The following is a 55,313-nucleotide window of genomic DNA, read 5'->3' on the forward strand; positions in this document are numbered from 1 at the left end:
CGAGTTTGCGCGAGACCCCGCCGTAGTCGAGCACCGCAGGTTGCCCGAAGCGAAGCGTAGGGACCCAGACTGCGGGTCGCCTTTTTTTGCTTACTTTTTTTGGCGAAGCAAAAAAAGTGAGTCGCATGCCGGGCGACTCCCGGCCAGCAGGACTTAGCAGAGGGCAGGGGCGCGCAAGCCGGCGCAAGAACCGGCAACTTATAATCCCCCCGTGCCCTACCACCCAGCCCCCCGCCAACCCCTCCCAGTATGGGAACGCCTAGCCACCTGGCTGGCCTTCCTGGCGGTGTTGTCGGCGCTGTGGGCACCGGTGTCCATGCTGGCCCAGGACGTGCAGACCGGCAAGCTGGGCGGCATCTGCAGCATTAACACCGTTTCATCCAATGCGAGCGGTGATGCCGCCGGCGGCGACGCGGGCTCCATGGGCCTGCGCTGCGACCTCTGCGCTTCGCCGGGCCTGGTGCTGCCGCCTTTGCCGGTGGCCGCCGCTCCGTGTTTTTCCGGCGATTTTGTTGCCGTGGCGGACGTCCCGGCAAGTGCCGGCGCCGCTGTCCCCGGGCTGCCCTTCAGCCGCGGGCCTCCCGCACTCTGATTTGAACCGCCTCGCCTGAGGCATTCCCGCGCGCGGCCTTGCTGCTGCGCGTCCGTTCATTTCAGAGTGTGAGTTTTCATGAACCTTTCCCGCACACCGTGCGCACTTGCCTGGCGCGGCGCCACCGCGCTGGCCTTCCCCCTGGCGGCTTTCGCGCAGGCGCCGCAGGCCGACGCGCCGGCAAAATCCCTGGGCGTGGTCACCGTCACCAGCGGCCAGCCGACCTCCCTGCCCACGCAGATCCCGACGACGCTTGAAGGCATCACGCGCGAGCAGATCGCGCAAACCATCAACGCCACCGACAGCGAGGACGCGCTCAAGTACTTCCCCAGCCTGCTGGTGCGCAAGCGCTACATCGGCGACTACAACCACGCCATCCTGTCCAGCCGAGCCTCGGGCACCGGCAACAGCGCGCGTTCGGCGGTATATGCCGACGGCATCCTGCTGTCCAACTACCTGGGCAACGGGATTGCCAACGGCACCAACTACGCGCCGCGCTGGGGCCTGGTGACGCCCGAGGAAATCGAGCGGGTCGACGTGCTGTATGGCCCGTTCTCGGCGGCCTATCCGGGCAACTCGGTGGGTGCGGTGGTGGACTACGTCACGCGCATGCCGACGAAGTTCGAGGCGCATGCCAAGCTCAGCGGTTTCACGCAGGACTTCAAGCTTTATGGCACCAACAGCAGCTTCAGCGGAAGCCAGGCCAGCGCCTCGCTGGGCAACCGCAGCGGCGACTGGTCGTGGTTCATCAATGCCAACCGTACCGAAAGCGCGGGCCAGCCGCTGACCTTCGCCACGCGCACGCTGAGCACCACGGCTCCCGCGCCGGGCGCCACGGTGGTGAGCGGCGCGGTGCCTGGCCTGAACACGCGCAATGTGCCCTGGCTGTTGCTGGGCGGCGCCACGCAGTATGAGACCGAGCAGGAGCACCTCAAGCTCAAGGTGGCCTACGATTTTTCATCGACGGTGCGCGCCAGCTACACATTGGGCTACTGGAAGAACACGGCGGAAAACCGCTCGCAGAGCTACCTGCGCAACGCAGCGGGTGCGCCGGTGTACAGCGGCAATGTGAGCATTGACGGCCGGGGCTACACCCTGGCGGCCAGCGATTTCGGTGTGAGCAACGAGGTGCTGACCCACGTGATGCATGGCCTCTCGGTCAAGTCCAATACGCAAGGCGTGTGGGACTGGGAGGTGGCGGGCAGCCTTTACGACTACCAGAAGGACCAGGTCCGCGCGGCTACCACCGCGCAGCCGGGTGCACTGAACGGCGGCGCCGGCACCCTGCAGGACCAGGGTGGCACGGGCTGGAACACGCTGGCCTTCAAGGGCATCTGGCGGCCGGACGGTATCAAGGGCGCGCACATCGTGGACTTCGGTTTCCAGCAGGACAGCTACACGCTGCGCATCCTCAAATCCAATGCGGCCAACTGGCTCAATAGCGGGCCGGGCGCGGTGGTCAGCGACGTGGGCGGCAAGACCCGCTTGCGCAGCGTCTATGCACAGGATGCCTGGGCCTTCGCGCCCAGGTGGAAAACCGTGCTGGGCGCGCGGCTCGAGAGCTGGACGGCCTCCGGCGGCTTCACCAGCTTTGGCGCGGGCAACCCGGCCAATACTGGCTATGCGGCGCGCAGCGAGAGCGCGGTATCGCCCAAAGCGGCGCTGTCTTACCAATGGTCGGCCGACACCACACTCAAGGCCTCCGCCGGGCGCGCTGTGCGTTTCCCGACGGTGGGCGAGCTGTACGGCGCGACGGCCAGCGTCAATTCGCAGTACATCAACGACCCGAATTTGCGGCCCGAGAAATCCTGGACCACCGAACTGACCGCGGAAAAAGACCTGGGCAACGCCTTGCTGCGCCTGACCTTCTTCACCGAGAACACGCGCGACGCGCTGTATTCGCAAACCACCTTCGACCCCGTCGCCAACAGCAACATCAGCCGCGTGCAGAACGTCGGGCGCATCAAGACCCAGGGCGTGGAACTGGCCTTCAACGGCAACGACGTGCTGAAAAAAGGGCTGGACCTGAGCGGCAGCGTGACGTACGCTGATTCACGCATCAAGGACAACAGCGGCTTTGTGGCGGTGCCCGGCGATACGCTGGGCAAATACCAGCCGCGCGTGCCGGTGTGGCGTGCGACGGCATTGGCCAGCTACCGCTTCGACGCGGCCTGGACAGCCACGGTGGGCGCGCGCTACAGCGGCCGGCAGTACTCCAGCCTGGACAACAGCGACGTCAATGGTTTTGCCTATCAGGGCACCAGCAAGTACTTCACGACCGATGTGCGCGTGCGCTACCAGGCCGGCAAGCAGTGGAGCGCGGCCGTCGGCATCGACAACCTGAACAACTACCAATACTGGAATTTCCACCCTTATCCGCAGCGCACCTTGATGGCCGAACTCAACTTCAGCCTTTGACCCGCCGCCTGAATTTATACCCTCACCAAGGATGAACCATGAACTACCTGAACACACTTAAAACCATCGCCGCTTCCGCTCGCCCTTTCGGGGTGGCAAGTGCCCTGTTCCTCGCCGCCTCGCTGCCCGCCGCCGCCCACGTCACGCTGGAATACCAGGTGGCCAATGCCGGCAGCTATTACAAGGGGACCTTCAAGGTCGGGCACGGTTGTGGCAACTCGCCGGTCAAGCAGATCGTGGTCACCATTCCCGAGGGTGTGCAGGGCGCCAAGCCCATGCCCAAAGCCGGCTGGACGCTCGAAGTCACGCGTGAAAAACTGGCCCAGCCGCGGCAGGACCACGGAAAGGCCATCACCGAGGAAGTGTCCCGCATCAGCTGGACGGCCAAGACGCCGGCCGACTACCTGCAGAACGACTGGTACGACGAGTTTGTGCTGCAGGCCAAGCTTCCCGCCAAGGCCGGCATGCTGTACTGGCCGGTCATGCAGGTCTGTGAAGAAGGCAGGGTCGACTGGGCGGAGGTGCCCAAGCCCGGCCAGAAACCGTCGGAGCTGAAAAACCCCGCCGCTGCGCTGGAGCTGATGGCCGCGGGCGGTGGCGGTGAGCACAACCACTGAGCGCGCCAGGGCTGCCTTCTTCTTTTAAATCCAGTTCACCGTTTGAAGGAACACTTTGACATGACATCCGCAAAATTTTCAAAAACCGCACTCGCGTTTTCGTTGCTGTTGGGCGGCATGGCCGCCATGGCGCAGACCGCCGCCGTCCAGGTCGAAGGCGCCTGGGCGCGCGCCACCGTGCAGGGGCAAAAGAGCACGGGTGCTTTCATGAGCCTCACCGCCAAAGACGCGACCCGGCTGGTCGGCGTGGCGTCGCCGGTCGCGGGCGTGGCCGAAGTGCATGAAATGAAGATGGAAGGCGACGTCATGAAAATGCGCGGCCTGCCGTCGCTGGACTTGCCGGCCGGCAAAAAGGTGGAGCTCAAGCAGGGCGGCGGCTACCACATCATGCTGATGGACCTGAAAGCGCCGCTGGCCAAGGACAGCACGGTTCCCGTGACCCTGCTGTTCAAGGACGCCAAGGGCGTGGAAAGCCGGCTGGAGCTGAAGTTGCCGGTGGGCACCGCGGCACCGGGCGCAACCGGTGCCGCGGCAGAGCACAAGCACTAGGGCCTGGCCCTAGCCGCGCTTGCCCGGGCCCAGCCGTCGGTACACCGTGGCCCGGCTTACGCCCAGCGCCTTGGCGGCCTGCAGCACATTGCCGCGTGCGTCGCTGACGGCTTTGCGGATCAGCGCGGTTTCCAGCTCCTTGAGCGGCCGGGCCGAGTCGCCCGAAAGCGGCAATTGCAGCGAGGCGGGCGCGGCTTCCCGGCCTGCCAGCACCGGCAGCGCATGCAGGCGAAGGCCGGTCCACAGCGGCGCCTCCAGCACGCCGCCTTGCGCGGGGCTGCGGCGCTGCGCCGCGTCAAACAGCATTTCAAAGGGCATGGCAAACAGCTCACTGCAGTGCGGCATGCCGTCAGCCGTGGCACCCAGGCGCGAGACCATTTGCCGCGCCGCCGGGTTGGCGCCGGTGACACAGCCGTCGGCGTCCACGCAGACCAGGCCGTCGGTGTCGTCGCCCAGCACCCGGCCCGGCCAGTTGAGCCGGATCAGCAGGGCATGGGGCCGGCCCAGCGTGAGCGCGTTCTCGATGCTGCGCGCGGACTGGGTGACCAGGTGCTTGAGTTCGGGCCGCTCGGCGGCTTCGATGCCGGTCAGGTCCAGCATGCCGGCGCAGTGCCCGTCGGGGCCGAACAGCGGCGCGCCGGCGCAGCTATAGACCGAGGTCGCGTCGAAGAAGTGCTCGCCGCGGTGCAGCCACACCGGCTGCAGTTCAGTCAGTGCCGCGCCTATGGCGGTGGTGCCCACGCGTGCTTCCGACAGGTCGGTGCCTATGCGCGTGATCACGTCGGCGCGGCTGTCGCCGCGGTCTATGGGGCCGTTGACGTCGACCACCACGCCGGCCTGGTTGGTCAGGATGGCGAAGTAACGGGTGTCGGCAATCGCGCGCCCCAGGCGCTCCAGTGCGGGCCTGGCGGCCTGCACCAGCTGGTGGTTGGCATCCTGGTGGCGCCGCGTTTCGGCGGCCGGCAGGATGTCGAAGGAGGGGGCTTGCTCAGGGCGCTGGCCGCTGGCGAGGCAGCGCAGCCAGGAGCGCTCTATCCAGCTTTCCAGGGCCGGCGTGGCATCCGCCCCGGCTTCGCCATACAGCACCGACTGCCGGGCATGCCCTATGCGCGCCAGCCGGTCCTGGCCGCCCATTGCGGGGGCGGTATGAAGGGAGGTCATGGAAGCCATGGCCGATTGTGGCCAATTCCGGCGGCTTGCGGTAGCCAGGGGTTTTGCTTGAGTGCGCCGCTGTGGCAAAGGCCGGGGTTCACGGAGAGATCAGCGCGCGTTGGCGGCGATCAGGAACATCGCGGACTTCAGGCCCGCCACCGTCATCAGCAGCGAACCCAGCACGTGCACCGTGGCCGTGAGGGCCGCCAGGCCGTAACGCGCGTCCATCAGGAAGATCACGACCTCGGCCGAAAACGAGGAAAAGGTGGTCAGCCCGCCCAGGAAGCCGGTCACCAGCGCCAGGCGCCAGACCGGGTCCAGGTGCGGCATGGCCTGGAAGGCCGCGATGCAGACACCTATCAGGTAGCCGCCTATCAGGTTGGCGGCCAGCGTGCCCCAGGGAATGATGCCGCCGGGCGTGAGCCAGAGGCTCAGGCTCCAGCGGGCCAGCGCACCCAGCGAGGCGCCTATGGAGATGGCAAGGACAGTCAGCATGGCGTATGTGGGAGGTGAAGGAGGTGGGCTGGCTTTGGCGGGACAATGCAGCCATGACTTTAACCGCTGCATCCTCCTCCGGCGAGACCGGCTTCCTGGGCGTGGTCATGCTCGATACGCGTTTCCCCAGGCCGCCCGGCGACGTGGGCCATCCCGATGCCTTTGGCGTGCCGGTGCGCCAGCGCGTGGTGCGGGGCGCCTGGCCCGGCACGATTGTGCAGACGGCGGAGGGCTTGCGCGCCGCGGGCGTGGCGCCGGCCTTTGTCCACGCGGTGCAGGCGCTGGAGGCAGAGGGCGCGCGCGCCATCACCACGAGCTGCGGCTTCCTGGTGCTGTTGCAGGCCGAACTGCAGGCCGCCGCCCGGGTGCCCGTGATCACTTCCAGCCTGCTGCAACTGCCGGGATTGCTGGCGCAGCAGCCCAAGGTCGGCGTGCTGACCATCAGCGCGGCCGCGCTGGGTCCCGACCATTTGCTTGCGGCCGGCGTGCCGTCAGACCGCCTGGGTGATGTGGTGGTTCAGGGCGTGGAGCCCACCGGGGAGTTTGTGACGGCCATCCTTGGCAACCGTGACAGCCTGGATATGGAAAAAGCCCGCCGGGATGTGGTGGATGCGGCGATGGCGCTCAGGCAGCGCGAGCCTTCGCTGCAGGTCGTGGTGCTGGAATGCACCAACCTGCCGCCTTACCGGCAGGCGATTGAAGCGGCCACAGGCCTGAAGACCTGGGCGCTGACGGATGACGAGAGGCTGTTGCGTCCGTGGCGATAGGCCGCCACGGCCTATCGCCGGCCCTTACATCTTGCCCGGCAGCCAGGTGGCGATCTGCGGGAAAAACCAGAGCAGCAGCACCATGCCGCACATCAGGAAGAAAAACGGCAAGGTGACCCGCGCGATATAGGTGATTTCTTTTTTGGTCATGCCCTGGAGCACAAACAGGTTGAAGCCTACGGGGGGAGTGATCTGCGCCATCTCGACCACGATGACGATGAAGATGCCGAACCAGATCAGGTCCAGCCCGGCCGCCTGCACCGTGGGAAGGATGACGCCCATGGTCAGCACCACCATCGAAATGCCGTCGAGAAAGCAGCCCAGGACGACGTAGAAGATGCTCAGCACGATGATGAGCATGAAGGGGCTCAGCCCGAGGCTTGAGACGAATTCCGCCAAGTGGCGGGGCAGGCCGATGTAGCCCATGCTCAGCGTCAGGAAGGCGGCGCCGGCCAGGATCAGCGCGATCATGCAATACAGGCGCGTCGCGCCCAGCAAGGATTCCTTGAAAGTGCTCCAGCTCATGGACCGCTGCACCACGGCCAGCACGAGGGAGCCGACGACGCCGATGGCCGCGGCTTCGGTCGCGGTGGCCACGCCGGTATAGATGGAGCCCAGCACGGCACCGATCAGCAGCACGACCGGTATCAGGTGGCGCGACTCGTAGATTTTTTCACCGAAGCTCATCGCGGCGTCGGGCGGCGGGATCTTGCCTTTGTTGAGCAGGGCCCACACGACAAGGTAGCCGGAGAACAGCGAGGCCAGCAGCAGGCCGGGAAAAACGCCCGCGATGAACAGCCGGGCGATGGACACGTCCGCGCTGACGCCATAGACGATCATGATGATGGACGGCGGGATCAGCAGGCCCAGCGTGCCGGCGCCCGCGAGCGAGCCTATCGTGATGTCTTCCGGGTAGCCGCGTTTGGCCAGCTCCGGCAGCGTCATCTTGCCAATGGTGGCGCAGGTCGCCGCCGAGGAGCCCGAGACCGCCGCAAAGATGGTACAGCCGATGACGTTGGTATGCAGCAGGCCGCCCGGCAAGCGACTGACCCAGGGCGCGAGGCCCTTGAACATGCTTTCGCTGAGCTTGGTGCGGAACAGGATTTCCCCCATCCATACAAACAGCGGCAGGGCCGTCAGCGTCCAGCTGGAGGAGGATCCCCAGATGGTGACTGCCATGGCGTCTCCGGCGGCGCGTGAAGAGAACAGCTGCATGCCTATCCAGGCGACGCCCGAGAGCGTGAGGCCAATCCAGACGCCGGAGCCCAGGATCAGGAAAAGCGAAAGAATCAGCAGCGAGGTGATGGCGAGATCGGACATGAAGGTTCTTTGTTTTTCTTTATTTATTCGTGGTGCAGCGCTTCATCGCTGCCTGCCTGGGTACGCCGACCCCGGATCTCCAGCACCAGCTCGTCGATGAAGGCGATCATCAGGATGACCGCGCCCACGCCCATGGTGATCTGCGGAATCCAAAGTGGCGTGGCGTCGTTTCCGGTGGAGATGTCGTGGAAGGCATAGGAGTTGACCGACAGCATGACGCTGTACCAGGCAAACAGCATGGAAAGCGCGGTAGCCGCGGCCAGGGCCCAGATTTCCAGCGCGCGCCGGGCCGAGCCTTTCAGCCCATTGAGGATCAGCGTGACACGGATGTGCTCACCCTTCTTGAGGGTATGGGCCAGCGCGAGGAAGCCGCTGGCGGCCATGCAGTAGCCCGCATACATGTCGGTCCCGCGCAGGGACCATGCGAACTGGCGGTCCAGCACGCCGGCCAGCACCGACAGCAGCGTGCCGACCATGAACAGCGCCCCCAGCCATGCCGCGCCGTCGTACAGCGCATCGAGCATGCGGCGCATGTTTATTTCTTCACCGTGTTGGATTTGTCGAAGGCGGACAGCATCGCTTCACCCTCGGGGCCGGCGCGCTTGGTCCAGTCGGCTTTCATGATGCCGCCCACCTGGCGCAGGTCGGCCACCAGCTTGGGCGAGGGGGTCATGATCTTCATGCCTTTTTCGGCCAGCGCTTTTTTGTAGAAGTCGTTTTTCTCCTCACTGATTTTCCAGCCGCGGGTTTCGGCGTCCGCGGCAGCCTTCAGGACGGCGGCCTGGGTGGGCGCGTCCAGCGCGTCAAAGGATTTTTTGTTGACGATGACGGCATTCTTGGGCAGCCAGGCCTGCACGTCGTACCAGTACTTGATGCTTTCATAGGTCTTGGTGTCGTAGCCGGTCGATCCGGAGCTCATGTAGCTGTTGACGACGCCCGTCGCCATGGCCTGGCTCAGTTCCGCCGCCTGCACCGTCACGGGTTGTGCGCCCACCAGTTCGGCGATCTTGCTGGTGGCTGGGCTGTAGGCGCGCCATTTCAGGCCCTTCATGTCGGCAACGGCGGTGATTTCCTTGTTGACGTAAATGCCCTGGGGCGGCCAGGCCACCGTGTAGAGCAGCTTCATGCCTTGCGTGCCCAGCAGCTTTTCCAGTGCCGGCTTTTGCGCTTCGGCCAGCTTGTGCGCCGAGGCATAGCTGGAGGCCACGAAGGGCAGGCCGTCCGCGCCGAATATCGCGTTTTCGTTCTCGAAGTTGACCAGCAGGATTTCGCCGATCTGGGCCTGGCCGCCCTGCACCGCGCGCTTGATCTCGTTGGCCTTGAACAGCGAGGCGTTGGCATGCACCGTGATCTTGAGCTTGCCGCCGCTGGCCTTGTCGACGTCGGCGGCGAATTGCGTCAGGTTTTCCGTGTGGAAGTTGCTGGCCGGGTAGGCGGCGGGAAGGTCCCACTTGGTCTGGGCAAAAGCGTTGGCGCCGAAGGCGAGGGCGGCGGCCGTCAGGGTGATTCTGAATTTCATGAAAAGCTCCAGGGCAGGAAATTGATAAGTCGTAATAGGATAGACGCAAATCCCGCGCCAGTTCACCGGGCATACCCCGAAAACCGGCCCCCACCCGTTTCGCGACCCTGAGGCCCCGCCATGAACCTGCGCTTTGTCGAAGCTTTTTACTGGGTGGCCTCGCTCAAAAGCATCTCGCGCGCCGCCGACAAGCTCTACCTCACGCAGTCGGCCATGTCCAGCCGCATCGCCACGCTCGAAGACGAACTGGGCGTCCTGCTGCTGGACCGGGCAGGCAAGCAGTTCAAGCTCACGGTGGCGGGCGCGCGCTTCCTGGTCTATGCGCAGAAGCTGCTGGACCTGCAGCGCGAGGTCAAGCAGGAGATGGGCTCGGGCGCGCCCATGGCGGTGTCCATGCGCATAGGGGCGATCGAGTCGGTGCTGCATTCCTGGCTGATTCCCTGGCTCGAAAAACTGCGGGTCGACCATCCGGGACTGGAGCTGGAACTCACGGTGGAAACCACGCCCATCCTGATGGACCAGGTACAGCGCGGCACGCTGGACCTGGTGTTCGCGGTGTTGCCGGCCTCGGCCGACGGCGTGCGCAACCAGGCCCTGCCGCCCATGGACATGGCGTTTGTGGGCAATCCGGCACTGCACAAAAAAAGAAATTACCGGCTCGACGAACTCGCGGAGATGGAGTTGCTGACCTTCCAGAAGGGCTCGCAGCCGCACGTCACCCTGCTGGACCTCTTCAAGCAGAACCGCATGGAGCCCAAAAAGGTGCACGCGATTTCGTCGATCTCGGCCATGGTCCAGCTGGTGCAGGGCGGCTTCGGCGTGGCCTTGCTGCCGCGCGCGGCGGTGCAGCGGCTGACGGGCTTTGCCAGTCTCAAATTGCTGACCTGCGACAAGAAACTCAAGGCCTTGCCCATCCATGCCAGTTACCGCACGGACCCGACCTCGTCGACCGTGGAAACGGTGGTCAGGTCGGCCGTGGAGTTCGCGGGGGAAGGCGAGGGCGGCACCAAAACAGCCCGCAAACCGGCCGCCAAAGCTCTGAAAACCGCCAAAAAAGGTGCATCAGGGTAAATCCTGATCATCAAAAAAATCGATGACGTAAGCAAAATATTTCTTGTTTGATTTCGTCATTTGCAAATCGCACACTCCGTCACATGTCATCCAACTGTCATGTTTTTACGAGGAGTGCGAAATGAAGAAGTCATGGTGGGCCCGAGTGGCCGCGGTACTGGCCGGCGCGGGTTTTTGCCTGCTTGCGCATGCGCAGCAGGAGATCAGGATCGGCGTGCTGTATCCGCTGACCGGCCCCGGCGCCTCGGTGGGTGCCGAGTTGCGCAGCGCGCTGGAGCTCGCCGCCGACATCATCAACAACGGCGCACCCGGTGTGTCCGAACTGCCGCTGTCCGCCGGCAAGGGCCTGCCCAACCTGAAAGGCGCGAAGATCAAGCTGGTCTTCGCCGACCACCAGGCCAACCCGCAAACCGGCGCGACCGAGGCCGAGCGCCTGATCACGCAGGAAAAAGTCGTGGCACTCGTGGGTGCCTACAACAGCGCCGTGACGGCCACGGCCAGCCAGATCGCCGAGCGCGCCGGCATTCCCTTCCTGAACCCGGAATCCTCGTCGGCTTCGCTCACGCAGCGCAACTTCAAGTGGTTCTTCCGCACCACGCCGCACGACGACCTGTTTGTGCACAACGCCTTCGATTTCCTGAAAGAACTCGAAGCCAAAAAAGGCATCAAGGCGGGCGTGGTCGCCAGCCTCAATGAAAACGGCTTGTGGGGCACGGAAACCACCAAGCTGCAGACCAAACTGGCGCCCGAGTTCAAGCAGAACCTGGTCAAGCAGGTGATGTACCCGGCCAAGACGACGCAGTTGACTTCCGAAGTGCAGACGCTCAAGGCCGCCAACCCCAACCTGGTGCTGCAGTCCTCGTATACGGCCGATGCCATCCTGTCGATCAAGACCTACAAGGAGCTGGGTTTCTCGCCGGACATGATCCTGGCCAACAACGCGGGCTTCACCGACACCGACTTCATCAAGACGCTGGGCAAGGACGCCGACTACATCATCACGCGTGAAGTCTGGGCACTGGACCTGGCCAACCGCAACCCGTTGATCAAGCAGGTCAACGATCTCTTCAACAGCCGTTACAAGATCAACTTCACCGGTAATTCCTCGCGCACCTTCACCGGCCTGATGGTGATGGCGGACGCCATCAACCGCGCGGGCTCCACCGAGCCCGAGGCCATTCGCAAGGCGCTGGCCGCCACCGACATGCCTGGCAGCAAGCTGATCATGCCGTGGAAAGGCGTGAAGTTCGACGCCACCGGCCAGAACACCCTGGGCCAGGGCATCCTGGTGCAGATCGTGGGCGGCAAGTACAACACGGTCTGGCCTTTCGACATGGCGTCCCGTGAAGTGACCTGGCCTATGCCCAAGTGGGACCAGCGCAAGTAAGCCGCGGACTTTGACTTAAAAGCCAAGAGACAACCATGACCACGGAAATATTGCTTCAGACGCTGGCCTCCGGCATCCTGATCGGGCTGATCTACGCGCTGGTGGCTATCGGCCTGACCATGATTTTCGGCGTCATGGACATCGTGAACTTCGCGCACGGGGAGTTTTTGATGCTGGGCATGTACTCGGCCTTCTGGCTGTTCGCCCTGTATGCGCTGGACCCCATGATCACGCTGCCGCTGACGGTCCTCATGCTGTTCGCCTTCGGCGTGCTGCTCTACAAACTGGTGATCGTGCGCATCATCAACGCACCCATGCTGTCGCAGATCTTTACCACCTTCGGCATCATGATCCTGCTGCGCGGCGTGGCCCAGTTCCTCTGGAAGCCGGACTTCCGCTCCATCGAGAACTCGGCCGTCAGCGGCACCGTCAAGCTGCTGGGCATACAGCTGGGCAAGCCGCAGCTGGTGGCCGGCGTGGGGGCCATCGTGGTCACCGGCCTGATCTACTTTTTCCTGAACAAGACCCGGCTGGGCGCGGCCCTGGAAGCCACCGCCTCCGACAAGGAAGCCGCGCGCCTCATGGGCATTGATTCGCACAAGATGTTCTCGCTGGCCTGGGGCATAGGCGCGGCCTGCGCCGGCGCGGCCGGGGTGCTGCTGTCGACCTTCTTCCCGATCTTTCCGGATGTCGGTGCCAATTTCATCCTGCTGGCCTTCGTGGTGGTCAACCTGGGCGGCTTCGGCAGCGTCTCGGGCGCTTTCTGGGCCGGCATCCTGGTCGGCGTGATCGAGGTCATGGGCGGCCTGCTGCTCGGGCCGCAGTACAAGACGGCCATCGTGCTGGTGCTGTTCCTCGGCGTGCTGATGTTCCGGCCGCAGGGCCTGATGGGCAAGGCGTGAGCGTTATGAAACACTCTATTTTTGCCTTGGCCGCCCTGGCGATTGCCCTGGCCGTCCCCGCCGTGACGGACGCCTCGCACCTCAACATGGCCATCCTGGTGCTGATGGCGGCGCAACTGGGCGTCGCCTGGAACATGGTGGGCGGCTACGCCGGCCAGGTGTCGCTGGGCCATGCGGCTTTTTACGGCCTGGGCGCTTATGCCTCGACCTTGCTGCTGGTGAAGTTCGGCGTGAACCCCTGGATAGGCGTGCTGGCCGGCGGCTTTATCGCCGCACTGCTGAGCCTGGGTTTCGGTTGGTCCTGCTTCCGGCTCAAGGGCCACTACTTCGCGATGGCGACCATCGCGGTGGCCGAGCTGGTGCAGATATTCTTCACCGAGTGGGAGTACGGCGGCGCCGCGGTGGGCCTCTATGTGCCCATGGACCGGCAAGGCTGGCTGTGGATGAACTTCGCCACCAAGCTGCCGTATTACTGGCTGGCGCTGGGCCTGTTGGCCCTCACGCTGGCCGCCAACTGGTGGATAGAGCGCAGCTACCTGGGCTACTACTTCCGCGCCATCAAGGACGAGCCCGATGCGGCGCGCAGCATAGGCGTCAACATCGCGCGCTACAAGCAGGTGGCGTTGTCGGTCAGCGCCTTCTTCACCGCGGTGGGCGGCAGCCTGTACGCGCAGAAGGAGCTGTACATCGACCCGAACTCGGTGCTGTCGACGGCTCTTTCGATCAAGATGGCGCTGGTGTCCATTCTGGGCGGCGTCGGCACGCTGTTCGGGCCGGTGGTGGGCGCCGTGGTGCTGACCAGCATCGAGGAGTTCACGCGCATCGCTTTCGGCGGAACCGGGCGCGGCACCGACGTCATCATTTATGCGGGCCTGATCATCGTGATCGCGGTGTTCTACCCCACGGGTCTGATGGGCTGGCTGCGCAGCTTTCGCGAGCGCCGCGAGGCGCGCGCCCATGCCGGGCGCCAGATGGCCGCGCCGCAGGCCGCGGTGCAAACCCTGGGCAAGGAGGCCTCATGAAGCTGCTGGAAGTCAAACAGGTCAGCAAGCAGTTCGGCGGGCTGACGGCCAACCAGGACGTCAGCTTCAGCGTGGAGACCGGCCAGGTCGTCGGGTTGATAGGCCCCAACGGCGCGGGCAAGACCACGATGTTCAACTGCGTGGCGGGCTATTTCGCGCCGACCGCGGGCAGCATATTGCTGGGCGGGCGCAACATCGCCGGCCTGCCGCCCGAGGCCTGCGCCCGGGCCGGCGTGGCGCGCACCTTCCAGATCGCGCGTACTTTCTCGAGCATGACGGCCTGCGAGAACGTGATGACAGCGGCCATGCTGCTGCAGCACAACGTGGCCAAGGCCCGCAAGGCGGCCATGGAATGGCTGGCTTTTGCCGGGCTTGAACGCTTTGCCGACCGCCCCGCCGCCAGCATGACCATCAGCGAGCAGCGGCGCCTGGCTGTGGCGCGGGCGCTGGCCATACAGCCTCGCATCCTGCTGATGGATGAAGTCATGGCGGGCCTCAACCCGTCGGAAGTCCGCGAAGCGGTCGACGTGGTGCTGAAGATCCGCGACAGGGGAATTTCCTGCCTGATCGTCGAACACGTGCTGGAAGGCATCATGCCGATCGCCGACAAGATCGTGGTGCTGGACCGCGGCGTGAAGATTGCCGAAGGCACGCCGAAAGAGGTCTCCAGCGACCCCGTTGTCATTACCGCTTACCTGGGGGACTGAAGATGCTGGAGATCAAAAACCTCAAGGTCTGCTACGACGACGTGCTGGCGATTTCCGACGTCAGCCTGAAGGTCGAGCCCGGAAAGATCGTGGCGCTGGTGGGCGGCAACGGCAACGGCAAATCCACCACCTTGCGCGCCGTGGCGGGCCTCAATGCGGCCGCAGCCGGCAGCATCAGTTTCAACGGCGCGGACATCCAGCGCATGCCGGCGCACAAGCGCGTTCCGCTGGGCCTGTCGCTGGTGCCCGAGGGCCGGCGCCTGTTTCCGCGGCTGACGGTGCTGCGCAACCTCGAGCTGGGTGCCTTCACGCGCATGGACAGGCACGAAGTCGCGCGCGGCATCGCCGAGATGCTGGAACTGTTTCCCATCCTCAAGGAGCGCGCCGCGCAGCTGGCCGGCACCATGAGCGGGGGCGAGCAGCAGATGCTGGCGATTGCCCGCGGCCTGATGGCACGGCCCAAGCTGTTGATGCTGGACGAACCGTCCTGGGGCATCGCGCCCAAATTCGTCACCAAGGTGCTGGAAGTGATACAGCAGGTCAACGCCACCGGCGTGTCGATTTTGCTGGTGGAGCAGAACCTGCAAAAGGCCCTGAACATCGCGCATTACGGTTATGTCATCCAGACCGGCCGCATCGTGATGCAGGGCAGCGGGCGGGACCTGCTCAATGACGACAGCATCAAGAAGGCTTACCTGGGTCTTTAAATCCGACCTGGCCACCCATTTATTGCCATCACGCTTTACCTCAACACCATGAACAAGATTTTCGACCGTCCCGCCGACCTCCGCATGGCCAGCCGCCGCGGCGAGTTTTCCTTGCCCACCGCGGGGCACGCCGACGGCCATATCCAGGCCAACCTCATGATCGTGCCGCAGGCCCAGGCTTTTGACTTCCTGCTGTTTTGCCAGCGCAATCCCAAGCCCTGCCCGCTGGTGGAGGTGCTGAAAGCCGGCGCCACGGAGCCCCTGTGCGCGCCCGGCGCGGACATCACGACCGACATCCCGGGTTACCGCGTTTACCGCGACGGCGAATTTGTGGAAGAGCGCGGCGAGATCCGCTCGATCTGGCGGGACGACTATGTGGCTTTCCTGATCGGCTGCAGCTTTTCTTTCGAGGCCGCCGTCATGCAGGCGGGCATTCCCCTGAGGCACGTTGAGCAGGGCCGCAATGTCGCTATGTTCCGCACCAGCCTCCAGTGCCAGCCCGCCGGCGTGTTCAGCGGCGAAATGGTCGTCACCATGCGGCCCATCAAAAGCCGCGACGTGGCGAAGGTGGTGGAGATTTCTGGCCGGTTTGACGTCGCGCATGGTGCGCCCGTTCACATCGGCAATCCGGAGGCCATCGGTATCACCGACCTGTCGCGCCCGGATTACGGTGATGCGGTCGATATCAGGGACGACGAAGTCCCGGTGTTCTGGGGTTGCGGTGTCACGCCGCAGTGGGTTGCCCAGAAAAGCCGTTTGTCGATGTGCATCACCCATGCGCCGGGCAAGATGTTTGTGACCGACCTGAAAGGGTGAGTTCCATGCACCCGCCGCCGGGCTGATCCTCAACTCCCAAGGAGTTCTCCATGAAAGCAATTTTGATAGCCGCGCTCGTCGCGGCGGGGGCAGCGCACGCCCAGACAGCCTGGAAGCTGGCCACGGGCTACCGGGCGGAGTCCTTCCATACGCAGAACATCTACCAGTTTGCACGCGAAGTGGAAAAGGCCACGGCCGGCCAGTTGTTGATCGAAGTGCATCCCAATAACACGATGTTCAAGCTGGGCGACATCAGCCCGGCGGTGCAGCAGGGCAAAACCGAGGCTGGCGAGACCATCATGTCCAGCATGGTGAAGGACATCCCGCTGGCCGGCGCGGACTCCATTCCTTTCGTCGTCACTTCCTACAAGGACGCGCATCGTCTCTGGAAGCTGCAGCGGCCCGGCCTGGAGAAGCATTTCAACGAGCGCGGCATGAAGCTTCTTTACGCCGTGCCGTGGCCGCCGCAAGGCCTGCACTCTAACAAACCGGTGCGGGGCCCGGCGGACTTTCGCGGCACCCAGATGCGCACCTACAACCAGACCACCCTGCGCATCGCCGAGATGCTGGGTGCCAAACCGGTGGATGTGGCCATGGTCGATGTGGGCAAGGCGCTGGCCGAAGGCCGTATGGACAACATGATCACCTCGGCGCTGACCGGCGTGGAGAACAAGGTGTGGGGCCCGATCAAGTATTACTACGAGATCAACGCCTGGTTCCCGAAAAATGCGGTGTTTGTGAACAGCAAGGCCTTTGAGGCGCTGAAGCCCGAGGCGCGCGCCGCCGTGCTCAAGGCGGCGGGCGAGGCGGAAGTCCGCGGCTGGCTGGCCAGCCAGGCACTGGCCGCCAGCGCCACGGAGGACCTGCGCGCCAACGGCGTGAAGATAGAGCGCATCCCGCCCGAACTGGACCAGGAGATCAAGCGCATGGGCGAGAAGTTCTCGCGCGAGTGGATACGCTCCGTGGGCAATGAGGCCAATGACATTTTTGTGCCCTACTACATGCCGCAATAAGGCGGTACACCTATGAAAACACCTTCCGGCGCGATCACCGCCTACCTTCATGCCAAGGACGGCAACCGCCCCCATCTGCTGGCCCGGGCCTTTACGGACGATGCCTTGCTGCAGATGACCGTCCATACCAGCGCGATTTCGTTCCCGCCTGTGTCCAGGGGGCGGGAGGCGGTTGCCGAGGTGCTGGTGCGCCGTTTCGGGCAGGCCTATGAGAATGTCTACACTTTCTGCCTGGCTTCCCCGCCGGAGGGCAAGGCGGAGGTGTTTCGCTGCGACTGGCTGGTGGCCATGACGGAAAAGGACAGCCGCGCTGTGCGGGTTGGCTGCGGCCGTTACGATTGGTGTTTTTCGCCGCCCTCATGCCTGGCGGAAAGCCTTTCGATCACCATAGAGGCCATGCAGACCCTGCCGGCCTCGCACGCGGACGAGGTCATGGGCTGGGCAGCCGGCCTTCCCTATCCCTGGTGCCCGGCCGGGGCCGCTCTGCAAAGCGCGCCGGAGATCCGGCAACTGGCGCCGGTACTTGGGTACATTGGCAGGGAACAGCCGGCCGGTTTTTCGGCCGCCAGATCCTGAAGTCCTGGACATCCGCAAAAACACGTTAACTCTGAAATCACAAAAACCATGCAAGACACCACTTCCAAACCGGGCGGCGACCGTTGGCAATTCTGGATAGACCGCGGCGGTACCTTCACCGACATCGTGGCGAAGAAGCCCGACGGTTCACTGGTCACGCACAAGCTGCTGTCGGAAAACCCCGAACAATACCGCGATGCGGCCGTGGCCGGCATACGCCACCTGCTGGGCCTCAAGGCCGGCGAGCCGATACGCGCCGACGTGGTCGACTGCGTGAAGATGGGCACGACCGTGGCGACCAATGCGCTGCTCGAGCGCAAGGGCGAGCCCACGCTGCTGGTCACCACGCGCGGCTTTCGCGATGCGCTGCGCATCGCCTACCAGAACCGTCCGCGGCTGTTTGACCGCCACATCGTGCTGCCCGAGCTGCTTTACAGCGCTGTGGTCGAGGCCCAGGAGCGCGTGGGCGCGCAGGGCGAGGTGCTGCAGGCGCTGGACGAGGCCCTGCTGAAAAAAGAACTGCTGGCGCACTACGAAAAAGGCTTGCGCAGCCTGGCCATCGTGTTCATGCACGGCTACCGCTTTACCGAACACGAAAAAGCCGCCAAACGCATCGCGGCCGAGGTGGGTTTCACGCAGATCAGCACCTCGCATGAAACCAGCCCGATGATGAAGTTCGTGAGCCGCGGCGACACCACTGTGGTCGATGCCTACCTCTCGCCCATTCTGCGCCGTTATGTGGAGCAGGTCGCCAGCGAGATGCCGGGCGTGCGCCTGTTTTTCATGCAGTCTTCGGGCGGCCTGACCGACGCGCATGTGTTCCAGGGCAAGGACGCCATCCTGAGCGGCCCGGCCGGCGGCATTGTGGGCATGGCCCGCACGGCGGCGATTGCCGGCCATGCCAAGGTCATAGGTTTCGACATGGGCGGCACTTCCACCGACGTCTCGCATTACGCCGGGGAGTTCGAGCGCGAGTTCGAGACCCAGGTGGCCGGCGTGCGCATGCGCGCGCCCATGATGAGCATCCACACCGTGGCGGCAGGCGGTGGCTCCATCCTGAAGTTCGACGGTGAACGCTTCCGCGTGGGGCCGCAGAGCGCGGGCGCCAACCCCGGCCCGGCCAGCTACCGGCGCGGCGGGCGCCTCGCGGTGACCGACGCCAACGTGATGGTCGGCAAGGTCCAGCCGCGCTACTTCCCCAAGGTGTTCGGCCCCAATGCCGACGAGCCACTGAGCTATGAGGCCGTCGAGGCCCAGTTCAACGAACTGGCCGGCCAGACCGGCCGCAGCGCCGAGGTGGTGGCTGAGGGCTTTATCAACATCGCGGTGCAGCAGATGGCCAACGCCATCAAGAAGATCTCGGTGGCGCGCGGCTACGACGTGACGCGCTACACGCTGCAATGCTTCGGCGGCGCGGGCGGCCAGCATGCCTGCCTGGTGGCCGACGCGCTGGGCATGACCAAAGTCTTTGTGCACCCGCTGGCCGGCGTGCTGAGCGCCTACGGCATGGGCCTGGCCGACCAGAACGTGATACGCGAGCAGGCGGTGGAACTCAAGCTGTCCGGCGCCGCGCTGCCCGAAATCGCCGGCAAGCTCGAGGAGCTGGCTGCCCATGCCGAGACCGAGCTGCAGCGCCAGCAGGTCAGCACCGGAAGCATCACCACGCACCGCCGCGTGCACGTGCGCTACGAGGGCAGCGACTCCGCGCTGATTGTTCCTTTCGGCACGCTGGACCAGATAGCGGCCGGCTTTGAGGCCGCCTACCGCCAGCGCTTCGCCTTTTTGATGCAGGGCAAGGGCCTGGTGGTGGAGGCGGTGTCCGTCGAGGCCGTGGTGGCCGGCGACGCGCCCGCCGAGCCGCGCCATGCCACGCATGAGCCGCGCGAAGTGCCTCGCCGCGAAACCGTGCGCATGTATTCGGGCGGGCAGTGGCACGACGCGGCCCTGGTGGTGCGCGAGGACCTGCGGCCCGGCGACATCATTTCGGGCCCGGCCATCATTGCCGAGAAAAACGCCACCACGGTGGTCGAGCCCGGCTGGGAAGCGGCGCTGACGGCGCTGGACCACCTGGTGCTCGACCGCCGAGCCGAGCGCGCCATCACCTTCGCGGCCGGCACCACGGTGGACCCGGTGCTGCTGGAAGTCTTCAACAACCTCTTCATGAACATCGCCGAGCAGATGGGCCTGCAGCTGCAGAACACCGCCTACTCGGTGAACATCAAGGAGCGCCTGGACTTCAGCTGCGCGCTGTTCGACACCGAAGGCAACCTGATCGCCAACGCGCCGCACATGCCGGTGCACCTGGGCTCCATGGGCGAGAGCATCAAGACGGTGATCCGCGAGAACGCAGGCAGCATGCAGCCGGGCGACGTGTATGTGCTGAACGACCCCTACCACGGCGGTACGCACCTGCCCGACATCACGGTCATCACGCCGGTCTATTTGGGCACGGCCACGCAGCCGACGTTTTATGTGGGCTCGCGCGGTCACCATGCGGATATTGGCGGCACCACGCCGGGCTCCATGCCGCCGTTCTCGACGCTGATCGAGGAGGAGGGCGTGCAGATCAACAACGTCAAGCTCGTTGAGCGCGGCGTGTTGCGCGAGGCCGAGATGATCGCGCTGCTCAAGAGCGGCAAGTACCCCAGCCGCAATCCACAGCAGAACATGGCCGACCTCAAGGCGCAGATCGCCGCCAATGAAAAAGGCGTGCAGGAACTTCGCAAGATGGTCGACACCTTCAGCCTGGAGGTGGTGCTGGCCTATATGCGCCATGTGCAGGACAACGCGGAAGAGTCGGTTCGCCGTGTGATCACGCGCCTCAAGGATGGCGAGTTCACGCTGCCGCTGGACAACGGTGCGCAGATCAAGGTGGCGATCCGCGTCAATGCCAAAGGCCGCAACGCCGAGATCGATTTCACCGGCACTTCGGCGCAGCAGAGCAACAACTTCAATGCGCCGACGGCGGTCTGCATGGCGGCGGTGCTGTATGTGTTTCGCACGCTGGTGGACGACGACATCCCGCTGAACGCCGGTTGCCTGAAGCCGCTGAGGGTCATCATCCCGGCGGGGTCCATGCTCAACCCGAACCCGCCGGCCTCGGTGGTGGCGGGAAATGTGGAGACCTCCACTTGCATCACCAACGCGCTCTACGGCGCGCTGGGCGTAATGGCGGCCAGCCAGTGCACCATGAACAACTTCACCTTCGGCAATGCGCGCCACCAGTATTACGAAACCATCTCGGGTGGCTCGGGTGCGGGCGGCAAGCTCGACGAATCCGGCAAGCTGGTGTCGGGCTTTGACGGCACCAGCGTGGTCCAGACCCATATGACCAATTCACGGCTGACCGACCCCGAGGTGCTGGAGTTCCGCTTCCCGGTGCGGCTGGAGAGCTATGAGATCCGTGAAAACTCCGGCGGCGCGGGCCGCTGGCATGGCGGCAACGGCGGCGTGCGGCGCGTGCGCTTCCTGGAGGCCATGACGGCCAGCATTCTGTCCAACGGCCGCAAGCACGGCGCCTTCGGCATGGCCGGCGGCGAGCCGGGCCAGGTCGGGCGCAATCTCGTGGTGCGTGCACAAGGGCAGGTTGAGGCGCTGGACCACATAGGCCAGGCGGACATGCAACCCGGCGATGTGTTTGAGATTCATACCCCGGGCGGCGGAGGTTTCGGCAAAGCCTGAGTGTTGGGCGCTACATCTCGAAAGCTGCTGGCTGCCGGCCGTCTATGTCGGTGAAACCGTATTCGCGCGCCAAGTGGGCCAAGAGGTGGACGCCGCCGCTTTTCGCCATCACGGCTGGGTCGGCCGCGAGCGCGGCCACGGCCCGGCCCAGGTAGCGCGGCGACTCTGTGCGCGCCAGCTCGGGCCGTTCGTGCCAGTGCGTTTCGTCGGTCTGGTGGCCGGTCAATACGAATTCGGTGCGCATCCAGCCTGGTGACACGGCAAGCGAGGTGATGCCGCGCGGACGCAGCTCTTCGGCCATGCCGAAGGCCAGGCGTGTCATGGCGGCCTTGGCCATGTCGTAGAACAGGTTGCCCTTGAGGTAATGGCCGCGGTCCCAGAAGGTGGTGGTGACCAGCAGGCCCTTGCCTTGCCGCAGCATCAGCGGAACCGCCAGGCGGCTGGACAGCAGGTGGTTGCGCAGGCCGCGGTCCATCATGCTGTCCCAGTGCTCCATGCCGCGCTCCCAGAAGGGGGCGTCGAACACGGCGTCGAATGTTTCGTGGCCGCCCCAGGCGTTGTTGACCAGCAGGTCCAGCCGCCCCTGCTCGCCCTGGATGCGCGCGAAGAGGCTCGCGACGTCTTTCTCATCCGTGTGGTCGCAGGGCACCGCGATGCCTTTGCCGCCCATGCGGGTTACCTCGTCGGCCGTGTCATCTATGGTGCCGGGCACGGCCGGCAGGCTGGACAGCGCCAGCAGCTTGCCATAGGACTGGGCGGGGTGGCCGCGTGTGCTGCGCCCCGTGACGTAGACCGTTGCGCCGGCGGCGCCCAGTTCCACCGCGATGGCGCGGCCCGCGCCCCGGCTGGCGCCGGTCACCACCGCCACGCAGTCCTTGAGCCGGGGCGGGTTGTACTTGCTGTCTTGTTCCATGGGTCGCCTTTCCTGTCTGTTGCACTCAGGCAAGAAGATAGCCGCGCGTCAATCCGCTGTCTTGGAAGATTGCGCAATGCCGCGCTGCAGGAACAGGGTGGGTGACAACCCGCACAGCGCGCGAAATTCATTGGCCAGGTGTGCCTGGTCGTAAAAACCGGCGTCCACGGCGACCTCGGCCCAGGCGGGCGCGGCCTGTTGCCGGATCAGGCGCAGGCAGGCGTGCAGCCGCGACAAGCGGGCCCAGGCGCGGAAGGAAAGGCCCACGTGCTCGAAGAACAGCTGCTGCAGGCGGCGCTCACCGATATTGACGGCGGCAGCGGCCTGTCGCAGGGAAAGCCGTCCCTGCGCGCCGGCCAGCAGGCGCGCGGCATGGTGGGCTCTTTGCTGGTGGAGAGATGTGCCCGTCGCAAAGCGGCGCTGCAGCGCCGCCATGAGCAGCGCGGCCCGCGCCGCGTCGTCCGCGGTTTCGGCCATTTGCGCCGCCAGTGTGGCGGCCTGCGCGCCCCAGAGCGCCTGCAAGGGCAAGGCATGGCCCTGGAGTTCGCCGGCCGGCAGGCCCAGCACCGCGGCCGCCGCGCCGGGGTGCAAGGCCACGGACAGGCCTTCCACGCGCCCGCTGAGCCGCAAGACGGTGGGCGACGTCGAGGCCCCGGCTACGCGCACGGAAGGCGCGTTCGACGGGGAATCGGTAAAGTCGAACATCAGGCGCACCGCGCCGTCCGGCAGTACGCGCTCCGTCACGGTTTCGCCCGCGGGCAGCGTCTCGCGGTAGGCGAGGACCTGGGAGACATGGCCGCGCAGCGGCGGGTTCACGGGGAAGGCCCGCAGCGTGGCGGCGGGTACCGTGGTCTCCGGGCCGCAGGTGGTGTCGTCGGCCAGGCGCAGGAACAGTCGTTCTTTCATGGCGTCACCATCCTACCCGCCGGGATTGGCACTGCCGCGCCCGCGCTGAAAGCAGATGCAAAATACCGTGAGCCCGGTGACGGCATGCCGGCCGCCACTTCTTCCTGGAGAGCCTTCGATGACCCATGAATTTTGCGACAACTACCGCCTCCTGGCCCGTTACAACCGCTGGATCAACGAGCGCCTGTACGAAGCCTGCGAGGCGTTGACGGACGAGGCGCGCAAGGAGCAGCGCGGCGCCTTTTTCGGCTCCATCCACCACACGCTGGGCCACGTGGTGCTGGCCGACCAGGTTTGGCTCAGGCGCTTTGCGCAGTGCGGGGCGGACAACGGCATGGCTTTCGCGTCGCTGGGCCCGGACGTGCTGGACATGCCCGAGGCCTACACGCTGGACATGGTGCTGTTTGAGGGCTGGGCGGAGCTGAAGGCGAAACGTGTGCAACTGGACGCCGCGATCGAGAAGTGGACCGCCGACATGCCGGATGCCTATCCGCAACTCACCATGCGTTACGCCAATTCAAAAGGTGTGCCGCGCGAGCATGCGGCCTGGATGGGGATCACGCATTTCTTCAACCACCAGACGCACCACAGGGGGCAGGCCAGCACGCTGGTCACGCAGGCCGGCGGCACGGTGGGGGTGACCGACATGATCGCGCTGGTGTGAGCAGGCCGGGCGCAAGCGCCGCGCATTGAACACACATCGAAGAGCATAAAAAAACCCGCCGGATGGCGGGTTTTGCGAGGCAGGAGCCAGGGCCTTTATTTTTTGGCGGCGCTGGCGGCTGGCTTGGCGGCGTCGGCCTTGGCGTCTTTCTTCTCATCCTTGGCTGCAGGCTTGGCATCCTTGGCTTTTTTGGCATCGGCTTTGGCGGTTTTTTCAGCGTCGGCCTTGGCTTTGGCTTCATCAGCCTTCTTTTTCTTCTCGTCAGCCTTGGCCTTCTTGTCGGCTTCCTTCTTGGCCTTGGCCTCGGCCTTGGGGTCTTTCTTCTCCGCGGCCGCTACGGGAGCCGGTGCGGCGGCGGGAGCTGCGGCGACAGGCGCGGCCGGCTTGGCTTCGGCTTTCTTCTCTTCAGCCTTGGCGGCAGGCTTGTCATCCTTCTTCGCGGCGGCTGCGGGTTTCTCGTCCTTTTTGGCGGCCGGGCTTGCAGCCACGCCCTTGAAGCTGGCGCCGCCCACCGTCAGGCCTTCGGCGGAAAATTTGGCGGCGTTGCCTTCGCCCACGCCCTTGACGCGTTCGATGAAATCGCTCCAGTCCTTGAAGCTGCCCTTCTTGCGCTCGTCCAGGATCTTGCCCGAGATGCCGGGGCCTATGCCCTTGATGCCGTCGAGTTCGGCCGCAGTGGCCTTGTTGACGTCAACCGCGGCGAACGACACGGCCATGTACATGGCGGCGACGAAGGCCAGTATTTTTTTGAACATGAGAAAACTCCTCAAAGATTGGATTGATGTGAAAGCACGTGATCCATCCTTGTGAAGAAGGATGTCTTCTTCATAACGGCCCGTGGGAGACGTCGTTGACGGCCTCCACGGGCTTTCAGGCCAGGAAAACCCTAGTGAGGCACCAAGGGTGCGGCCTCAGCCCGCGGCGGCACTCAGGGCCTGCATGTAAGCCGTCACACCGGTTTGCACGTCGGCGAAGACATGGTCGCAACCGGCCGCGCGCAGGGCGCGCGGGTCGGCCTGGGTGTAGCTCTGGTATTTGCCGACCAGCGCGGGCGGGAAGGCGATGTAGTCGATCAGGCCGCCGCGCACGGCTTCTTCGAGGCTCAGCGCCGCGGCGTTCTGCCCTTTGCGCAGGGTGTTCACGACGGCCAGGGCCACGTCGTTGAAAGGCTGGGCCCGGCCGGTGCCGAGATTGAAGATGCCGGACTTGCCTGGGTTGTCGAAGAACCAGAGGTTCACGGCCACCACGTCGTCGATGAAGATGAAGTCGCGCATCTGGCCGCCGGCGCCGTAGCCGCCGTACTCGCCGAAGAGTTTGACCTTGCCCTCGGCCTGGAACTGGTTGAACTGGTGGAAGGCGACGCTGGCCATGCGGCCCTTGTGCTGCTCGCGCGGGCCGTAGACGTTGAAGTAGCGAAAGCCCGCGACCTGGGTGGCGGCGTTTTCAAAGCGGGCGCCGAGCTCGCGCCGCATGCGCTGGTCGAACAGCAGCTTGGAATAGCCGTAAACGTTGAGCGGTCGCTCGAATTCGGGCGACTCGGTGAACGTGGCGGAGCCGCCGTAGGTGGCGGCCGAGGAAGCGTACAGCAGGCGCGTGCCCTGGTCCTGGCAGGCATGGAACAACTCGCAGGACAGCGTGTAGTTGTTGTCCATCATGTACTTGCCGTCGGCTTCCATGGTGTCGCTGCAGGCGCCTTCATGGAACACGGCCTCGACCTGGCCGTAGGCGCCTTCGGAAAACAGGTCGTAAAAATCGTCGGCATCGACATAGTCGGCGATCTTCAGGTCGGCGAGGTTGCGGAATTTGTCACCATGGGTCAGGTCGTCGACGGCGATGATTTCGTCGACACCCCGGGCATTGAGGCCCTTGATGATGTTGCTGCCGATGAAGCCGGCGGCGCCGGTCACAACTATTTTCATGATGGGTCCTTGGCGAACAGCTCGCCATAGTTGACGGTGGCGGTGCCGAACTTGCCGACCACGATGCCGCCGGCGCGGTTGGCGATCGGCACGGCGTCGCGCAGGCGCATGCCGGTGGCGGTCATGGCGGCCAGCGTGGCGATCACGGTGTCGCCGGCGCCGGTGACGTCGAACACCTCGCGCGCCACGGCGGGAACGTTGAGCTCGCCCTCGGCATCGAACAGGGTCATACCCTCTTCGCTGCGCGTGAGCAGCAGGGCTTCCAGGTTGAGCGCGGCGCGCAGGTTGTGGGCCTTGGCGCGCAGGTCGGCTTCGCTGCTCCAGGCGCCGATCACATGTTCGAGTTCTGCGCGGTTGGGCGTGATGACGCTGGCGTTTTTGTAGCGCGCGTAGTCCGAGCCCTTGGGGTCGACCAGCACCACCTTGCCGGCGGCGCGGGCCTGGGCGATCATCAGCACGATGTGCGCGAGGCCGCCCTTGCCGTAGTCGGAGAAGAGCACCGCGTCGTGTTCGGTGTGCAGCTTTTCAAAGGTGGCGGACTGCGAGGCCAGTACTTCGTTTTCCGGTGTGTTCTCGAAATCCAGGCGTATCAGCTGCTGCTGGCGGCCGATGACACGCAGCTTGACGGTGGTCTTGAGCTGGGCGTCGCGGCCGAAATAGGGCGTGATGCCGGTCTTGGCAACCAGCGCCTCGAGCTGGTGGCTGGCCTCGTCGTCGCCCACCACGCTCAGCAGCGAAGCCTGCGCGCCCAGCGTGACGATGTTGTAGGCCACGTTGGCCGCGGCGCCTATGCGCTCTTCGGTGCGCGTGACGCGCACCACGGGCACCGGCGCTTCGGGCGAGATGCGGTCCACCGCGCCGTACCAGTAGCGGTCCAGCATGGCGTCGCCGACCACGAGAACGCGGGCTTTGGAAATCTTTTCAGGCGTCAATTGCATGCTCATTTATCTTGTCTTTTTCTACAGCTCTTCGATGCGGCGCGTCGGGTAGCTGTCCCAGGCCTGGCAACCGGGGCAGTGCCAGAAATGCTGTGTGGCCTCGAAGCCGCAGGCGGCGCAGCGGTAGCGCATCAGGGGCTTGGTGGCCTGGTCGAGGGCGCGCTGGACCAGGGTGTGGTGCTGCTCGTCCTGCAGCTTTTCGCCGGCGATCCACTTGCCGGCCGCGACCAGCGAAGCCTGGCGCTCCAGGTGCTTCACATACCATTGCCGCGCCGTGGCCGGGTCTTTCTCGAGCTTGACGATGGCCTCGATCACGTCGATGGACGGCATGTTGGCATAACTGGCCTTGAGCAACTCCAGCGCGGTGGCTTCCTGGCCACCGGCCTGCGCGATGTTGGCCAGCAGGCCGGCGGCGAGCGGCAAGCCTTGCGGCGCGGTTTTTTCGAGCTTGAGCAGGGTTTGCAGGGCGTCCTGGTGCCGGCCGAGCTGGTTCTGCAGCTTGGCAAGGTCGATCAGGGGGCGGGCCAGGGCCGGCGCCATGGCGATGGCTTGCTGCAGGGCGCTGAGTGCCTGGGTGGTGTCGCCGGCGGCCACGGAGGCGCCTGCCTGCTCGCACAGGTAGTGCGCCTGGCGGGCGCTGAAGCTGCCGTGGCTGGAGCTGCCGAGGCGGGACGCTATTTCAGTGGCGTTGCCCCAGTCGCGCGAGCGTTCGTAGATCGACAGCAAGGCCAGGCGGGCCTCTTCTTCAAACGGCGTGCCCTCAAGCCTGCGCAGAGCGGCTTCGGCGCGGTCCAGCAGGCCGGCTTTGAGGAAATCGAGCGCCAGGGCATGCTGGGCGCGGTCGCGCTCGGGCTGCGTGAGGTCGCCGCGCGACATGAGGTGTTCGTGCACGCGCACGGCGCGCTCGTACTCGCCGCGGCGGCGGAACAGGTTGCCCAGGGCGAAGTGGAGCTCGGAGGTGTCGGGGTCGTTCTGCACCGCCTCGATGAAGGCGTCAATGGCTTGATCCTGCTGCTCGTTGAGCAGGAAGTTCAGGCCCTTGAAATAAGCCTTGGGTGCCTGGCGGTTTTCGATGCGCAGTTGCCGCAAGTCCAGCCGTGAGGCCAGCCAGCCGAGCGTGAAGGCGATAGGGAACCCGAGCAAGACCCAGGTGAAGTCAAATTCCATGGTGCATCGTGGACGGGTCTTCGCTTACGGTGTGGGGGCCGACGGTAGAGGAGGCGTATCTGCCCGACCGGCGTTTTTTCCACCAGCGCGGCATCATGACAAAAATGCCGAGCGCCAGCCCGCAGGCGAAGGCGGCCAGCACAACCAGCACCAGGGGTGCTTGCCACATGGTGCCAAAAAAGAAATACACCGAAACCGTCTGCTGGTTATTCAGTGCGAAAGCGAAGAGCGTAAAAAAAATGGCTGCTTTAAGCAGCCACATGAGGTATTTCACTTGGTAATCCCCCGGGTGGTCTGGCGATTGTAGCCAGCCCCACCGAGGAGCAACAGGAAGACCTTACTTGGGTTCCGTGACCGCCAGCAATTCCTGGGTGCGGGCATCGACGGCTTCGCGCAATGCCTTCCCGGGTTTGAAGTGCGGCACCCGTTTTTCCGGGATGGCCACGCTCTCGCCGGAACGCGGGTTGCGCCCCATGCGGGGTGGGCGCCGGTTGATGGAGAAGCTGCCGAAACCCCGGATTTCAATGCGGTGGCCGCGCACCAGTGCGTCGCTCATGGCATCAAGAATCGTCTTGACGGCATATTCGGCGTCGCGGTGCGTCAGCTGGCTGAATCGGGCCGCCAGTTCTTCAACAAGGTCGCTTCGGGTCATGGATCAAGTAGCTGCACAGCGATGCGACCCGCCCGGGGGCGCATCACACCGCTGCACGGTTGCCTTACTTTTCGTTGTTGTCCAGCTTGGCGCGCAGCAGGGCACCCAGGCTGGTCGTACCGGCGTTTTCGCGGGAAGACTGCTGGCTCAGGTTGGCCATGGCTTCCTGCTGGTCGGCGTTGTCCTTGGCCTTGACCGACAGCTGGATGTTGCGGGTCTTGCGATCCACATTCACCACGACTGCGGAGACTTCGTCGCCTTCCTTCAGCACGTTGCGTGCGTCTTCGACGCGGTCACGGCTGATCTCGCTGGCGCGCAGGTAGCCGATGATGTCTTCGCCGAGGTCGATCTCAGCGCCCTTGGCGTCAACGGTCTTGACCTTGCCGGTCACGATCGCGCCCTTGTCGTTGATCGACACGAACGTGGTGAACGGATCGGAATCCAGCTGCTTGATGCCCAGGGAGATGCGCTCGCGGTCGACGTCGACTGCCAGCACGATGGCTTCCACTTCCTGGCCCTTTTTGTAGTTGCGAACGGCGGCTTCGCCGGGTTCGTTCCACGAGAGGTCGGACAGGTGCACCAGGCCGTCGATGCCGGCAGCCAGGCCCACGAAGACGCCGAAGTCGGTGATCGACTTGATCGGGCCCTTGACGCGGTCGCCGCGCTTGGTTTCCTGCGCGAACTCTTGCCATGGGTTGGCCTTGCACTGCTTCATGCCCAGGCTGATGCGGCGCTTGTCTTCGTCGATCTCGAGGACCATGACTTCGACTTCGTCGCCCAGGGCCACGAGCTTGCTCGGGGCCACGTTCTTGTTGGTCCAGTCCATTTCGGACACGTGGACCAGGCCTTCGATGCCGGGTTCGAGTTCAACGAACGCGCCGTAGTCGGCGATGTTGGTGATCTTGCCGAACAGGCGCGTGCCTTGCGGGTAGCGGCGGTTCACGCCCATCCATGGGTCGTCGCCCATCTGCTTCAGGCCCAGCGAGACACGGTTCTTTTCGGTGTCGAACTTCAGGATCTTGGCAACAATTTCCTGGCCAGCCGTCACCACTTCGCTTGGGTGACGCACGCGGCGCCATGCCATGTCGGTGATGTGCAGCAGGCCGTCGATGCCGCCGAGGTCAACGAAGGCACCGTATTCGGTGATGTTCTTGACGACGCCCTTGACGGCAGTGCCTTCTTTCAGGGTTTCCATCAGCTTGGCGCGTTCTTCGCCCATGCTGGCTTCGACCACGGCGCGGCGGCTCAGCACCACATTGTTGCGCTTGCGGTCCAGCTTGATGACCTTGAATTCCATGGTCTTGTTCTCGTACGGAGACAAGTCCTTGATGGGGCGGGTGTCGATGAGCGAGCCGGGCAGGAAGGCGCGGATGCCGTTGACGAGGACGGTGAGGCCGCCCTTGACTTTGCCGCTGGTCTGGCCGGTGACGAATTCGCCGGATTCCAGGGCTTTTTCCAGGCTCATCCACGAAGCCAGGCGCTTGGCCTTGTCGCGGGACAGCAGGGTGTCGCCATAGCCGTTTTCGACGGAGTCGATGGCCACGGAGACGAAATCGCCGACCTGGACTTCGAGTTCGCCCTGGTCGTTCTTGAATTCTTCGAGCGGTACATAGGCCTCGGACTTCAGTCCGGCGTTGACGACGACGTGGTTGTGGTCGATGCGAACGACTTCAGCGGTGATGACTTCACCGGTGCGCATTTCGGAGCGCTGGAGCGATTCGTTAAATAGGTCGGCAAAAGATTCAGACATGATTTTCCTAGTCCACACAACAGGGTTCCAATAGCGGGATTGCCATTGTTTTTATAGCTGCTTGCGGCGGTGTTTTGCGGCCAGACGTCTGGTAAGGCCGCGGGTTACGTTGATGAACCTGCTGACCCAAGCGCAGGCTGCGCGTCGGGGGTCAGAAGGGCCGGGTGCCTTGCCACCATTCAATCACCTGGTCCACCGATTTTTCAATCGACAGATAGGAGTTGTCCAGCGGTTTGGCGTCATCAGCGGGTTTCAAAGGAGCGGCTTTTCGCGACGAATCGCGCGCATCGCGTGCCTCCAAATCCTGCTGAATCTCGGCGATTGTAACCGAATTTCCCTTTGAAATCAACTGCTTATGTCGGCGTTCGGCCCTGTGCAAGGCGCTGGCCGTCAGGAAAACCTTGAGCGGGGCGTCGGGGAAGATGACGGTTCCCATGTCCCGGCCGTCGGCGACCAGGCCGGGCAGCTTGCGAAAGCTGTGCTGTAGCTCCAGCAGGGCGGCGCGGACCTCGGGATGAGCCGACACGCGGGAGGCGGCCATGCCGGCGGCTTCGCTGCGAATGGCGTCGGACACGTCCTGCGGCCCAAGGAAGATGCGGTCGCCTCGGAAGTGCACCGGGATGGTGCGCGCCACGCGGGCGACGCCGGGTCCGTCGTCCAGGGATACACCGGCCAGCGCCGCGGCATGGGCGCTCAGGCGATAGAGCGCGCCGGAATCCAGGTAGTGGTAGCCCAGCCGGTGGGCCGCGAGGGCCGCCAGCGTGCCTTTGCCGGATGCGGTCGGGCCGTCAATGCAGATGACGGGAATGTGCGCGGCGCCGGCCTGGGCCACCTCGAACAGGGCTTCGAAGTAGTCGGGGAAGGTCTTGGCCACGCACTTGGGATCCAGGATGCGCACCGGCAACTGCGCCGGGTTGAAGGCCGCGAGCGAAAAGCACATGGCCACGCGGTGGTCGTCGTAGGTATGGACCGCGCCTGTCGTCCACCGGGCGGGCGGGGTGATCTTGAGGTAGTCGGCGCCTTCCTCGACCACGGCGCCGAATTTTTGCAGCTCGCAGGCCATGGCGGCGATGCGGTCGGTTTCCTTGACGCGCCAGCTGGCGATGTTGCGCAAGGTGGTGGTGCCGTCGGCGTACAAGGCCATCACGGCCAGCGTCATGGCGGCGTCGGGGATGTGGTTGCAGTCCAGGTCTATGGCCTTGAGCGGCCAGGCGCCGCGCGAGATGCGCAGCGAATTGGGCGTGCTGGCGACCCGCGCGCCCATCATTTCGGCGGCTTCGACGAAGCGGATGTCGCCCTGGATGGAGGCCGCGCCCACGCCCAGGATTTCGATGCCGGCGTGGCCCGGGGACGCGGCCGCGATGGCGCCCAGCGCGATGAAATAACTGGCCGAAGAGGCGTCGCCCTCGACATGGATCTCGCCCGGCGACTGGTAGCGGCTGCCGGCGGGGATGGTGAAGCGTTCCCAGCCTTCGCGGCGGACGTCTATGCCGAAGCGCTGGAGCAGTTTGAGCGTGATTTCAATATAGGGCCGGGAAATCAGCTCACCGACGACTTCAATGTGGATGTCCTGTTTTGCGACCAGCGGCAGGGCCATCAGCAGGGAGGTCAGGAACTGGCTGGACACGTCGCCGCGCACCCGTATCGGTTCTTGCAGCTGGAGTTGCCCGGGGCGCAGGCGCAGCGGCGGAAAACCTTCGTTGCCGAGGTAGTCGATGGCGCAGCCCAGTTGCCTGAGCGCGTCGACCAGGTCGCCTATGGGCCTCTCGTGCATGCGCGGCACGCCGGAGAGCTCGAACTCCCCGCCCAGCAGGGCCAGGGCCGCCGTCAGGGGGCGCATGGCCGTGCCGGCGTTGCCCATGAACAGCTTGGCCGGAGTCTGGACGGGTTTGCCGCCCAGGCCGCTGATGACGGCGGTGGTGCCGTGCTGCGTGACGCTGCAGCCGAGCTGCCTCAATGCGGCCAGCATCACGGCGGTGTCGTCGGAAGCGAGCAGGTCGTGCACCGTGGTGTCGCCGTGGCTCAGGGCGGCCAGCAGCAGCACGCGGTTGGAAATGCTTTTGGAGCCGGGCAGGCGGACGGTGCCGCCCGCGCTGCTCAGAGGCGGAATGTCCAGGAACTCGGTATCGAACATGGACCGCGGATTATTTGTGCGATTTTTGCGAGGAGATGCGCCAGTTGGCCCGGGTCTCGCTGGCCTGCTCGATCATGGCTTCCAGGGCGTCGCCGCTGCTGCTGGAAATCAGCTGCTCGAGTGACTGCAGGGTCTCCTGGAAAATTTTGGATTGAGCCAGCAGTTCTTCGCGGTTGGCGATCAGGATGTCGCGCCACATTTTCGGGTCGCTGGCGGCGATGCGCGTGAAGTCCCGGAAGCCCGGGCCGGCCAGCGACATGTAGTCCTTGCCGTGCTCCTGCCCGGTGATGCCGTTGATCAGGGCGAACGCGATCAGGTGCGGCAGGTGGCTGACGGCGGCATAGGCCGCGTCATGCGCCTGGGGCGACATCTTGAGGACGTGGCAGCCCAGGGCGGTCCAAACGTCGACGGCTTTCTGGAGCTGGACCGTGAAGGTGCGCTCAATGGGCGTCAGGATGACCTGCTTGCCGGCGTAGAGGTCGACGTCGGCATGCTCGACGCCCGAAACCTCCTTGCCGGTGATCGGGTGGCAGGGCACGAAGGAGCCGACGTTGTCGCGCAGCACGCGCCGTGCCGCATCCACCACGTCGCGCTTGGTCGAGCCGACGTCCATGATCAGCGTATTCGGGCCGACCAGATGGCGGATGGCCTTGAAGGTGGCCTCGGTCGCGGAAACCGGCACGGCCAGCAGCACGATGTCGGCGCCCGAGACCGCCAGAAGCGCCGAGGGCGCCTCGACGTCGATTACGCCCATCTGGCGCGCCCGCTCCGTGGTGGAGGGGGATTTGCTGTAGCCGACGACGCGCTTGACCAGGCCGGCGCGTTTGAGCGCCAGCGCGAAAGAGCCACCCATCAGGCCGCATCCAATGAGACCTAATTGTTCAAACATGTCGTGGCACCAGGAGAGTTGTGAGTCGTTGCATTAATCGCCGATGGGATAGGTTCCGAGGACCTTGTAAAAGGCGCACAGCTGCTGCAGATCGGCCAGCGCGGCTTTGACATGGTCCTGGGACGGGTGACCTTGCAGGTCAATGTAAAAGTAGTATTCCCACTGGCCGGACCGCGCCGGGCGCGATTCAAAACGAGTCATGGAGACGCCGTGGGCCTTCAGCGGCATCAGGATGTCGTGGACGGCGCCGGGGCGATTGGGCACGGAGACGACCAGGCTCACGCAATCTTTGCCGGATGCGGGCGGGGAGGGCAATGTCTGGGGCAGGCAGACCACGGCAAAACGCGTGCGGTTGAAGGCATCGTCCTGGATGGCGTGGGCCGCCGTGTAAAGGCCGAACTGGGTGGCCGCGCGCTCGCCGGCGATGCCGGCCCAGGCCGGGTTGGTGGTGGCCAGCCGCGCGCCTTCGGCGTTGCTGGAGGCCGTGCGGCGGTCCACGTTGGGCAGGTGTGTCGTCAGCCAGCCCTGGCATTGGGCCAGCGCCTGGGGGTGGGCATAGACGGCTTCTATGCCGTCCAGGGATTCCGAAAGCCGCAGCAAGTTGTGGCGCACCATCAGGCTGACTTCGCCGACGATGTGCAGGGGAGAGTTCAGGAACAGGTCGAGCGAGCGCGACACCACGCCTTCGGTGGAGTTTTCCACCGGCACGACACCATAGCTGGCACTGCCGGCCGCGGTGGCGCGAAAAACCTCGTCGATGCTGACGCAGGGCACGTGCTCGATGCTGGCGCCGAAAAATTGCAGCGCCGCCTGCTCGCTGAAGGTACCGGCGGGGCCCAGGTAGGCGACGCGCACCGGAGATTCCAGGGCCAGGCAGGCCGACATGATTTCGCGCCAGACGGCGGCGACGTGCTCGTTCTTGAGAGGGCCCTGGTTGGCCTTCTGGATCTGCTCAATCACCTGGGCGACCCGGTCGGGGCGGAAGAAAGGTGTGCCTTCGCGTTTCTTGACCTCGCCCACCTGCTCGGCGACCTGGGCACGGCGGTTCAGCAGGGCAAGCAGTTCCCTGTCCAGGGCGTCGATCTGGACGCGTAAATCAGCGAGGTTGGCAGTCATATCAGGGGCCGTCCGGCCGCGCCAGGTGCACTGAACGCCCCTCAGGGGCAGTGAACGCGGCGGGCATGGGGGTATTTCATCCTAGGCGTGTTTTTGTTCGAATTCTCGCATGTACGCCACCAACGCCTCCACACCGGCGAGCGGCATGGCGTTGTAGATGCTGGCGCGCATGCCGCCTACCGACTTGTGGCCCTTGAGCTGCAACAGGCCGCCGGCCTTGGCGCCGGCCAGGAAAACGTCGTTGCGCGACTCGTCGCGCAGGAAAAAAGGCACGTTCATGCGCGAGCGGCAATCCTTGCCGACCTTGTTCATATAGAACTGCGAACCGTCGATCGCGTCGTAAAGCAGTTGCGCCTTGGCAAGGTTGCGTTTTTCCATGGCCGCGATGCCGCTGGCCGAGCCCTCTTTCTGGCGCTTGAGCCACTGAAAGGTCAGACCTGCGATATAGATGGCGTAGGTGGGCGGCGTGTTGTACATCGACTGGTTGTCCGCGACCGTCTTGTAGTCGAAAGCGCTGGGGCAGGCCGGCAAGGCGTGGCCGAGCAGGTCCTCACGGATGACCACCAGTGTCACGCCGGCGGGGCCGAGGTTTTTTTGCGCGCCGCCGAACGCCAGGCCAACGCGGGACCAGTCGACGGGCCGGGAGGCCACGTGGGACGAGAAGTCAATCACCAGGGGCGCGTCGCTCCCCAGGGCTTTGAGGTCCGGCAGGCTCTGGAATTCCACGCCGTTAATGGTTTCGTTGGTGCACAGGTGCACGTAGGCCGCATCCGGCCGGAGCTTCCAGCCCGAAGCCGGAGGTAGCAGTGTGTGCCCGTTGTCCGCATTGCTGGCGGCGACCTGCACGTCGCAGTACTTGCGTGCTTCTTTTTGCGACTTGTCGCTCCAGCTGCCGGTCACCACAAAATCGGCGGAGCGCCCGCGCGAAAGGTTCAAGGGGACGATGGCGTTCTCGGCCAGGCCGCCGCCCTGCATGAACAGGATCTTGAAATGTGCCGGAACGGCCATGAGTTCGCGGAAATCGGCTTCAGCGGCCTCATAGATGGAGATGAATTCCTTGCCGCGATGGCTCATCTCCATCACGCTCATGCCGCTGCCCCGCCAGTCCAGCATTTCGCCCGCCGCCTGCTGCAAGACCTCCTCGGGGAGGTTGGCCGGGCCGGCGGAAAAATTGAAGGGACGGGTCATTTCTTCGCGGGTGGCTTGGCTGCTCCGGGGGCAGGGCCGGTACCGACGATCTTCACCGCGGTTTCGTCGAACTGCTTGATGCGCGCCACCACGTCGGTGCGCGAGGCCTCGACCAGTTTTTGCACGAAAACATTGCCGAGTTCAGGCGCGGTGGCCTGGTATTTTTTGATGGCGGGAGATTCAAAGAAGGCGGCGATTTGCTGCAATTCTTCCAGGGTGAAGCGCTCCGCGTAGGCGGGGACCAGCGACTCGGTGCTGACCTTGCCGACCTGCTTGCCGATCAGCTGGCTGGCATCGTCGGCGTACTTCTTGAGCTCGGCGTTGAGGTCTTCCGAGGCTTTTTTCTGCTTGGCCTTGGGGACGTTGGCTTCCAGCTGGGGGCCCCATTTCATGATCAGCTCCTGGGCCGTGCTGCCGGCCAGTTGGCCGACCAGACGGTCGAGCTCGGGGCCTTGCTGCAGGGCAACCACTTTTTTGGCCAGTTCGGTTTTGGGATCGGTCTGGGCGTGGACGGCGGCGCCGCAGGTCATGCCGACGATCGCGAGGGTGGTGATCAGTTTCTTCATCAATTGCTTTCCGTGTTGGAGGCGTCTGTGCCGGTGTCGTTTTCGGTGTCGATATCGTCCAGCGTGGCATCGTTTTCGACGATGCGCTGCAGGCCGCTTAATTGTGAGCCCTCATCCAGGCCGATCAGAGTAACACCCTGTGTAGCCCTGCCCATCTCACGGATTTCGCTGACGCGCGTGCGCACCAGCACGCCCTTGTCGGTGATCAGCATGATCTCGTCGTCGACGTGGACCAGCGTGGCGGCCACAACCTTGCCGTTGCGCTCGCTCTGCTGGATGGCGATCATGCCTTTGGTGCCGCGGCCGTGGCGCGTGTACTCGGTGATGGAGGTGCGTTTGCCGAAGCCGTTCTGGGTGGCTGTCAGCACGCTTTGCTGCTCGTCCTCGGCTACCAGCATGGCGATCACGCCCTGGCCGTCTTCGAGCATCATGCCGCGCACGCCGCGCGCGTTGCGGCCCATGGGGCGCACATCGTTCTCATCGAAACGCACGGCCTTGCCGCCGTCGCTGAACAGCATCACGTCGTGTTTGCCGTCGGTCAGCGACGCGCCTATCAGGTAGTCGCCCGCATCCAAGTCCACGGCGATGATGCCGGCCTTGCGCGGGTTGCTGAACTCGTTGAGGGCGGTCTTCTTCACGGTGCCCATGGAGGTGGCCATGAAGACGTACTGGTCGGCCGGGAAGCTGCGCTTTTCACCTGTCAGCGGCAGGACCACGGTGATTTTTTCGCCTTCCTGCAGCGGGAACATGTTCACGATCGGCCGGCCACGGGAGCCACGCGACCCTGCCGGAACCTCCCAGACCTTGAGCCAGTAGAGCCGGCCGCGGTTGGAGAAGCACAGGATGTAGTCGTGCGTGTTGGCGATAAACAGCTGGTCGACCCAGTCGTCGTCCTTGGTGGCGGTGGCCTGCTTGCCGCGGCCGCCGCGTTTTTGCGCCCGGTATTCCGACAGCGGCTGGCTCTTGATGTAGCCGGTGTGCGAGAGCGTCACCACCATGTCGGTGGGGGTGATCAGGTCTTCGGTGCTGAGGTCGAAGGAACTGTGCTCTATGTGGCTGCGCCGCGCGCCCAGCTTGGTCTGGCCGAACTCCAGCTTGATCGCGGAGAGCTCTTCTCCAATGATGATGGACACGCGCTCGGGTTTGGCCAGGATGTCGAGCAGGTCGTCGATCTCGGCCATGACTTCCTTGTACTCGGCCACGATCTTGTCCTGCTCCAGGCCGGTGAGGCGCTGCAGGCGCATCTGCAGGATTTCCTGGGCCTGGGTTTCCGACAGCCGGTACAGGCCGTCGTTGCCCATGCCGAACTCCTTCTCGAGGCCGTCGGGGCGGTAGTCGTCGGCGTTGACGATGCCGCCGTCGGCGCGCGTGCGGGTGAGCATTTCGCGCACCAGACTGCTGTCCCAGGGGCGCAGCATCAGTTCGGCCTTGGCCACAGGCGGCGTGGGCGCGTTGCGGATGATGGCGATGAAGTCGTCGATGTTGGCCAGGGCGACTGCCAGGCCTTCCAGCACGTGGCCGCGTTCGCGCGCCTTGCGCAGCGTGAACACCGTGCGGCGCGTCACCACTTCGCGGCGGTGCGAGAGGAAGACCTGGACCAGGTCTTTCAGATTGCACAGCTTGGGCTGGCCGTTGACCAGCGCCACCATGTTGATGCCGAAGGTGTCCTGCAGTTGGGTCTGCTTGTACAGGTTGTTCAGCACCACTTCGGGCACCTCACCGCGCTTGAGCTCGATGACCAGGCGCATGCCGGATTTGTCGCTCTCGTCCTGGATGTGGCTGATGCCTTCGATTTTTTTCTCGTGCACCAGCTCGGCCATGCGCTCCTGCAGCGTCTTTTTGTTGACCTGATAGGGCAGCTCGTCGACGATGATGGACTGGCGCTGGCCCTTGTCGATGTCCTCGAAGTGGCACTTGGCGCGCATCACCACCTTGCCGCGGCCGGTGCGGTAGCCGTCCTTGACGCCGTTGATGCCGTAAATAATGCCGCCGGTGGGGAAGTCCGGCGCCGGCACAATTTCCATCAACTCATCGATGGTGGCCTCCGGGTTCTTCAGCATGTGCAGGCAGGCGTCGACCACTTCGTTGAGGTTGTGGGGCGGGATGTTGGTCGCCATGCCCACCGCGATGCCGCCGGATCCGTTGACCAGCAGGTTGGGCAGCCGGGTCGGCATGACCAGGGGCTCCTGTTCACTGCCGTCATAGTTGGGGCCGAAATCGACGGTTTCCTTGTCCAGGTCGGCCAGCAGTTCGTGGGCGATTTTCGACAGGCGGATTTCCGTATACCGCATGGCGGCCGCGTTGTCACCATCCACGGAGCCGAAATTACCCTGGCCGTCAACCAGCAGGTGGCGCAGGGAAAAGTCCTGGGCCATGCGCACGATGGTGTCGTAGACCGACTGGTCGCCGTGCGGGTGGTACTTGCCGATCACGTCGCCGACGATACGGGCCGACTTCTTGTAAGGGCGATTCCAGTCGTTGTTCAGCTCGTGCATCGCGTACAGCACGCGCCTGTGCACGGGCTTGAGGCCGTCCCTGGCATCGGGGAGGGCCCGGCCCACGATCACGCTCATGGCGTAATCGAGATAGCTGCGCCGCATTTCCTCTTCAAGACTGATGGGCAGGGTTTCTTTAGCGAACTGGGTCATGAGCGGCCTGGTTGGGATTTCGAGATTCTTGAGGAAAGCCAGCGATTTTAAGGCTTGAGTTTAAAGCGCCTACCTGTGGCGGGACAGCAACAAATGCTCAAGAATCTTATGTCTGTGTCAGACGAAGCCGATAGCGTGCTTGAAGGTTGAGACAGGTGTGGCACAATCGATGTAACGCTTTGAGTGATGGTCACTCACGGCGTGTAAATTACTAATCGCAGCAAGTCTGCGGCTTTTCTCTAGAGGAGAACCATGAAGAAACTCAACAAAGTGGCAATGTTGTTTGCTTCCGCAGCGCTTGTTACCGCCGCTGGTGCACAAACGATCGACAACTGGAAAAACGGCAACGGCGAGCTGGTCTGGAAAAACGGAACCAACGAACTGTGCTGGCGTGATGCCAACTGGACGCCTGCTACCGCAGCGCCTGGTTGCGATGGCGCAATTGCCCCTGCGATGGCTCCTGCTGCTCCTCCGGTTGCTGGTCAGCCTGCGCAGCCCGCTGCTACTCCTACTCCCCCTCCTCCTGCCGCAACGAAGGTTACCTACGCTGCTGACGCTTTCTTTGACTTCAACAAGTCTGTGATCAAGCCAGAAGGCAAAGCCAAGCTGGATGACCTGGTCGGCAAGATCAAGGACATCAACCTGGAAGTCATCATCGCCGTGGGTCACACCGACTCCGTCGGCAGCGATGCTTACAACCAGAAGCTGTCGGTTCGCCGTTCGGAAGCCGTCAAGGCATACCTCGTGTCCAAGGGCATCGAGAAAAACCGCGTCTACACTGAAGGCAAGGGCGAGAAACAGCCAGTTGCTGACAACAAGACCGCCGAAGGCCGCGCCAAGAACCGCCGCGTCGAAATCGAAGTGGTTGGTACCCGCGCCAACAAGTAATCCTTCGGGATCGCTTCAAAAACCGCGCTCAGGCGCGGTTTTTTTATGCCTCAACGATAATGCCTCATGTCTACAAGCGATAACTTTGACCCCGCCGAACTGGCCAAATTCTCCGATCTCGCCCATCGTTGGTGGGACACCGAAAGCGAGTTTCGCCCCCTGCACCAAATCAACCCGCTACGCCTCGGCTGGATTGACAGCCAAGTCCCGCTCAAGGGCCTGCGCGTGCTGGACGTGGGCTGCGGCGGCGGCATTCTGGCCGATTCCATGGCCCGCAAAGGCGCGGAAGTTCTGGGCATAGACCTGGCAACCAAAGCGCTGAAAGTCGCTCAGCTCCATGCGCTGGAAGCCCAGACCGAGGGCGTGCAATACCGGGAAATCAGCGCTGAAGCGCTGGCGGCCGAGCAACCCGGCAGTTTTGACGTCGTCACCTGCATGGAAATGCTGGAGCACGTGCCCGACCCCTCGTCCATCGTCAAGGCTTGCGCGGCTCTGGTCAAACCCGGCGGATATGTGTTTTTCTCCACTATCAACCGCAATGCCAAAGCCTTTCTGTTTGCCATCGTGGGCGCGGAATACGTGCTGAACATGCTGCCACGCGGCACCCACGAGTATGCCAAGTTGGTCAAACCCAGCGAACTGGCCGGCTACTGCCGTGCGTCGGGACTCTCGCTGCAACAGACCCGCGGCATGGAGTACAACCCATTGACGCGCCACTACTGGCTCAGCGCCGACACCAGCGTCAATTACCTGCTGGCCACCCGGAAAAGCTGAAATCCCGGTTGTCCCCCTCAAAATTCACTATCCCGACATGTTCAAAGACATCGCTGCCGTGCTGTTCGACCTGGACGGCACCCTGATAGATAGCGCGCCCGACTTGGGCGCCGCGGCCGACAAGATGCGCACCGACAGGGGGCTCGAGTCGCTACCCCTGGCGCTTTACCGACCCATGGCGGGCGCGGGTGCGCGCGGCATGATTGGCGTGGCCTTCGGCCTGACGCCGGACGATGCCCGTTTTGCCGATCTCAGGGAAGAGTTCTTCCGCAATTACGAATCCCGCATGACCGAGCACACCACGGTATTTGACGGCGTGGCCGAATTGATCGCCGACATCGACCGGGCTGGCTTCCACTGGGGCGTGGTGACCAACAAATCAGCCCGTTTTACCGTCCCGCTGACCAAGGCGATGCCGCTCTTCAACACCGCCCGGACCATCGTCAGCGGCGACACTACCCCGCATGCCAAGCCGCATCCGGCGCCCTTGCTGGAGGCGGCCCGCCAGCTGGAGGTCGCCCCCGAACGCTGTATTTACGTCGGTGACGACGAGCGCGATATCGTGGCCGGCCGGGCTGCCGGCATGCCCACAGTGGCAGCCGCTTACGGTTACCTGGGTAAAACTGCTGACACCGGAGGCTGGAAAGCCGACGCGACCATCGCCGTGCCCGGCGCGCTCTTGAATTTGCTGCGAATGGCGTAAACTAGGCCTCCTGGGGCTGCATTGGTTTCGACGTGGGTTCGGACGCGGTGTGGTGCATGTCGAGCTGAGTGCGCTCGTAAAACAGATTCAAACAAACTAACTGCAAACGACGAACGTTTCGCACTCGCTGCTTAATTGCCAGTGAGCTTTACAACAGCAGGCCGATGGGCTGGGCAAGGGGTGTTTAACGCAAGTTAAACGCTCCCGGCTGTAAAGATAATTTCATCGGCTGGCTCCGGGCTGGGTACCTTAACCCGGGGCGAGAAAATAGGGTGCTGGCGTCCTGTGTAGCGTGCGACTGCGCGACACAGGTGGCGAGACTCAAATCAGACCGCTAAACATGTAGATCTGCCCGAACAAGGCTTGCGGACGGGGGTTCAAATCCCCCCAGCTCCACCACTTCACCAAAGCCCGACCTTTAACCGTCGGGCTTTTTTTATGGGCGCCCGATGGCGCTCGCCGACCGCTTTGTACTCGCGACGACAATACGCCCATGGCAAGCATGCAACTTCAGGAAATTCTCTTCTCCCAGGGCTTTGGCACGCGGCGCGTCTGCGCGGGGTTGGTCCAACAGGGCCATGTGATCGTGGCCGGCGCGCCCTGCGACGACCCGGCCGCCGAATTCGAGGCCATCGAAGGCCTGCGCTTCACGGTGCAAGGCACGGCATGGGAATACCATGAAAAAGCCTATCTGATGCTGCACAAGCCCGCGGGCTATGAGTGCTCGCAAAAGCCCAGCACCTACCCGAGCATCTACACGCTGCTGCCGGCGCCGATACGCCAGCGCGGCGGCGGGGCGGCAGCCGGCGTGCAGGCGGTCGGCCGGCTGGACCAGGATACGACGGGGCTCTTATTGCTGTCGGACGACGGCAAGTTCATCCACCGCATGAGTTCACCCAAGCACCACGTGCCCAAGGTGTATGAAGTGCGGGCCAAACACCCGGTGGACGACAGGCAGGTGGCCAAACTGCTGGCCGGCGTGGTGCTGGACGACGACCCCAAGCCGGTGCGGGCCGCGGCCTGCGAGAAGACTGGCGAGAACCAGTTGAGCCTGACGCTGACAGAGGGCAAATACCACCAGGTCAAGCGCATGATCGCCGCCGTGGGCAACCGGGTGGAAGAGGTCGGCGGCCTGCACCGTTCGCGCATAGGTTCCCTGGATCTGCCGGCCGGCCTGAAAGCCGGTGAGTGGCGCTGGTTGACGGCGCAAGACTTGGCCCGCATCGCGGCCTGAGCGCCGCGCGCATCCGCCGGCGCCTCCTTATCGCAATTCGGCCGGGCGGGTGTTGGACTGTATGAGAAACGAGTCGTGCCAGTGGCCGGGCATGCTGCTGCTGTGCTCCTGGTCCATGTGGGTGCGTATCTGCCGCTGTTGCGCCAGGGTTTTTTTCAGGCTGATGCGGGCGACTTCGAGGACTGCTTCTTCCCGTTTGAGATGCCGGGCTTTGGTGGCCGCTTCACCGAAGAATTCATTGCGAAGTTCGTCCGGGTTCGGCAGCATGGACGGGTTGAGCACGGCGTAGGAAATGCCGCATTGCGCCAGCAAGTTGCGCTTCAGGCTCCTGGCTTTGTGGGAAAGGCCGAAGGACTTGGGGACGTCCACGCAGCCGACCACGTGGCCGTCGCCGGCGCAGACCGAAAAGGTGCAGGTGGTGTTCTGGAGCATTTCATACCAGTACAGGCTGTTCTCGCTGGCATTGGGCCTGGTGAAACGGGTTACCGGCATCTTCACCAGGACATGGTGATCGTCAAAAGTACCGATCATCCAGTGCCAGGTTCGCAGTTCCTCGCTGTTCATCAAAACCCGCGCGTGCAGAGGCCAGTGTTTGGGAATGCGGCGTTTTCCGCGGTTTACCCAGCGTGCCCACAAGCTGTACCATTCGGCGAGATGCGGCATGTGAAGCTGCCCTGCCGGCGACCATTCTGAGTTTCTGTACACGACGAACTCCTGGTTTGTTACGGGTAATTACAATATGCGCCGATTTACGTACTTTGACTTGAGATGTGTCGTGAAATTGGCGTTGTATTACTGATTTAGTGTGAATTTTTAGACGAAATTCGCGTCTCGGTGCATTTGCTTACAAGGAGGAGAGGAAAACATGGACAAGCGTAAATTTATGGGGATAGCGGCCTTTGGCGCTGTCGCCTTGCCCGAACTGGCGCAGGCCCAACTGGCCCCCAAGGCGCAAAAAGGCCCGACCGTGCTGACCGTCAGCGGCCTCATAGGCGCCGGCAACCGCGCTGCACTCGATCCGGCGCTGGACCAGATGATGGCCAAGCAGAAGATCAAATTCGACAAGGCCCAGGCCTTTGACTTCGCCGCCCTGGCCGCGCTGCCGGCCGTCACCATCAAGCCCACGCTCGAATACGACAGCAAGCCGCATACGCTCAAAGGCCCGCTGCTGGCCGACGTCCTGAAGGCCAGCGGCGTGAAGGTCAACGACAAGAGCACGGTGTTCCTGCGCGCGGTGGACGGCTATGCGGCCCAGGTGACGGCTGCCGAAATCGCCAAATACCGCTTTATCGTCGCCACCCACATGGACGGCCAGCCTTTGTCGCTGGGCGGCTTGGGCCCGCTATGGGCCGTCTATGACGCGGACCGCTTCCCTGAGATGGCGGCCAAGCCCTTGCCCGCGCGTTTTGCCTGGTGTCCCTGGGCGACTTACCACATTGAGGTCAAGGAGGCCTGAAGCTCAATGACGCTCAAGCCATCGGCTTGAGGAAGTCAGCGACCGCTTCCACGGTCTCGGCGGGCTGGTCGCGCTGCAGCGAATGCCCGCAGGCCGCCAGCCGCAGTTGCCGGGCGTGGGGCGCGACCTGAGCGATTTCGTCGAGCTGCCGCAGGGTGCCGTACTCGTCGTCCAGGCCCTGGACCAGCAGCAGCGGCGCCGTGATGCGGCCGCATTCCTCGCGAATGTCGAATCGGCGAAAAGCCTCGGACAGCCAGACGTCGTTCCATTGCCAGAAAGCCACGTCCACCTCGGCGTGGTAGCGTGCCAGCCGCTCGCGCAGCGCCCCCGATTCAAAGGCCGCCTTGGCTTCAGTGATCGCTTGCACTGCAATGTCTTCCACCAGCACATGCGGCGCCATTGCGATGCAGGCCGACACGGGATGCCGGCTGGCGTGGAGCAGGGCGATGGTGGCCCCATCGGAATGGCCCAGCAGCACCGGCCGATGGATGTTCAAGGCTTGCAGCAGGGCGGGCAGCACTTCCCAGGCCTCGCGGTGCATATAGTCCGGCGGCAGCCGCCCGTTGCCGCGCACGTCGGGTATGGATGCGGACCGGCCGTAACCGCGCCGCGAGTAGACGATGCCGGCCCGGCCTGTCGCCGCGCACACGGCTTGCGGCCAGTCCAGCCCTCGCTGCGTCCACAAGGCGACCGAGCCCAGGCCTTCGTGCAGGAAAACAATCGGGGCGAGGCCGGCCTGCCCGGCAATTCGCCTGACTTCCAGGCGCACCCCGTTGATCTCCACCATCTCCGTCAAATTCATCACCGCATCGTAAGGGATGTAAACGGATAGGGCGTCCGGCGCATTAGGTCTCCTGCAGGCTGCTATTTGCCGGCTTGAGTGGTTTTGCGGCAACTTCGCGCCGCTACACTAGCTGGTTGCACCTAGAAAGACCGTTTTTGTGAATGTTTCCGCCCGTTTTGCAGCCGCCTGGCTGTGTGCCTTTGCCGCCCTGACAAGTTTACCGGCCCTTGCCCAGACTGCGGCGGCTCCGGCCGCTTCCGGGATCACCACGCCCGTCTTTGTGCTCAACTCGCTGGACGACACCGTCAGCGTGATCAACCCGGCCACCTGGACCGAGACCCGGCGCATCGCCACCGGCAAGCAGCCGCACCATCTTTACCTCACGCCCGACGAAAAGTCGGTGATCGTGGCCAATGCCCTGTCGGACTCGCTGACCTTCATAGACCCGAAAACCGCCGAGGTGCAGCGCACGATACGCGGCATCCTGGATCCTTACCAGCTGCGCTTTTCGCCGGACATGAAATGGTTCGTCACGGCCGCCAATCGCCTGAACCACATCGACATCTACAAATGGGACGGCAAGGACATCACGCTGGCCAAACGCGTGGCTACCGGCAAGACCCCCAGCCATCTGTGGATAGACAGCAAAAGCACCACGATCTATTCCACGATGCAGGACAGCGACGAGCTGATCGCCATCGACCTGGGCAGCCAGTCCATCAAATGGCGCACCAAGACCGGCTCCATCCCGGCCGATGTCTACGGCACGGCCGACGACAAATTCATGCTGGTGGGCCTGACGGGCGGCGACGCGGTCGAGGTCTATGACGTGAGCGGGGCGCAGCCCCAGCGCACCAAGGTCATCAAGACCGGCGCCGGCGCCCATGCGTTTCGCGCCTTCGGCGACAAGCGCCACGTGCTGGTCAGCAACCGCGTGGCCAACACCATCAGCCGTATAGACCTGCAAACCCTCGAGGTGGTCGACCAGTTTCCCGCACCGGGCGGCCCCGACTGCATCGACGTGAGCCGCGACGGCAAGCAGATCCTGGTGACATCGCGCTGGGCGCGCAAGCTCACCGTGATCGACGTGGCGACCCGCAAGGTGGTGCGCCAGGTTAACGTTGGAAAGAGCCCGCATGGCGTCTGGACCCTTGATCATTCGCCAAGGTAGGCAAGCCCCGGCAACTGCGCTGCTTGCCGTTTTTGTGGCGGTTACCTGCCTGCAGCCTGCCTCGGCTGCGGCGCCCTGCAAACCCGTCTACCTGACGCTGGACACCGGCCACATGGCCGTTGCGCCGCTGATGGCTGAGGTGCTGAACAAGCACCAGGTCAAGGTCACGTTTTTCGCCGCCAACGAGCGCACGCAGACCGGCGACGGCAGCCTGGGCGCGGAGTGGGCGCCCTGGTGGAAGGCACGCGCGGCTGAGGGCCACGAATTCGCTTCACACACCTGGGACCACGTCTACTGGCGCGGCGACATGCCCGCTGTGCCGGGGGCACAGGCGCAGTTCAGGATGCGCCCCTCGGCGGGGCCGCTGGAGGGCAAGGACTTCACCTGGACGGCCGCGCAGTATTGCGAAGAAATCAGCAAATCCAGCAAGCGCCTGGAAGCCATTACCGGCAAAAAAACGCTGCCACTTTTCAGGGCGCCGGGCGGCAAGACCTCGCCCGCGCTGCTGGCCGCCGCCAAGGCCTGCGGCTATGAACATGTGGGCTGGTCGCCCGCGGGCTTCCTGGGCGACGAACTGGCTAGCGAGAAGTATCCCAACGACTTCCTGTTGAAGAAGGCGCTGCGCGATGTGCGATCCGGTGACATCCTGCTGGCGCACCTGGGCATCTGGTCGCGCAAGGATCCGTGGGCACCCAAGGTGCTGGAGCCGCTGGTCACCGGCCTGCAAGCGCGCGGTTTTTGCTTCAAGACACTGCGCGAGCATCCCCAGTACAAGGACTGGATTGACGCGCAGTCCGGCCCGGCCCCCGCCAGGCCCGCAAAATAAGCGCCATGGACTGGTTCAGTGATTATTTTTCGGCGGCGCAGCAATGGCTGTTCGAGGCGGCCGTGCAGCCGGCGATGTTCACACTGGGCATGGGCAACCTGCTGGAAGACGGCTATGACGCCACCGCCTGGTTCCTGGTGGGCGTGATCCAGGTCGTGATCCTTCTGGCCCTGATCGGCCCGCTGCAGCGCTGGCGGCCGGTGGAGCCGGTCACCGACCGCGCCACCATACGCACCGACGTGCTGTACACCTTGATCCACCGGCTGGGCCTGTTTCGCATTGCGCTGTTCTTCACACTGGACCCGTGGTTCGACGAAGCCTTCGGCGCGCTGCGCACGGCCGGCTACGGCACCTTCCATCTCGACCAGCTCTGGCCCGGCGTGAGCGACCACGCGGTGGTCAGCCTGCTGATCTACCTGGTGGTGTTCGACTTCGTGGCTTACTGGACGCATCGTGGCCAGCACCAGCTCGAGTGGTGGTGGCGCCTGCATTCGCTGCACCATGCGCAGCGGCAGATGACCATGTGGAGCGACAACCGCAACCACCTGATCGACGACGTCCTGGTCGACTCCATCGTCGTGCTGGTGGCCCAGCTCATAGGCGTTCCGCCCGGCCAGTTCGTCGCCATCGTGGCCTTCACCCAGCTCAGCGAAAGCTTCCAGCATGCCAATGTGCGCATCTGGTTCGGCCGCATCGGCGAGCGCCTGTGGGTGAGCCCGCGCTTTCACCGGCTGCACCACAGCATCGGTATTGGGCATGAGACGGTGAAGGCTGAACGGACTGTCTTGGGTGGACACAATTTCGGTGTGTTGCTGCCCTGGTGGGATGTGCTGTTCGGCACGGCCAATTTTGAGCAGCGTTATGACCCCACCGGCGTTCGCGACCAGGTGGAAGCCAAACGGGACTACGGCAGGGGCTTCTGGTCGCAGCAGTGGATTGGCTTGAAGCGCCTCCTCGGCAAAGCTTGAACGGTGCAATCCGGCGGCCATCGAGTCGGGGTATCCTGTCGGCCATGAGCAAACTTCTTGACGCCTTCTGGCGTGCCGTGATGTATTGCCTGCACCCGCGGGTCATCGTGCTATCGATCCTGCCGTTGGTGATCATGGGCGTGGTTTCTCTGACCTTGGCCCACTTCTTCTGGGACAGTGCTGCCGAAGCCGTCCGCGTGCAACTCGGGAGTTTCGAGCTGGTCGATATCATGATTCGCTGGCTGGAGGGACTGGGCTTGAGTCAACTGCAAACCGTACTGCCCAAGGTGCTGTTGTTGTTGTTGATTATTCCCGTCATCATCATTGTTTCGCTGCTCTTTGTGGCACTGCTCATGACGCCTGCCATGGTGGCCCTGGTGGCTGAACGGCGCTTTCCTCAAATGGAGCGCAAACGGGGAGGTTCCCTGTTCACCAGCCTGTTTTGGTCGCTGGGCTCGACCTTGCTGGCCCTGCTGGCGCTGGTCATTTCGATTCCGCTTTGGTTGATTCCGCCGCTGATCCTGGTGCTGCCGCCGCTGATCTGGGGCTGGCTGACTTACCGCGTGATGTCTTATGACGCGATGGTGGACCACGCCAGCAGTGAAGAGCGGCGGCAGATTTTCAAGGAGCACCGCATGCCCTTGCTTGCCATAGGCGTGCTCAGCGGCTACCTCGGCGCGGCGCCTAGCGTGCTCTGGGCTTCAGGTGCGATGTTTGTGGCCATGGCGCCCATCCTTGTGCCGGTGGCGATCTGGATCTACACCCTGGTGTTTGCGTTTTCCTCACTCTGGTTCGCCCACTACACCCTGGCTGCGCTGGAGCAGCTTCGCAAGAAAAACAACGCGCTCGCCCCGGACCCACTCGCGCAGGCCGCGATCACGTCCATGGCGGCGGAACTGGCCCCCGAGGCCCTGCCGGGACCGGCGCCCAGCTTTGGCTCCATGGGCGGCAAGCCCGATTTACACCTGCCTTGAATCCCCTGAACATGACTCCTCACTTCGGCCTCATCATCGTCGGCGACGAAATCCTCTCGGGCAAACGCGCCGACAAGCACCTGCCCAAAACCATTGAACTGCTGGGCGCGCGCGGCCTGCAGCTGGCGTATGCCGACTATGTGGGCGACGACCCGGCGCGCATCACCGCCACGCTGGCGCGCGCCTTCGCGGCGGCGCGCGACAACGGCGACGTGGTGTTTTCCTGCGGCGGTATAGGCGCCACGCCTGACGACCACACCCGGCAGTGCGCGGCAAAGGCGCTGGGGGTTGAACTGGCCTTGCACCCCGCGGCCAAAACCCTGATCCTCGAACGCATGGCGGACGTGGCCAAGGAGCAGGGCACACCCTATGAGCCCGACCGCGACGACAACATCCACCGCCTCAACATGGGGGTGTTTCCGGTGGGCGCGGAGATCATTCCGAATCCGTACAACAAGATCCCCGGCTTTACCTGCCGGGTGGGGCAGGGCGCGGTTCACTTCGTTCCCGGCTTCCCCGTCATGGCCTGGCCCATGATCGAATGGGCGCTCGACACGCACTATGCCCACCTGCACCAAAAGTCGCCCTACACCGAAAAATCGGTGATCATTTTTGGGTCCATGGAAGCCATGCTGACCCCGCTGATGCTCGCCATTGAAGCGGCGCATGCCGGCGTCAAGGTCTTCAGCCTGCCCAGCGTGGACCACCCGGAATATGGCCGCCATATTGAGTTGGGCGTCAAAGGCGCGCCTGAGGCGGTCAACCTGGCTTACCCCGCCATGCTCGCCGGCCTGCACAAGTTTGACCTCAAATTCGGCCCCGAGTTGGTGCGTTGATTTTTCGCACTTAAAAGGTGCATTTGGAGTGGCGCACTTAAATGGTGCAGCCGTTACCGCAAGGTGTTTTTTCTCTTTTCAGCCTCGACAAGGCTGGAAGTGAGGCCAGATAACGGCACAATCCGAGGCTTGGCAGGAAACCGTAGAGCCAACGGCTTTGGCACAAAAAGTGCATTCAACAGGCCCGAAGATAATTTTCAACCACCCATCCAGCACAGGAGATTTTGATGGCAAAGACCGTCGCAGACGTCATGAAAATGGTCAAGGAAAACGAAGTCAAGTTCGTTGACTTCCGTTTCACCGACACCCGGGGCAAAGAGCAGCACGTGACCGTGCCCGTGTCCCACTTTGACGAAGACAAATTCACGTCGGGCCACGCCTTCGACGGTTCTTCGGTTGCCGGCTGGAAAGGCATTGAAGCCTCCGACATGCAGCTGATGCCTGACCCCAAAACGGCCAACATCGATCCTTTCTTTGAAGAAACGACGCTGTTCATGAGCTGCGACGTGCTTGAGCCCGCCGACGGCAAGGCCTATGACCGCGACCCGCGCTCCATCGCGCAGCGCGCCGAAGCCTACCTCAAGGCTTCCGGCCTGGGCGACACCGCTTACTTCGGCCCTGAACCCGAATTCTTCATTTTTGACGACGTGCGCTGGAACACCGACATGTCGGGCACCTTCTTCAAGATCGAAGAGTACGAAGCGCCCTGGAATTCGGGCGCCAAGCTCGAAGGCGGCAACCGCGGCCACCGCCCGACCGTCAAGGGCGGCTACTTCCCCGTGCCTCCCGTCGACAGCACGCAAGACATGCGCGCCGAGATGTCCCTGATCCTCGAATCGCTGGGCGTTCCGGTCGAAGTGTTCCACCACGAAGTGGCCGGCGCCGGCCAGAACGAAATCGGCACCCGCTTCAGCACCCTGGTGCAGCGCGCCGACTGGACGCAGATCCTGAAGTATGTGGTGCAGAACGTGGCCAATGCCTACGGCAAGACCGCCACCTTCATGCCCAAGCCCATCGTCGGCGACAACGGCTCCGGCATGCACGTTCACCAGTCCATCTGGAAAGACGGCAAAAACCTGTTCGCCGGCGACGGCTACGCAGGCCTGTCCGACTTCGCGCTGTACTACATCGGCGGCATCATCAAGCACGCACGTGCCTTGAACGCCATCACCAACCCCGGCACCAACAGCTACAAGCGCCTGGTTCCCGGCTACGAAGCACCGGTCAAGCTGGCTTACTCGGCCAAGAACCGCTCGGCCTCGATCCGCATTCCTTACGTCGCCAACCCCAAGGGCCGCCGCATCGAAGCGCGCTTCCCCGATCCGCTGATGAACCCGTACCTGGGTTTCTCGGCCCTGATGATGGCCGGCCTGGACGGTGTGGAAAACAAGATCCACCCCGGCGAAGCCGCCACCAAGGACCTGTACCATCTGCCGCCCGAGGAAGATGCAAAAGTGCCAACCGTCTGCCACAGCCTGGACCAGGCGCTGGACGCGCTCGACGTGGGCCGCAGCTTCCTGACCAAGGGCGGTGTGTTCACCGACAGCATGCTCGACGCCTACATTGAACTGAAGATGGGTGAAGTGACCCGCCTGCGCCAGGCGACCCACCCCATCGAATTTGACATGTACTACTCCCTGTAAACAGGAGGGCTCGCGCCCAGCCGCTTACTGTGGTTTTTCACAGTTTGTGGCCAAAAAAGGACGGCAAATGCCGTCCTTTTTTATTGTCCCGGCAGGTTGTGGGTGTGCTGGCTTTGTATTTTTGTTCCTTTGCCGCATACTGATAGACCGTCCTAGCCCTTACCGGCATCGGGAGTTCCCTATGAAAAACACCTTATTGCTTTCTGCCTTGTCCCTGCTGCTGGCCGGCGCGGGGAATGCCGCGTGGGCGCAGCAGGTTTTCCGCTGTGCCGGCGTCGGCGGCTCCACGCCTGAATACATCAACAACGCCAAAGAAGCGCAGACCCGCAGCTGCAAGCTGGTTTCGGGCGGCAACGTCACGGTGGTGCAGAGCACGCCGGTGAGCAGCACGCCCAAGTCCGCGGTTCGCGTGGCGACTGCGGCCGGTCCGCGTACCGACGGCAGCCCTGAGCAGCGAGCCCGCGACAGCGATTCACGCGCCATCCTGGAAGCCGAGCTGAAAAAAGCCGAGGCCAAGCTGGCCGAGCAGCAAAAAGAATACAACAACGGCGAGCCCGAGAAGCAGGGCATCGAAGGCCGCAATTACCAGCGCTACCTGGACCGCGTGGCCGAACTCAAGGACGGCATCGCCCGCAACCAGAGCGACATCGCCGGCCTCAAACGCGAAATATCCCGGCTTCCTTCGGGCGCTCCCACCCTCAATTAAGCGCGCAGCGCCGGCTTCTGGGTGAAAATGGATGGCTTGAACAAGCCCTCCATCCGCACCACATCGCCCTCCGCCCTGATTTCGGGGCTTCCTCGCTTTCAGGCCTTCGACCTGCTGGCCACGCTGGTCGCCGTCGTCCGCACCGACGGCACCGTGGTGTTCGCCAATGCCGCGCTGGAAGACGCGCTGGGCACCTCCCGGCGGACCATTGAAGGGTCCCAGCTTCCCGACTGTTTCACCGAACCCCTGATCCTGCAAAACGCGCTCGAAGGCGCGGGCAGCAACGAGTTCGCCGCCCTGCGTTACGACGCCTGGCTCCGGCGGCTGAACCATGAGCCCTTGCCGGTCCACGTGGTGGTGGCTCAGACCGACACCCCGGGTGAGGCCATCGTGGAACTGCTTCCGCTCGAGCAGCAGGCCAAGCAGGAGCGGGAAGAGCGCCTGATCGACCAGGCGCAGGCCAACAAGGAATTGATCCGCAACCTGGCCCATGAAATCAAAAACCCGCTGGGCGGGATCCGCGGCGCGGCCCAGCTGCTGCAGATGGAAATCGGCAAGGACCTGACCGAATACACCCAGGTCATCATCCACGAGGCCGACCGGCTACAGACGCTGGTGGACCGCCTGCTGGCTCCGCACCGCCGCCCGCACCTGGTGGGCGACGTGAATATCCACGAGGTTTGCGAGCGCGTACGCTCATTGATCCTGGCGGAGTTTCCCAAGGGGCTGAAGGTCACGCGGGATTACGACATCTCGATTCCCGACTTCCGCGGCGACCGCGAGCAGCTGATCCAGGCGGTGCTGAACATTGCCCACAACGCGGCCCAGGCCCTGGCCGAGCGCATCGCGGCGGGCAATGCGCAGATCACTTTCAAGACCAGAATCGCCAGGCAGGTAACTTTTGGCAAGCAGCGCTATCGCTTGGCACTGGAATTGCATGTTATCGACAATGGACCGGGTGTGCCGGACTCCATCAAAGACCGCATCTTCTATCCCCTGGTCTCGGGGCGCGAGGGCGGTTCGGGGCTGGGGCTGACATTGGCGCAAACCTTTGTGCAGCAACACCACGGTTTGATCGAGTGCGACAGTGTGCCGGGCCGTACAGATTTCAAGCTGCTCATACCGCTTCCTTGAAATGTGTCTCCTTCATGATTGATACATAACGCGATCGGCGCGGAGGGCTTACAGAGGGCCCCGCGCTGAAAGCACGACAAAAGGGACTGCATACATGAAACCGATCTGGATCGTTGATGATGACCAGTCCATCCGGTTTGTTCTGGAAAAGGCCCTGCTCCGCGAGGACCTTCCTACGCGCAGTTTCACCAACCCCCGCGAAGTGCTTGCCGCGCTGGAGAACGCGACCGAAGAAGACGGCCCGCAGATACTGGTGAGCGACATCCGCATGCCCGGCGGCTCCGGCCTGGACCTGCTGGAAAAGGTCAAGGAAAAGCTGCCCGGCCTGCCGGTCATCATCATGACCGCATTTTCCGACCTGGACAGCGCGGTCTCCGCCTTCCAGGGCGGGGCTTTCGAATACCTGCCCAAGCCTTTTGACCTGCCCAAGGCGGTCGAGCTGATTCGCCGCGCGGTGGAAGAAAGCCAGCGCGAAGAAGTGGCCGAGGAACGCATGGCCTCCGCGCCCGAAATGCTGGGCCAGGCGCCGGCCATGCAGGACGTGTTCCGCGCCATCGGGCGCCTGAGCCAGAGCATGGTGACGGTGATGATCACCGGTGAATCGGGTTCCGGCAAGGAGCTGGTGGCGCGCGCGCTGCACAAACATTCACCGCGCGCCAACGGGCCGTTCGTCGCCATCAACACCGCAGCCATCCCCAAGGACCTGCTCGAGAGCGAACTCTTCGGCCATGAGCGCGGCGCCTTCACCGGCGCGCAGACCATGCGGCGCGGCCGCTTCGAGCAGGCCGAGGGCGGCACGCTGTTCCTCGACGAAATCGGCGACATGCCCTTCGACCTGCAGACCCGCCTGCTGCGCGTGCTCAGCGACGGCCACTTCTACCGCGTCGGCGGGCACAACGCCGTCAAGGCCAATGTGCGTGTCATCGCCGCCACCCACCAGGACCTGGAGCAACGCGTCAAGGAAGGCGGTTTCCGCGAGGACTTGTTCCACCGCCTCAACGTGATCCGCCTGCGCCTGCCCGCGCTGCGTGAGCGGCGTGAAGATGTCTTCATGCTGACGCGGCACTTCCTGCAGCAAAGCGCCAAGCAGCTTGGTGTCGAGCCCAAGCGGATTTCCGACACCGCCCTGCAGCAGCTGAGCAACTTCAGTTTTCCCGGTAACGTGCGCCAGCTCGAAAATATCTGCCACTGGCTTACGGTAATGGCGCCGGCCCAGGTGATAGAACCCAAAGATCTTCCGCCCGAAGTGCTGGGAATGATCCCGGAGTCCGGCAAAATCCAGGTTCCGGCTGAAAGGGCCGAAGCCCCGCGTATGGAATGGGCCGCGGCCACCGACAAACCGCCGGCCGCCCACGCGTCCGAAGCGGCTTTGCCCGTGCCGGCAGGCGGGGTGGAGCAAAGCTGGGAAACCGGCCTTGAAGCCGAAGCCCTGGCCTTGCTGGCAACCGGGCGCAGCGATGTGTGGGACGTTCTCACGCGGCGTTTCGAGTCCAAGCTGATCCAGACCGCGCTGGCCAATACGCGTGGGCGCCGTATCGAGGCGGCCCAGAAGTTGGGCATAGGCCGCAACACCATCACGCGGAAGATCCAGGAGCTCCACCTGGAGTGAATGTGGCCCCCACGGTCGCTCACTTCGTGTAGCTCCCTGCCCCCCGAGGGGGCCGCTGCGCCTGCGGTCTGGCAAAGCCAGTCCCGCGGCCCTGGCTGGTGGAAGAAGGACCGCCGGGGATTCGCCGCTTGAGGTTTTTAGCCGAGTTCCACGGTTACCGGCGCATGGTCGCTGGGCTTTTCCCATTTGCGCGGCACGCGGTCTATGGTGCAGCCTTTGACCTGCGGCTTGAGGGCCTCGCTGACCAGGATGTGGTCTATGCGCAGGCCCCGGTTCTTCTGGTAGCCCAGCATGCGGTAGTCCCACCATGAATAGCTTTTGGGCAACTGCTCGAACATGCGGAAGCTGTCGGTTAGCCCCAGTGCCAGCAACCGGCGGAAATGCTCGCGCTCTTCCCTGGTGTGGTGGATGGTGTCGCGCAGGCCTTCAGGATCGTAGGAGTCCTGGTCTTCCGGCGTGATGTTGAAATCGCCCAGCAGCACCAGCTGCGGGTGGGCCGCCATTTCGGCGCGCACATAAGCCTGCAGGCCGTCCAGCCACCGCATCTTGTAGGCGAACTTTTCGCTGCCGGGTTCCTGCCCGTTGACGAAGTAGCCGTTCATCACGCGCACGGGCCCCGCGGGGCCGTCCACCGTGGCGGCGATCACTCGCGAATGCTCGTCTTCAAAACCCACGATGTTTTTCACCACCTCGCGCACGGGCGTGCGCGACAGGATGGCCACGCCGTTATAGGTCTTCTGGCCGAAGGCGGCGGCTTCATATCCCACCGCCTTGAGCGCCTCCAGCGGAAACTTGTCGTCCGTCATCTTGAGCTCTTGCAGGCACAGCACGTCGACCGGGTTGGCG

At 63.9% G+C, this 55,313-nt stretch carries 53 protein-coding genes and 1 other RNA gene (1 of these 54 running past the window's edge); 31 read left to right on the top strand and 23 right to left on the bottom strand.

Annotation, left to right across the window (positions count from 1 at the left end):
* The first annotated feature begins 211 nt into the window (after positions 1–211).
* The 4 genes from AC1D1F_RS19205 to AC1D1F_RS19220 all read left to right on the top strand — a co-directional run bounded on the left by AC1D1F_RS19205 (position 212) and on the right by AC1D1F_RS19220 (position 4,176).
* Entirely contained in the window at positions 212–592 is a 381-nt protein-coding gene (locus tag AC1D1F_RS19205) for a DUF2946 family protein (RefSeq protein ID WP_477678314.1), read from the top strand.
* Between the two features lie 78 nt (positions 593–670).
* Entirely contained in the window at positions 671–3,010 is a 2,340-nt protein-coding gene (locus tag AC1D1F_RS19210; protein WP_477678315.1) for a TonB-dependent receptor, read from the top strand.
* 38 nt (positions 3,011–3,048) lie between these two features.
* Complete coding sequence (locus tag AC1D1F_RS19215) at positions 3,049–3,627, top strand: YcnI family copper-binding membrane protein (protein ID WP_477678316.1); 579 nt, start codon at positions 3,049–3,051, stop codon at positions 3,625–3,627.
* 60 nt (positions 3,628–3,687) lie between these two features.
* Positions 3,688–4,176: a copper chaperone PCu(A)C gene (locus tag AC1D1F_RS19220; RefSeq protein WP_477678317.1), complete on the top strand. Its 489-nt coding sequence runs from the start codon at positions 3,688–3,690 to the stop codon at positions 4,174–4,176.
* Between the two features lie 9 nt (positions 4,177–4,185).
* Here the strand turns inward: AC1D1F_RS19220 and AC1D1F_RS19225 are convergent, their stop codons facing one another.
* Both AC1D1F_RS19225 and crcB read right to left on the bottom strand, forming a co-directional pair.
* Entirely contained in the window at positions 4,186–5,346 is a 1,161-nt protein-coding gene (locus AC1D1F_RS19225; protein ID WP_477678318.1) for a helix-turn-helix domain-containing protein, read from the bottom strand.
* Positions 5,347–5,436: 90 nt separating this feature from the next.
* Positions 5,437–5,823: a fluoride efflux transporter CrcB gene (gene crcB / locus AC1D1F_RS19230; protein WP_477678319.1), complete on the bottom strand. Its 387-nt coding sequence runs from the start codon at positions 5,821–5,823 to the stop codon at positions 5,437–5,439.
* A gap of 53 nt (positions 5,824–5,876) precedes the next feature.
* Between crcB and AC1D1F_RS19235 the strand changes: the two genes are divergently transcribed.
* The gene (locus tag AC1D1F_RS19235; protein ID WP_477678320.1) at positions 5,877–6,590 is read left to right on the top strand and encodes an aspartate/glutamate racemase family protein; all 714 of its coding nucleotides are present in this window, start codon (positions 5,877–5,879) and stop codon (positions 6,588–6,590) included.
* A gap of 24 nt (positions 6,591–6,614) precedes the next feature.
* Here AC1D1F_RS19235 and AC1D1F_RS19240 read toward each other — a convergent pair whose 3' ends face one another.
* Genes AC1D1F_RS19240 through AC1D1F_RS19250 form a run of 3 tightly spaced genes read right to left on the bottom strand, consistent with a single transcriptional unit; the run spans position 6,615 to position 9,429 of the window.
* Positions 6,615–7,910, bottom strand: a complete 1,296-nt coding sequence (locus AC1D1F_RS19240) for a TRAP transporter large permease (RefSeq protein WP_477697247.1) — start codon at positions 7,908–7,910, stop codon at positions 6,615–6,617.
* 23 nt (positions 7,911–7,933) lie between these two features.
* Complete coding sequence (locus tag AC1D1F_RS19245) at positions 7,934–8,443, bottom strand: TRAP transporter small permease (protein WP_477697248.1); 510 nt, start codon at positions 8,441–8,443, stop codon at positions 7,934–7,936.
* A 2-nt stretch (positions 8,444–8,445) separates the two neighbouring features.
* On the bottom strand, positions 8,446–9,429 hold the full coding sequence (locus tag AC1D1F_RS19250) for a TRAP transporter substrate-binding protein (RefSeq protein WP_477697249.1): 984 nt from the start codon (positions 9,427–9,429) through the stop codon (positions 8,446–8,448).
* 120 nt (positions 9,430–9,549) lie between these two features.
* Between AC1D1F_RS19250 and AC1D1F_RS19255 the strand changes: the two genes are divergently transcribed.
* From AC1D1F_RS19255 to AC1D1F_RS19300, 10 genes are all read left to right on the top strand, one after another.
* Positions 9,550–10,500, top strand: coding sequence for a LysR family transcriptional regulator (locus AC1D1F_RS19255; RefSeq protein ID WP_477697250.1), 951 nt, complete (start codon positions 9,550–9,552; stop codon positions 10,498–10,500).
* Positions 10,501–10,621: 121 nt separating this feature from the next.
* Positions 10,622–11,887 carry an ABC transporter substrate-binding protein gene (locus AC1D1F_RS19260; protein WP_477697251.1) on the top strand — a complete coding sequence of 422 codons (1,266 nt, stop codon included), beginning with the start codon at positions 10,622–10,624 and terminating at the stop codon, positions 11,885–11,887.
* Positions 11,888–11,922: 35 nt separating this feature from the next.
* A complete protein-coding gene (locus tag AC1D1F_RS19265) occupies positions 11,923–12,789 on the top strand; it encodes a branched-chain amino acid ABC transporter permease (protein WP_477653572.1) in 867 nt (288 codons plus the stop codon).
* A 5-nt stretch (positions 12,790–12,794) separates the two neighbouring features.
* Positions 12,795–13,811, top strand: a complete 1,017-nt coding sequence (locus AC1D1F_RS19270) for a branched-chain amino acid ABC transporter permease (protein WP_477678326.1) — start codon at positions 12,795–12,797, stop codon at positions 13,809–13,811.
* On the top strand, positions 13,808–14,518 hold the full coding sequence (locus tag AC1D1F_RS19275) for an ABC transporter ATP-binding protein (protein ID WP_477653574.1): 711 nt from the start codon (positions 13,808–13,810) through the stop codon (positions 14,516–14,518). The genes AC1D1F_RS19270 and AC1D1F_RS19275 overlap by 4 nt, the downstream gene beginning before the upstream one ends.
* A 2-nt stretch (positions 14,519–14,520) precedes the next feature.
* On the top strand, positions 14,521–15,225 hold the full coding sequence (locus AC1D1F_RS19280; protein WP_477681254.1) for an ABC transporter ATP-binding protein: 705 nt from the start codon (positions 14,521–14,523) through the stop codon (positions 15,223–15,225).
* Between the two features lie 48 nt (positions 15,226–15,273).
* Positions 15,274–16,041, top strand: a complete 768-nt coding sequence (locus AC1D1F_RS19285; RefSeq protein ID WP_477697252.1) for a putative hydro-lyase — start codon at positions 15,274–15,276, stop codon at positions 16,039–16,041.
* A 50-nt stretch (positions 16,042–16,091) separates the two neighbouring features.
* Complete coding sequence (locus AC1D1F_RS19290; protein ID WP_477679023.1) at positions 16,092–17,054, top strand: TRAP transporter substrate-binding protein; 963 nt, start codon at positions 16,092–16,094, stop codon at positions 17,052–17,054.
* Positions 17,055–17,066: 12 nt separating this feature from the next.
* The gene (locus tag AC1D1F_RS19295; protein WP_477679024.1) at positions 17,067–17,630 is read left to right on the top strand and encodes a nuclear transport factor 2 family protein; all 564 of its coding nucleotides are present in this window, start codon (positions 17,067–17,069) and stop codon (positions 17,628–17,630) included.
* Between the two features lie 48 nt (positions 17,631–17,678).
* Positions 17,679–21,311, top strand: a complete 3,633-nt coding sequence (locus tag AC1D1F_RS19300) for a hydantoinase B/oxoprolinase family protein (protein ID WP_477700801.1) — start codon at positions 17,679–17,681, stop codon at positions 21,309–21,311.
* 10 nt (positions 21,312–21,321) lie between these two features.
* On the opposite strand, the gene AC1D1F_RS19305 is transcribed toward AC1D1F_RS19300, so the two are convergent.
* Entirely contained in the window at positions 21,322–22,224 is a 903-nt protein-coding gene (locus tag AC1D1F_RS19305; protein WP_477677105.1) for an SDR family oxidoreductase, read from the bottom strand.
* Positions 22,225–22,272: 48 nt separating this feature from the next.
* Positions 22,273–23,130, bottom strand: a complete 858-nt coding sequence (locus AC1D1F_RS19310; RefSeq protein WP_477677106.1) for an AraC family transcriptional regulator — start codon at positions 23,128–23,130, stop codon at positions 22,273–22,275.
* A 118-nt stretch (positions 23,131–23,248) separates the two neighbouring features.
* Here AC1D1F_RS19310 and AC1D1F_RS19315 point away from each other — a divergent pair, with 118 nt between their 5' ends.
* Positions 23,249–23,794, top strand: a complete 546-nt coding sequence (locus AC1D1F_RS19315) for a DinB family protein (RefSeq protein WP_477677107.1) — start codon at positions 23,249–23,251, stop codon at positions 23,792–23,794.
* A 95-nt stretch (positions 23,795–23,889) separates the two neighbouring features.
* Here AC1D1F_RS19315 and AC1D1F_RS19320 read toward each other — a convergent pair whose 3' ends face one another.
* The 13 genes from AC1D1F_RS19320 to gyrA all read right to left on the bottom strand — a co-directional run bounded on the left by AC1D1F_RS19320 (position 23,890) and on the right by gyrA (position 38,761).
* Positions 23,890–24,549: a ComEA family DNA-binding protein gene (locus AC1D1F_RS19320; protein WP_477677108.1), complete on the bottom strand. Its 660-nt coding sequence runs from the start codon at positions 24,547–24,549 to the stop codon at positions 23,890–23,892.
* Positions 24,550–24,705: 156 nt separating this feature from the next.
* The gene (gene rfaD, locus AC1D1F_RS19325; RefSeq protein WP_477700802.1) at positions 24,706–25,713 is read right to left on the bottom strand and encodes an ADP-glyceromanno-heptose 6-epimerase; all 1,008 of its coding nucleotides are present in this window, start codon (positions 25,711–25,713) and stop codon (positions 24,706–24,708) included.
* Positions 25,710–26,651, bottom strand: a complete 942-nt coding sequence (gene rfaE1, locus AC1D1F_RS19330; RefSeq protein ID WP_477677113.1) for a D-glycero-beta-D-manno-heptose-7-phosphate kinase — start codon at positions 26,649–26,651, stop codon at positions 25,710–25,712. The genes rfaD and rfaE1 overlap by 4 nt, the downstream gene beginning before the upstream one ends.
* Positions 26,652–26,672: 21 nt before the next feature.
* The gene (gene lapB, locus AC1D1F_RS19335; RefSeq protein ID WP_477677110.1) at positions 26,673–27,818 is read right to left on the bottom strand and encodes a lipopolysaccharide assembly protein LapB; all 1,146 of its coding nucleotides are present in this window, start codon (positions 27,816–27,818) and stop codon (positions 26,673–26,675) included.
* Positions 27,808–28,092, bottom strand: coding sequence for a LapA family protein (locus AC1D1F_RS19340; protein ID WP_477677111.1), 285 nt, complete (start codon positions 28,090–28,092; stop codon positions 27,808–27,810). The genes lapB and AC1D1F_RS19340 overlap by 11 nt, the downstream gene beginning before the upstream one ends.
* Positions 28,093–28,155: 63 nt before the next feature.
* Entirely contained in the window at positions 28,156–28,470 is a 315-nt protein-coding gene (locus AC1D1F_RS19345) for an integration host factor subunit beta (protein WP_007869491.1), read from the bottom strand.
* A gap of 64 nt (positions 28,471–28,534) precedes the next feature.
* Entirely contained in the window at positions 28,535–30,220 is a 1,686-nt protein-coding gene (gene rpsA, locus AC1D1F_RS19350; protein ID WP_007869489.1) for a 30S ribosomal protein S1, read from the bottom strand.
* A 151-nt stretch (positions 30,221–30,371) separates the two neighbouring features.
* Entirely contained in the window at positions 30,372–32,354 is a 1,983-nt protein-coding gene (locus tag AC1D1F_RS19355) for a bifunctional 3-phosphoshikimate 1-carboxyvinyltransferase/cytidylate kinase (protein WP_477700803.1), read from the bottom strand.
* A gap of 10 nt (positions 32,355–32,364) precedes the next feature.
* On the bottom strand, positions 32,365–33,243 hold the full coding sequence (locus tag AC1D1F_RS19360; protein WP_477700804.1) for a prephenate dehydrogenase: 879 nt from the start codon (positions 33,241–33,243) through the stop codon (positions 32,365–32,367).
* Positions 33,244–33,276: 33 nt separating this feature from the next.
* Positions 33,277–34,359, bottom strand: coding sequence for a prephenate dehydratase (pheA, locus tag AC1D1F_RS19365; protein ID WP_477678149.1), 1,083 nt, complete (start codon positions 34,357–34,359; stop codon positions 33,277–33,279).
* Positions 34,360–34,440: 81 nt separating this feature from the next.
* On the bottom strand, positions 34,441–35,547 hold the full coding sequence (gene serC, locus AC1D1F_RS19370) for a 3-phosphoserine/phosphohydroxythreonine transaminase (RefSeq protein WP_477678150.1): 1,107 nt from the start codon (positions 35,545–35,547) through the stop codon (positions 34,441–34,443).
* Complete coding sequence (locus tag AC1D1F_RS19375) at positions 35,544–36,113, bottom strand: DUF2059 domain-containing protein (RefSeq protein ID WP_477697285.1); 570 nt, start codon at positions 36,111–36,113, stop codon at positions 35,544–35,546. Before AC1D1F_RS19375 ends, serC begins: the two co-directional genes overlap by 4 nt.
* Complete coding sequence (gene gyrA / locus AC1D1F_RS19380) at positions 36,113–38,761, bottom strand: DNA gyrase subunit A (RefSeq protein WP_477700805.1); 2,649 nt, start codon at positions 38,759–38,761, stop codon at positions 36,113–36,115. The genes AC1D1F_RS19375 and gyrA overlap by 1 nt, the downstream gene beginning before the upstream one ends.
* A gap of 252 nt (positions 38,762–39,013) precedes the next feature.
* Between gyrA and ompA the strand changes: the two genes are divergently transcribed.
* The 5 genes from ompA (at position 39,014) to AC1D1F_RS19405 (ending at position 42,360) form a co-directional block, all read left to right on the top strand.
* Complete coding sequence (gene ompA / locus AC1D1F_RS19385; protein WP_477697283.1) at positions 39,014–39,649, top strand: outer membrane protein OmpA; 636 nt, start codon at positions 39,014–39,016, stop codon at positions 39,647–39,649.
* Positions 39,650–39,715: 66 nt separating this feature from the next.
* Complete coding sequence (gene ubiG, locus AC1D1F_RS19390) at positions 39,716–40,423, top strand: bifunctional 2-polyprenyl-6-hydroxyphenol methylase/3-demethylubiquinol 3-O-methyltransferase UbiG (RefSeq protein WP_477653595.1); 708 nt, start codon at positions 39,716–39,718, stop codon at positions 40,421–40,423.
* Positions 40,424–40,460: 37 nt separating this feature from the next.
* Positions 40,461–41,126, top strand: a complete 666-nt coding sequence (gene gph / locus AC1D1F_RS19395) for a phosphoglycolate phosphatase (RefSeq protein ID WP_477676888.1) — start codon at positions 40,461–40,463, stop codon at positions 41,124–41,126.
* Between the two features lie 12 nt (positions 41,127–41,138).
* Positions 41,139–41,525, top strand: a transfer-messenger RNA (tmRNA) gene (gene ssrA, locus AC1D1F_RS19400).
* Between the two features lie 103 nt (positions 41,526–41,628).
* Positions 41,629–42,360 carry a pseudouridine synthase gene (locus AC1D1F_RS19405; protein WP_477676889.1) on the top strand — a complete coding sequence of 244 codons (732 nt, stop codon included), beginning with the start codon at positions 41,629–41,631 and terminating at the stop codon, positions 42,358–42,360.
* A gap of 27 nt (positions 42,361–42,387) precedes the next feature.
* Here the strand turns inward: AC1D1F_RS19405 and AC1D1F_RS19410 are convergent, their stop codons facing one another.
* Complete coding sequence (locus AC1D1F_RS19410) at positions 42,388–42,924, bottom strand: hypothetical protein (RefSeq protein WP_477681320.1); 537 nt, start codon at positions 42,922–42,924, stop codon at positions 42,388–42,390.
* A 301-nt stretch (positions 42,925–43,225) separates the two neighbouring features.
* Here AC1D1F_RS19410 and AC1D1F_RS19415 point away from each other — a divergent pair, with 301 nt between their 5' ends.
* Positions 43,226–43,816, top strand: coding sequence for a putative pterin-binding protein (locus tag AC1D1F_RS19415; protein ID WP_477697282.1), 591 nt, complete (start codon positions 43,226–43,228; stop codon positions 43,814–43,816).
* Positions 43,817–43,829: 13 nt separating this feature from the next.
* Here the strand turns inward: AC1D1F_RS19415 and AC1D1F_RS19420 are convergent, their stop codons facing one another.
* A complete protein-coding gene (locus tag AC1D1F_RS19420) occupies positions 43,830–44,618 on the bottom strand; it encodes an alpha/beta fold hydrolase (RefSeq protein WP_477676885.1) in 789 nt (262 codons plus the stop codon).
* A gap of 139 nt (positions 44,619–44,757) precedes the next feature.
* Between AC1D1F_RS19420 and AC1D1F_RS19425 the strand changes: the two genes are divergently transcribed.
* The 9 genes from AC1D1F_RS19425 (at position 44,758) to ntrC (ending at position 54,467) form a co-directional block, all read left to right on the top strand.
* Positions 44,758–45,771, top strand: a complete 1,014-nt coding sequence (locus AC1D1F_RS19425; protein WP_477676884.1) for a YVTN family beta-propeller repeat protein — start codon at positions 44,758–44,760, stop codon at positions 45,769–45,771.
* A complete protein-coding gene (locus tag AC1D1F_RS19430; protein ID WP_477676883.1) occupies positions 45,737–46,597 on the top strand; it encodes a polysaccharide deacetylase family protein in 861 nt (286 codons plus the stop codon). The genes AC1D1F_RS19425 and AC1D1F_RS19430 overlap by 35 nt, the downstream gene beginning before the upstream one ends.
* A gap of 5 nt (positions 46,598–46,602) precedes the next feature.
* Positions 46,603–47,565 (top strand): sterol desaturase family protein, encoded by a 963-nt coding sequence (locus AC1D1F_RS19435; RefSeq protein ID WP_477676882.1) that lies wholly within the window; start codon positions 46,603–46,605, stop codon positions 47,563–47,565.
* 44 nt (positions 47,566–47,609) lie between these two features.
* Positions 47,610–48,539 carry an EI24 domain-containing protein gene (locus AC1D1F_RS19440; protein ID WP_477676881.1) on the top strand — a complete coding sequence of 310 codons (930 nt, stop codon included), beginning with the start codon at positions 47,610–47,612 and terminating at the stop codon, positions 48,537–48,539.
* An 11-nt stretch (positions 48,540–48,550) separates the two neighbouring features.
* Complete coding sequence (locus AC1D1F_RS19445; RefSeq protein WP_477676880.1) at positions 48,551–49,375, top strand: competence/damage-inducible protein A; 825 nt, start codon at positions 48,551–48,553, stop codon at positions 49,373–49,375.
* Positions 49,376–49,602: 227 nt separating this feature from the next.
* Positions 49,603–51,018, top strand: coding sequence for a type I glutamate--ammonia ligase (glnA, locus tag AC1D1F_RS19450; protein ID WP_436157669.1), 1,416 nt, complete (start codon positions 49,603–49,605; stop codon positions 51,016–51,018).
* 181 nt (positions 51,019–51,199) lie between these two features.
* The gene (locus AC1D1F_RS19455) at positions 51,200–51,724 is read left to right on the top strand and encodes a hypothetical protein (protein ID WP_477676878.1); all 525 of its coding nucleotides are present in this window, start codon (positions 51,200–51,202) and stop codon (positions 51,722–51,724) included.
* 27 nt (positions 51,725–51,751) lie between these two features.
* Positions 51,752–52,858, top strand: coding sequence for a nitrogen regulation protein NR(II) (gene glnL / locus AC1D1F_RS19460; protein ID WP_477697363.1), 1,107 nt, complete (start codon positions 51,752–51,754; stop codon positions 52,856–52,858).
* 94 nt (positions 52,859–52,952) lie between these two features.
* Positions 52,953–54,467, top strand: a complete 1,515-nt coding sequence (gene ntrC, locus AC1D1F_RS19465; RefSeq protein ID WP_477700806.1) for a nitrogen regulation protein NR(I) — start codon at positions 52,953–52,955, stop codon at positions 54,465–54,467.
* Between the two features lie 137 nt (positions 54,468–54,604).
* On the opposite strand, the gene xth is transcribed toward ntrC, so the two are convergent.
* Positions 54,605–55,313: the 3' portion of an exodeoxyribonuclease III gene (gene xth, locus AC1D1F_RS19470; RefSeq protein ID WP_477676570.1), read on the bottom strand. It continues 68 nt past the right edge of the window; the window shows 709 of its 777 coding nt (coding positions 69–777); the start codon falls outside the window, past its right edge; its stop codon occupies positions 54,605–54,607.

The sequence above is a fragment of the Polaromonas sp. P1_H6 genome (assembly GCF_056405195.1).

Bases quoted from the DNA above. Each gene is read 5' to 3' on its own strand.
- AC1D1F_RS19210 (WP_477678315.1), top strand. From the start codon at position 671: ATGAACCTTTCCCGCACACCGTGCGCACTTGCCTGGCGCGGCGCCACC.
- AC1D1F_RS19215 (WP_477678316.1), top strand. From the start codon at position 3,049: ATGAACTACCTGAACACACTTAAAACCATCGCCGCTTCCGCTCGCCCT.
- AC1D1F_RS19220 (WP_477678317.1), top strand. From the start codon at position 3,688: ATGACATCCGCAAAATTTTCAAAAACCGCACTCGCGTTTTCGTTGCTG.
- AC1D1F_RS19225 (WP_477678318.1), bottom strand. From the start codon at position 5,346: ATGGCTTCCATGACCTCCCTTCATACCGCCCCCGCAATGGGCGGCCAG.
- crcB (WP_477678319.1), bottom strand. From the start codon at position 5,823: ATGCTGACTGTCCTTGCCATCTCCATAGGCGCCTCGCTGGGTGCGCTG.
- AC1D1F_RS19235 (WP_477678320.1), top strand. From the start codon at position 5,877: ATGACTTTAACCGCTGCATCCTCCTCCGGCGAGACCGGCTTCCTGGGC.
- AC1D1F_RS19240 (WP_477697247.1), bottom strand. From the start codon at position 7,910: ATGTCCGATCTCGCCATCACCTCGCTGCTGATTCTTTCGCTTTTCCTG.
- AC1D1F_RS19245 (WP_477697248.1), bottom strand. From the start codon at position 8,443: ATGCGCCGCATGCTCGATGCGCTGTACGACGGCGCGGCATGGCTGGGG.
- AC1D1F_RS19250 (WP_477697249.1), bottom strand. From the start codon at position 9,429: ATGAAATTCAGAATCACCCTGACGGCCGCCGCCCTCGCCTTCGGCGCC.
- AC1D1F_RS19255 (WP_477697250.1), top strand. From the start codon at position 9,550: ATGAACCTGCGCTTTGTCGAAGCTTTTTACTGGGTGGCCTCGCTCAAA.
- AC1D1F_RS19260 (WP_477697251.1), top strand. From the start codon at position 10,622: ATGAAGAAGTCATGGTGGGCCCGAGTGGCCGCGGTACTGGCCGGCGCG.
- AC1D1F_RS19265 (WP_477653572.1), top strand. From the start codon at position 11,923: ATGACCACGGAAATATTGCTTCAGACGCTGGCCTCCGGCATCCTGATC.
- AC1D1F_RS19270 (WP_477678326.1), top strand. From the start codon at position 12,795: ATGAAACACTCTATTTTTGCCTTGGCCGCCCTGGCGATTGCCCTGGCC.
- AC1D1F_RS19275 (WP_477653574.1), top strand. From the start codon at position 13,808: ATGAAGCTGCTGGAAGTCAAACAGGTCAGCAAGCAGTTCGGCGGGCTG.
- AC1D1F_RS19280 (WP_477681254.1), top strand. From the start codon at position 14,521: ATGCTGGAGATCAAAAACCTCAAGGTCTGCTACGACGACGTGCTGGCG.
- AC1D1F_RS19285 (WP_477697252.1), top strand. From the start codon at position 15,274: ATGAACAAGATTTTCGACCGTCCCGCCGACCTCCGCATGGCCAGCCGC.
- AC1D1F_RS19290 (WP_477679023.1), top strand. From the start codon at position 16,092: ATGAAAGCAATTTTGATAGCCGCGCTCGTCGCGGCGGGGGCAGCGCAC.
- AC1D1F_RS19295 (WP_477679024.1), top strand. From the start codon at position 17,067: ATGAAAACACCTTCCGGCGCGATCACCGCCTACCTTCATGCCAAGGAC.
- AC1D1F_RS19300 (WP_477700801.1), top strand. From the start codon at position 17,679: ATGCAAGACACCACTTCCAAACCGGGCGGCGACCGTTGGCAATTCTGG.
- AC1D1F_RS19305 (WP_477677105.1), bottom strand. From the start codon at position 22,224: ATGGAACAAGACAGCAAGTACAACCCGCCCCGGCTCAAGGACTGCGTG.
- AC1D1F_RS19310 (WP_477677106.1), bottom strand. From the start codon at position 23,130: ATGAAAGAACGACTGTTCCTGCGCCTGGCCGACGACACCACCTGCGGC.
- AC1D1F_RS19315 (WP_477677107.1), top strand. From the start codon at position 23,249: ATGACCCATGAATTTTGCGACAACTACCGCCTCCTGGCCCGTTACAAC.
- AC1D1F_RS19320 (WP_477677108.1), bottom strand. From the start codon at position 24,549: ATGTTCAAAAAAATACTGGCCTTCGTCGCCGCCATGTACATGGCCGTG.
- rfaD (WP_477700802.1), bottom strand. From the start codon at position 25,713: ATGAAAATAGTTGTGACCGGCGCCGCCGGCTTCATCGGCAGCAACATC.
- rfaE1 (WP_477677113.1), bottom strand. From the start codon at position 26,651: ATGCAATTGACGCCTGAAAAGATTTCCAAAGCCCGCGTTCTCGTGGTC.
- lapB (WP_477677110.1), bottom strand. From the start codon at position 27,818: ATGGAATTTGACTTCACCTGGGTCTTGCTCGGGTTCCCTATCGCCTTC.
- AC1D1F_RS19345 (WP_007869491.1), bottom strand. From the start codon at position 28,470: ATGACCCGAAGCGACCTTGTTGAAGAACTGGCGGCCCGATTCAGCCAG.
- rpsA (WP_007869489.1), bottom strand. From the start codon at position 30,220: ATGTCTGAATCTTTTGCCGACCTATTTAACGAATCGCTCCAGCGCTCC.
- AC1D1F_RS19355 (WP_477700803.1), bottom strand. From the start codon at position 32,354: ATGTTCGATACCGAGTTCCTGGACATTCCGCCTCTGAGCAGCGCGGGC.
- AC1D1F_RS19360 (WP_477700804.1), bottom strand. From the start codon at position 33,243: ATGTTTGAACAATTAGGTCTCATTGGATGCGGCCTGATGGGTGGCTCT.
- pheA (WP_477678149.1), bottom strand. From the start codon at position 34,359: ATGACTGCCAACCTCGCTGATTTACGCGTCCAGATCGACGCCCTGGAC.
- serC (WP_477678150.1), bottom strand. From the start codon at position 35,547: ATGACCCGTCCCTTCAATTTTTCCGCCGGCCCGGCCAACCTCCCCGAG.
- AC1D1F_RS19375 (WP_477697285.1), bottom strand. From the start codon at position 36,113: ATGAAGAAACTGATCACCACCCTCGCGATCGTCGGCATGACCTGCGGC.
- gyrA (WP_477700805.1), bottom strand. From the start codon at position 38,761: ATGACCCAGTTCGCTAAAGAAACCCTGCCCATCAGTCTTGAAGAGGAA.
- ompA (WP_477697283.1), top strand. From the start codon at position 39,014: ATGAAGAAACTCAACAAAGTGGCAATGTTGTTTGCTTCCGCAGCGCTT.
- ubiG (WP_477653595.1), top strand. From the start codon at position 39,716: ATGTCTACAAGCGATAACTTTGACCCCGCCGAACTGGCCAAATTCTCC.
- gph (WP_477676888.1), top strand. From the start codon at position 40,461: ATGTTCAAAGACATCGCTGCCGTGCTGTTCGACCTGGACGGCACCCTG.
- AC1D1F_RS19405 (WP_477676889.1), top strand. From the start codon at position 41,629: ATGCAACTTCAGGAAATTCTCTTCTCCCAGGGCTTTGGCACGCGGCGC.
- AC1D1F_RS19410 (WP_477681320.1), bottom strand. From the start codon at position 42,924: ATGAACAGCGAGGAACTGCGAACCTGGCACTGGATGATCGGTACTTTT.
- AC1D1F_RS19415 (WP_477697282.1), top strand. From the start codon at position 43,226: ATGGACAAGCGTAAATTTATGGGGATAGCGGCCTTTGGCGCTGTCGCC.
- AC1D1F_RS19420 (WP_477676885.1), bottom strand. From the start codon at position 44,618: ATGAATTTGACGGAGATGGTGGAGATCAACGGGGTGCGCCTGGAAGTC.
- AC1D1F_RS19430 (WP_477676883.1), top strand. From the start codon at position 45,737: ATGGCGTCTGGACCCTTGATCATTCGCCAAGGTAGGCAAGCCCCGGCA.
- AC1D1F_RS19435 (WP_477676882.1), top strand. From the start codon at position 46,603: ATGGACTGGTTCAGTGATTATTTTTCGGCGGCGCAGCAATGGCTGTTC.
- AC1D1F_RS19440 (WP_477676881.1), top strand. From the start codon at position 47,610: ATGAGCAAACTTCTTGACGCCTTCTGGCGTGCCGTGATGTATTGCCTG.
- AC1D1F_RS19445 (WP_477676880.1), top strand. From the start codon at position 48,551: ATGACTCCTCACTTCGGCCTCATCATCGTCGGCGACGAAATCCTCTCG.
- glnA (WP_436157669.1), top strand. From the start codon at position 49,603: ATGGCAAAGACCGTCGCAGACGTCATGAAAATGGTCAAGGAAAACGAA.
- AC1D1F_RS19455 (WP_477676878.1), top strand. From the start codon at position 51,200: ATGAAAAACACCTTATTGCTTTCTGCCTTGTCCCTGCTGCTGGCCGGC.
- glnL (WP_477697363.1), top strand. From the start codon at position 51,752: ATGGATGGCTTGAACAAGCCCTCCATCCGCACCACATCGCCCTCCGCC.
- ntrC (WP_477700806.1), top strand. From the start codon at position 52,953: ATGAAACCGATCTGGATCGTTGATGATGACCAGTCCATCCGGTTTGTT.